The sequence below is a fragment of the Streptococcus parasanguinis genome (assembly GCF_015557775.1).
Classification (GTDB): Bacteria; Bacillota; Bacilli; order Lactobacillales; family Streptococcaceae; genus Streptococcus; species Streptococcus parasanguinis_AA.
Genome location: NZ_JADNOY010000002.1, coordinates 57,672 through 115,342, shown reverse-complemented (window position 1 = coordinate 115,342; position 57,671 = coordinate 57,672). Strand labels below are relative to the sequence as shown.

The 57,671-nt window shown below is 42.5% G+C and carries 52 protein-coding genes (2 of these 52 cut by a window edge); 11 read left to right on the top strand and 41 right to left on the bottom strand.

Features of this window, described 5'->3' with window-relative positions; translation table 11 throughout:
• The 20 genes from I2F76_RS03705 to I2F76_RS03610 all read right to left on the bottom strand — a co-directional run.
• Positions 1-94: the 5' end (the start) of a sugar transferase gene (locus I2F76_RS03705; RefSeq protein WP_195487252.1), read on the bottom strand. 1,283 nt of this gene lie to the left of the window's left edge; only the first 94 of its 1,377 coding nucleotides appear in the window; it begins with the start codon at positions 92-94; its stop codon lies beyond the left edge, outside the window.
• A 19-nt stretch (positions 95-113) separates the two neighbouring features.
• Positions 114-806, bottom strand: a complete 693-nt coding sequence (locus tag I2F76_RS03700; RefSeq protein ID WP_021154082.1) for a tyrosine-protein kinase — start codon at positions 804-806, stop codon at positions 114-116.
• A 12-nt stretch (positions 807-818) separates the two neighbouring features.
• A complete protein-coding gene (locus I2F76_RS03695) occupies positions 819-1,514 on the bottom strand; it encodes a Wzz/FepE/Etk N-terminal domain-containing protein (RefSeq protein ID WP_195487251.1) in 696 nt (231 codons plus the stop codon).
• A 44-nt stretch (positions 1,515-1,558) separates the two neighbouring features.
• Positions 1,559-2,290, bottom strand: coding sequence for a capsular polysaccharide biosynthesis protein Cps4B (gene cps4B, locus I2F76_RS03690; protein ID WP_070464689.1), 732 nt, complete (start codon positions 2,288-2,290; stop codon positions 1,559-1,561).
• Complete coding sequence (locus I2F76_RS03685) at positions 2,287-3,756, bottom strand: LCP family protein (RefSeq protein WP_024055170.1); 1,470 nt, start codon at positions 3,754-3,756, stop codon at positions 2,287-2,289. The genes cps4B and I2F76_RS03685 overlap by 4 nt, the downstream gene beginning before the upstream one ends.
• A 466-nt stretch (positions 3,757-4,222) precedes the next feature.
• The gene (gene nrdG / locus I2F76_RS03680) at positions 4,223-4,828 is read right to left on the bottom strand and encodes an anaerobic ribonucleoside-triphosphate reductase activating protein (protein WP_195487250.1); all 606 of its coding nucleotides are present in this window, start codon (positions 4,826-4,828) and stop codon (positions 4,223-4,225) included.
• A gap of 4 nt (positions 4,829-4,832) precedes the next feature.
• Positions 4,833-5,333 carry a GNAT family N-acetyltransferase gene (locus tag I2F76_RS03675; protein ID WP_195487249.1) on the bottom strand — a complete coding sequence of 167 codons (501 nt, stop codon included), beginning with the start codon at positions 5,331-5,333 and terminating at the stop codon, positions 4,833-4,835.
• 37 nt (positions 5,334-5,370) lie between these two features.
• The gene (locus tag I2F76_RS03670; protein ID WP_003002079.1) at positions 5,371-5,511 is read right to left on the bottom strand and encodes a hypothetical protein; all 141 of its coding nucleotides are present in this window, start codon (positions 5,509-5,511) and stop codon (positions 5,371-5,373) included.
• An 11-nt stretch (positions 5,512-5,522) separates the two neighbouring features.
• Positions 5,523-7,733 (bottom strand): anaerobic ribonucleoside-triphosphate reductase, encoded by a 2,211-nt coding sequence (nrdD, locus tag I2F76_RS03665; RefSeq protein WP_031574358.1) that lies wholly within the window; start codon positions 7,731-7,733, stop codon positions 5,523-5,525.
• Positions 7,734-7,855: 122 nt separating this feature from the next.
• Entirely contained in the window at positions 7,856-9,712 is a 1,857-nt protein-coding gene (locus I2F76_RS03660) for an MFS transporter (protein WP_195487248.1), read from the bottom strand.
• Positions 9,713-9,880: 168 nt separating this feature from the next.
• The gene (cls, locus tag I2F76_RS03655; RefSeq protein WP_125826773.1) at positions 9,881-11,416 is read right to left on the bottom strand and encodes a cardiolipin synthase; all 1,536 of its coding nucleotides are present in this window, start codon (positions 11,414-11,416) and stop codon (positions 9,881-9,883) included.
• 276 nt (positions 11,417-11,692) lie between these two features.
• On the bottom strand, positions 11,693-12,103 hold the full coding sequence (locus I2F76_RS03650; RefSeq protein ID WP_070675840.1) for an SP_0198 family lipoprotein: 411 nt from the start codon (positions 12,101-12,103) through the stop codon (positions 11,693-11,695).
• Between the two features lie 76 nt (positions 12,104-12,179).
• Positions 12,180-13,412 carry a bifunctional folylpolyglutamate synthase/dihydrofolate synthase gene (locus tag I2F76_RS03645; RefSeq protein ID WP_070675841.1) on the bottom strand — a complete coding sequence of 411 codons (1,233 nt, stop codon included), beginning with the start codon at positions 13,410-13,412 and terminating at the stop codon, positions 12,180-12,182.
• 207 nt (positions 13,413-13,619) lie between these two features.
• Positions 13,620-13,925 carry a DUF1292 domain-containing protein gene (locus tag I2F76_RS03640; RefSeq protein ID WP_003001941.1) on the bottom strand — a complete coding sequence of 102 codons (306 nt, stop codon included), beginning with the start codon at positions 13,923-13,925 and terminating at the stop codon, positions 13,620-13,622.
• Between the two features lie 22 nt (positions 13,926-13,947).
• Positions 13,948-14,367 (bottom strand): Holliday junction resolvase RuvX, encoded by a 420-nt coding sequence (gene ruvX / locus I2F76_RS03635; RefSeq protein ID WP_003014525.1) that lies wholly within the window; start codon positions 14,365-14,367, stop codon positions 13,948-13,950.
• On the bottom strand, positions 14,367-14,633 hold the full coding sequence (locus I2F76_RS03630) for an IreB family regulatory phosphoprotein (RefSeq protein ID WP_003002070.1): 267 nt from the start codon (positions 14,631-14,633) through the stop codon (positions 14,367-14,369). The genes ruvX and I2F76_RS03630 overlap by 1 nt, the downstream gene beginning before the upstream one ends.
• Before the next feature lie 124 nt (positions 14,634-14,757).
• Positions 14,758-15,354 (bottom strand): SP0191 family lipoprotein, encoded by a 597-nt coding sequence (locus I2F76_RS03625; protein ID WP_031576799.1) that lies wholly within the window; start codon positions 15,352-15,354, stop codon positions 14,758-14,760.
• 135 nt (positions 15,355-15,489) lie between these two features.
• Positions 15,490-15,888 (bottom strand): transcriptional regulator Spx, encoded by a 399-nt coding sequence (gene spx / locus I2F76_RS03620; protein WP_003009108.1) that lies wholly within the window; start codon positions 15,886-15,888, stop codon positions 15,490-15,492.
• Between the two features lie 87 nt (positions 15,889-15,975).
• Positions 15,976-17,121, bottom strand: coding sequence for a recombinase RecA (gene recA, locus I2F76_RS03615; protein WP_024054712.1), 1,146 nt, complete (start codon positions 17,119-17,121; stop codon positions 15,976-15,978).
• Between the two features lie 120 nt (positions 17,122-17,241).
• Positions 17,242-18,510, bottom strand: coding sequence for a competence/damage-inducible protein A (locus I2F76_RS03610; RefSeq protein ID WP_070464711.1), 1,269 nt, complete (start codon positions 18,508-18,510; stop codon positions 17,242-17,244).
• A 376-nt stretch (positions 18,511-18,886) separates the two neighbouring features.
• Between I2F76_RS03610 and I2F76_RS03605 the strand changes: the two genes are divergently transcribed.
• On the top strand, positions 18,887-19,918 hold the full coding sequence (locus I2F76_RS03605; RefSeq protein WP_195487247.1) for a S66 family peptidase: 1,032 nt from the start codon (positions 18,887-18,889) through the stop codon (positions 19,916-19,918).
• A 210-nt stretch (positions 19,919-20,128) separates the two neighbouring features.
• Here the strand turns inward: I2F76_RS03605 and I2F76_RS03600 are convergent, their stop codons facing one another.
• From I2F76_RS03600 to mutL, 3 genes are read right to left on the bottom strand one after another with little or no spacing between them, the layout of a single operon-like run.
• The gene (locus tag I2F76_RS03600) at positions 20,129-20,695 is read right to left on the bottom strand and encodes a DNA-3-methyladenine glycosylase I (protein ID WP_195487246.1); all 567 of its coding nucleotides are present in this window, start codon (positions 20,693-20,695) and stop codon (positions 20,129-20,131) included.
• 9 nt (positions 20,696-20,704) lie between these two features.
• Positions 20,705-21,298 carry a Holliday junction branch migration protein RuvA gene (gene ruvA, locus I2F76_RS03595; protein WP_155170402.1) on the bottom strand — a complete coding sequence of 198 codons (594 nt, stop codon included), beginning with the start codon at positions 21,296-21,298 and terminating at the stop codon, positions 20,705-20,707.
• A gap of 20 nt (positions 21,299-21,318) precedes the next feature.
• Positions 21,319-23,262 carry a DNA mismatch repair endonuclease MutL gene (gene mutL / locus I2F76_RS03590; protein WP_061604440.1) on the bottom strand — a complete coding sequence of 648 codons (1,944 nt, stop codon included), beginning with the start codon at positions 23,260-23,262 and terminating at the stop codon, positions 21,319-21,321.
• Positions 23,263-23,510: 248 nt separating this feature from the next.
• Between mutL and I2F76_RS03585 the strand changes: the two genes are divergently transcribed.
• Positions 23,511-23,951: a LytTR family DNA-binding domain-containing protein gene (locus I2F76_RS03585; RefSeq protein WP_155170400.1), complete on the top strand. Its 441-nt coding sequence runs from the start codon at positions 23,511-23,513 to the stop codon at positions 23,949-23,951.
• The gene (locus tag I2F76_RS03580) at positions 23,945-24,400 is read left to right on the top strand and encodes a DUF3021 domain-containing protein (protein WP_024054970.1); all 456 of its coding nucleotides are present in this window, start codon (positions 23,945-23,947) and stop codon (positions 24,398-24,400) included. The genes I2F76_RS03585 and I2F76_RS03580 overlap by 7 nt, the downstream gene beginning before the upstream one ends.
• A gap of 355 nt (positions 24,401-24,755) precedes the next feature.
• Here I2F76_RS03580 and mutS read toward each other — a convergent pair whose 3' ends face one another.
• On the bottom strand, positions 24,756-27,305 hold the full coding sequence (gene mutS, locus I2F76_RS03575) for a DNA mismatch repair protein MutS (RefSeq protein ID WP_195487245.1): 2,550 nt from the start codon (positions 27,303-27,305) through the stop codon (positions 24,756-24,758).
• A 108-nt stretch (positions 27,306-27,413) separates the two neighbouring features.
• Positions 27,414-27,854 carry an arginine repressor gene (argR, locus tag I2F76_RS03570; protein WP_003002219.1) on the bottom strand — a complete coding sequence of 147 codons (441 nt, stop codon included), beginning with the start codon at positions 27,852-27,854 and terminating at the stop codon, positions 27,414-27,416.
• Positions 27,855-27,958: 104 nt separating this feature from the next.
• Here argR and argS point away from each other — a divergent pair, with 104 nt between their 5' ends.
• Together argS and I2F76_RS03560 are read left to right on the top strand one after the other, a co-directional pair.
• Complete coding sequence (argS, locus tag I2F76_RS03565; RefSeq protein ID WP_003002065.1) at positions 27,959-29,647, top strand: arginine--tRNA ligase; 1,689 nt, start codon at positions 27,959-27,961, stop codon at positions 29,645-29,647.
• A 152-nt stretch (positions 29,648-29,799) separates the two neighbouring features.
• A complete protein-coding gene (locus I2F76_RS03560) occupies positions 29,800-30,045 on the top strand; it encodes a hypothetical protein (RefSeq protein WP_023919916.1) in 246 nt (81 codons plus the stop codon).
• A 240-nt stretch (positions 30,046-30,285) separates the two neighbouring features.
• On the opposite strand, the gene nrdI is transcribed toward I2F76_RS03560, so the two are convergent.
• The 5 genes from nrdI to malQ all read right to left on the bottom strand — a co-directional run bounded on the left by nrdI (position 30,286) and on the right by malQ (position 38,896).
• Positions 30,286-30,741: a class Ib ribonucleoside-diphosphate reductase assembly flavoprotein NrdI gene (gene nrdI, locus I2F76_RS03555; RefSeq protein ID WP_045760033.1), complete on the bottom strand. Its 456-nt coding sequence runs from the start codon at positions 30,739-30,741 to the stop codon at positions 30,286-30,288.
• Between the two features lie 61 nt (positions 30,742-30,802).
• The gene (locus I2F76_RS03550) at positions 30,803-31,318 is read right to left on the bottom strand and encodes a hypothetical protein (protein WP_021154108.1); all 516 of its coding nucleotides are present in this window, start codon (positions 31,316-31,318) and stop codon (positions 30,803-30,805) included.
• 427 nt (positions 31,319-31,745) lie between these two features.
• Positions 31,746-34,574 carry a GbpC/Spa domain-containing protein gene (locus I2F76_RS03545; RefSeq protein WP_195487244.1) on the bottom strand — a complete coding sequence of 943 codons (2,829 nt, stop codon included), beginning with the start codon at positions 34,572-34,574 and terminating at the stop codon, positions 31,746-31,748.
• A gap of 490 nt (positions 34,575-35,064) precedes the next feature.
• Positions 35,065-37,323 (bottom strand): glycogen/starch/alpha-glucan family phosphorylase, encoded by a 2,259-nt coding sequence (glgP, locus tag I2F76_RS03540; RefSeq protein WP_049471794.1) that lies wholly within the window; start codon positions 37,321-37,323, stop codon positions 35,065-35,067.
• 43 nt (positions 37,324-37,366) lie between these two features.
• Positions 37,367-38,896 (bottom strand): 4-alpha-glucanotransferase, encoded by a 1,530-nt coding sequence (gene malQ / locus I2F76_RS03535; protein WP_195487243.1) that lies wholly within the window; start codon positions 38,894-38,896, stop codon positions 37,367-37,369.
• Positions 38,897-39,345: 449 nt separating this feature from the next.
• On the opposite strand from malQ, the gene I2F76_RS03530 reads away from it, so the two are divergent.
• The 6 genes from I2F76_RS03530 (at position 39,346) to pulA (ending at position 46,905) form a co-directional block, all read left to right on the top strand.
• Positions 39,346-40,602 carry an extracellular solute-binding protein gene (locus I2F76_RS03530; protein ID WP_155125185.1) on the top strand — a complete coding sequence of 419 codons (1,257 nt, stop codon included), beginning with the start codon at positions 39,346-39,348 and terminating at the stop codon, positions 40,600-40,602.
• A 127-nt stretch (positions 40,603-40,729) separates the two neighbouring features.
• Positions 40,730-42,025: a carbohydrate ABC transporter permease gene (locus tag I2F76_RS03525; RefSeq protein WP_195487242.1), complete on the top strand. Its 1,296-nt coding sequence runs from the start codon at positions 40,730-40,732 to the stop codon at positions 42,023-42,025.
• A 1-nt stretch (position 42,026) separates the two neighbouring features.
• A complete protein-coding gene (locus tag I2F76_RS03520; RefSeq protein WP_195423633.1) occupies positions 42,027-42,869 on the top strand; it encodes a sugar ABC transporter permease in 843 nt (280 codons plus the stop codon).
• A 144-nt stretch (positions 42,870-43,013) separates the two neighbouring features.
• Positions 43,014-43,826 (top strand): DUF1189 family protein, encoded by an 813-nt coding sequence (locus tag I2F76_RS03515; protein WP_129824861.1) that lies wholly within the window; start codon positions 43,014-43,016, stop codon positions 43,824-43,826.
• Between the two features lie 11 nt (positions 43,827-43,837).
• Complete coding sequence (locus tag I2F76_RS03510; RefSeq protein WP_013904333.1) at positions 43,838-44,821, top strand: LacI family DNA-binding transcriptional regulator; 984 nt, start codon at positions 43,838-43,840, stop codon at positions 44,819-44,821.
• 8 nt (positions 44,822-44,829) lie between these two features.
• Positions 44,830-46,905, top strand: a complete 2,076-nt coding sequence (pulA, locus tag I2F76_RS03505; protein WP_195487241.1) for a type I pullulanase — start codon at positions 44,830-44,832, stop codon at positions 46,903-46,905.
• A gap of 29 nt (positions 46,906-46,934) precedes the next feature.
• On the opposite strand, the gene I2F76_RS03500 is transcribed toward pulA, so the two are convergent.
• The 11 genes from I2F76_RS03500 to I2F76_RS03450 form a co-directional block, all read right to left on the bottom strand.
• The gene (locus tag I2F76_RS03500) at positions 46,935-47,876 is read right to left on the bottom strand and encodes a YitT family protein (protein WP_155170390.1); all 942 of its coding nucleotides are present in this window, start codon (positions 47,874-47,876) and stop codon (positions 46,935-46,937) included.
• Between the two features lie 75 nt (positions 47,877-47,951).
• Positions 47,952-49,706 carry an aspartate--tRNA ligase gene (gene aspS, locus I2F76_RS03495; RefSeq protein WP_195189274.1) on the bottom strand — a complete coding sequence of 585 codons (1,755 nt, stop codon included), beginning with the start codon at positions 49,704-49,706 and terminating at the stop codon, positions 47,952-47,954.
• Positions 49,707-49,803: 97 nt separating this feature from the next.
• The gene (locus I2F76_RS03490) at positions 49,804-50,028 is read right to left on the bottom strand and encodes a hypothetical protein (protein ID WP_021154124.1); all 225 of its coding nucleotides are present in this window, start codon (positions 50,026-50,028) and stop codon (positions 49,804-49,806) included.
• Positions 50,029-50,279: 251 nt separating this feature from the next.
• Positions 50,280-51,548: a D-alanyl-lipoteichoic acid biosynthesis protein DltD gene (gene dltD, locus I2F76_RS03485; RefSeq protein ID WP_195487240.1), complete on the bottom strand. Its 1,269-nt coding sequence runs from the start codon at positions 51,546-51,548 to the stop codon at positions 50,280-50,282.
• On the bottom strand, positions 51,541-51,780 hold the full coding sequence (dltC, locus tag I2F76_RS03480; protein ID WP_003002265.1) for a D-alanine--poly(phosphoribitol) ligase subunit DltC: 240 nt from the start codon (positions 51,778-51,780) through the stop codon (positions 51,541-51,543). The genes dltD and dltC overlap by 8 nt, the downstream gene beginning before the upstream one ends.
• Positions 51,781-51,795: 15 nt before the next feature.
• Complete coding sequence (gene dltB, locus I2F76_RS03475; RefSeq protein WP_031574727.1) at positions 51,796-53,049, bottom strand: D-alanyl-lipoteichoic acid biosynthesis protein DltB; 1,254 nt, start codon at positions 53,047-53,049, stop codon at positions 51,796-51,798.
• Entirely contained in the window at positions 53,046-54,596 is a 1,551-nt protein-coding gene (dltA, locus tag I2F76_RS03470) for a D-alanine--poly(phosphoribitol) ligase subunit DltA (protein ID WP_195327038.1), read from the bottom strand. The genes dltB and dltA overlap by 4 nt, the downstream gene beginning before the upstream one ends.
• A gap of 18 nt (positions 54,597-54,614) precedes the next feature.
• Positions 54,615-54,743: a teichoic acid D-Ala incorporation-associated protein DltX gene (locus tag I2F76_RS03465; RefSeq protein WP_003002102.1), complete on the bottom strand. Its 129-nt coding sequence runs from the start codon at positions 54,741-54,743 to the stop codon at positions 54,615-54,617.
• 171 nt (positions 54,744-54,914) lie between these two features.
• The gene (locus I2F76_RS03460; RefSeq protein ID WP_031574733.1) at positions 54,915-56,174 is read right to left on the bottom strand and encodes a S41 family peptidase; all 1,260 of its coding nucleotides are present in this window, start codon (positions 56,172-56,174) and stop codon (positions 54,915-54,917) included.
• 92 nt (positions 56,175-56,266) lie between these two features.
• Positions 56,267-56,950: a DUF4956 domain-containing protein gene (locus tag I2F76_RS03455; RefSeq protein WP_031574735.1), complete on the bottom strand. Its 684-nt coding sequence runs from the start codon at positions 56,948-56,950 to the stop codon at positions 56,267-56,269.
• Positions 56,943-57,671 carry the 3' portion of a polyphosphate polymerase domain-containing protein gene (locus I2F76_RS03450; protein WP_024055450.1) on the bottom strand. Its footprint extends 51 nt past the window's final position, so only the last 729 of its 780 coding nucleotides appear in the window; its start codon lies off the right edge, out of view; it ends in the stop codon at positions 56,943-56,945. The genes I2F76_RS03455 and I2F76_RS03450 overlap by 8 nt, the downstream gene beginning before the upstream one ends.

Here is a 57,671-nt window from a genome sequence, read left to right as displayed (position 1 = left end):
TAAAAAGACTCACAATGTAAGCTGAAAATAGGACAGCTAAACTTTGAAAGAGAACAATATTTAGTTTTTCCAGTTCAATTCTTTCTTCTCCCATTTTCCCTCAATCCTATTCTTTACTTTTTCCCGTACTCTCCGTAAGATCCATACCCACCGTATGAACCATACTCAGCAGCTTTAATGTTAAATTTATTGAGCACTACTCCTAAGAAAGGTGTGCCTGTTTGTTCTAATTGGTCCTTGGCCTTTTGGACAGCCTTGCGTCCATTGGCACCAGATTCTGTGATCAAGACAGTTCCATCACAGCGTTGGGCGATAATGGCCGCATCGATCACGACCCCGATTGGAGGCGTATCGACAATGATGTAGTCAAAATGCTCACGCAGGGCATCCATCATCACAGTGAAGTTCTTGCTTTGCAAGAGACCTGTTGGGTTTGGCGCGACCTGCCCAGACTCGATGATATCCAAGTTTGGAAAATCAGTCGCATACAAGATTTGGTCCAATTGGCTACGACCAGATAAGAAGTCGGTCAAGCCTTGGATCTTATCCCGGCTACGGAAAATCCCTGTCATGACAGAGTTCCGGATGTCACAGTCGACCAAGAGGGTCTTGTAACCCGCACGCGCAAAGGCAACGGCCAAGTTGGTTGAAGTGGTTGATTTCCCTTCATTTTCTTGAACAGATGAAATGGCGATGACTTTTAAGTCCACCCCGCTCAATTGGATATTCGTCGCAAGGGCATTGAAGTACTCTTCTGCCTTCCGAATTTCTTGTAATTTGTTTTTTGAAATTTCTAACGTATTCATGCGATCCCCAGTCTACAGTTTCTTAATATCTGGCACAATACCAAGCAAGGTTAAGCCCATCAACTCTTCGATATCTTCTGGTCTCTTGACACGATCGTCCAAGACTTCTACTACGACCATGAGCACCACCATGAGGCCTGCTCCAGCAATAAAGCCAAGAAGGACATTGCGCTTGATATTTGGTGAAGAAGGTGATTGAGGCACTTCTGCTTCATCCAAGGTCGTAACATCTGACACCTTGGTCACAGCAATGATCTTTTCAGCTGCTACATTCCGAAGGCCATTGGCAATACGAGCTGCCTCTTTTGGATTTCCGTCCTTAGCCGTAATCGAAAGGATACGAGTATCTGTTGGAACGGATACACTGATCTTTTTCGACAACTCAGCAGGTGTCATATCGAGTTTCAATTCTTCGATGGCTTGGCTCAAGACATTTTGAGAAAGAATGATTTCACGGTAGTCCTTAACCAAGTAAGAACCCGCCTGCAAATCAGAGTTTGTCAAGGCATTGTTGTCTTGGTTTTGACGACTGACCACGTAGATCCGGCTAGTACTTTGGTATTCTTTCTTGGCTAAAAAGGCACTGTAGCCAAATGCTGCAATGGCAAAGACAAGAGCGACCAAAACGATCGAAAACTTACGTTTCCATAGGGTCTTCAGCATAGCGAAAACATCAATTTCCACTGCTTGATTTTCTTGATTGTTCATTTCCTAATTACTCCTTCGTGTGGATCTCTCCACCTGTTTCATGGTTAGATTAATTCATCTGCTAACAAGAGTTCTTGATTGCTGACAAAGAGAGCTTGTGCTCGTTGTTCTCCGTATTCTTCCTTGATCAAGCGATAGGCTTCTGCCATATAAGGCGGTCGTTTATCCACATTGTGCATATCACTGGCAACAAAGTGCACCAAGTCTTTTTCTAAGAAGTACCGAGCTCGTTTTTTCAGTTGTTTTTGCTCATCCCCAAATAGGCGAGGCTTGAGAACGCTGGAACTATTTATCTGCATGTAGCAGCCCATGTCAATCATCTCTTGCACGCGCTCCTCATTTTTCTCCAAGCACTTGTAGCGCTCAATATGGGCCACCACCGGTGTCACACCTAGATGGAGCAAACGGTCCAAGGCCGTATGAATCTCCTTGTAAGGCGTTCCCATGCTGAATTCAATTAGTGCAAAGCGCGTCTCTGCCAAACGTGGAATGATCTTTTCTTCCAGTTTTTTCAAGACATCATTAGTAAAGTAGATCTCTGCCCCGTAATGAATCGTTAAATCTGGCGCGACCTCTGCCGCAATTTTTTTCACTTCTTGAAAATTTTCAGAAATCTTTTCTTCGGGAGTTTCAAACATTCCCTTGCGACGATGAGAAGTGGAGATAATGGTCCGTACCCCTTGGTGATAGCTTTCTTCCAATAAGGCGCGCGTATCTTCTCTTGTCTTTGGTCCATCATCCACATCAAAGACGATGTGCGAGTGGATATCAATCATTTTTCTTTTCCTTCCATAACTTTTTGGATGGTTTCTTTTGCCTTGGTCAAGCTGGCTTGATCCAACTCCATGACATAGAGGTTGTAACCAGGCATAGCATAAGACGGCAAGTCATTTCGTCCTTGACCGGTAATCGCTTGAGAAGTCACCTCATAAGAACCACCCGTTTCTAACTGGGTATTGATCAAGTTCATCATAGTCGGCAACTGCATATTGGTTTGGACAGAATCTTGGAGGTTTCCGATAATCTCATTGTAGTTGCTTAAGACCTTGGTAGAGGTCAACTTTTTGATAATGGCCGCAATGACTTTTTCTTGGTTTTTACCACGGTCATTGTCGCCACCTTGGAGAGAGTAGCGTTCTCGGACAAAACCGAGAGCTTGCTCTGAATTCAAATGAACCTTTCCAACTGGGAAATGGAACTTGCCATGAAGGCTCGTGAATTCTTGGTCATTTTCCACATCGATTCCCCCTAGAAGGTCAATCAACTTGAGGAAGGAGGTGAAATTGAGACGAACGTAGTAGTTGAGCTTGATATCATAGAGATTCTCAAGGGTATGGATCGAAGCATCCACTCCGTAGATCCCCGCGTGGGTCAACTTATCGTTCTGGTTGTTACCACCATCTGCAATCGGTACATAGGCATCCCGTGGAGTCGTTGTCAATAGGACTTGCTTGGTCTTTCGATTGACCGTCATGATGATATTGACATCTGAACGTGAAACCGAGGTTACTGGGCCATAGGTATCGATCCCGCTGACATAGATGTTAAAGACATCCGCATTGGCAGACACCTTGCTCGTCGCTGCCACTTCTTTTCGGATCTTGTAGGAATAGATTTTCTTCAACTTCTTCGCATAGTCCGCATCTTCTGCGGCAATGGTATCCTCAAAGGTACTGTTGAGGACCATAGCAGAAGCATTCCCTTCTTGCAGGCTCTTATAAGCATCTAGATAAGTCGGGGCATCCACTACAGAAATTTCCTGACCCTTGGTCTTTTTGATGTTGTCCAAGAGGGCAGTGAGATTGGCTTCGTTATTATTGCCCTTTGGTGCCACCACTTCCTTGATTTCTTTGATATCTTTGATGTCACTGTCTTTCTTGACATAGACAGCCATCTCAAACTCTGTATAGTTAGAATGGCCATTGACATTACTAGTCAGATTCAGCAGCTGTTGACTAGCAAATAACACTCCTGAACTAGCCAATAAGCCAACAAGAAGCAGGACCAAAGTTGTCTTTTTGGCCTGATTTTTGATCACAAACCAAGCTGATAAGAGCAAGAGAAGAGCTAGTAGTGCAATCACGAGAACATTGACATAGCGAAAAGCCAAGATGTTATTGGCCAACATGGTATAGGTCGCCCAACTTGCAGTCATAAGCAAAAAAATAAGCAATACGGAATTAATGATTCGCAATTGCCCCCACTTATGCTCTGAACGACGACTCCGTCTCCTTTGTGACATAAATACCTCCAATTAGTCCTAATCATATTTATTGTAACATATTTTTAGCAAAAAATGCATTAATTATCACTATTTTGTCTATTACGTACATCCGAGAAGTAAGCGCTTTCCATAGTTTGGAATTTCCCCTGTATACTTATGCAGAGAATCCAAAAAAACCGGGTGAAAAACCCGGTTTGAGAATGTAGACAAACTGTTTTTACATCAAACAAGTTAATGAATGCCTAACAAATTAAAATGGAATACTTTTTAGGCTCATTCAATCATCTACTGAAACTTTCCGCCGTGAGAAAAGTGCTAGAAACATTATTGTTTCTAGCACTCGGGAGTTTTGGAACCTTGGGTCCAAAACTAAGTCATGGAACTTCTTCGAAGTTCGCTGACGTCCGTACTCACCTAAGGAAAGTTTCTAAGATGACTTTGTCTTCAATCTGAACCGGGTGAAAAACCCGGTTTTTTGAAGATCCTACAAAAGATCATCTCGTTTGACCTGCTCAAAACTTTCCTTGCCGTCATTGAGCTTGTCCCAGATGACGACTTTTTCTTCTTTGAGGGATTTTTGAACATCAATGATCCGCTGGTTAGAAGACCCTCGGAACTGCAACATGAGGTTGCGTTTGCTATTATCATACCGTCCATCCACCAGAATATCAATCAGTGAGAGAAGCTCTAGCTTGTCTGGTGTCTCTAGCATCATTTCTTCCCAGGTGTAGCCAGTCCAAGACCAAATATCTTTGTCGGGCAACTCTTTTCTCACGCGCTTGACCAAGGGCAGAAGGATGCCAGTGTTAAGAAAAGGTTCCCCCCCAAGCAGGGTCAAGCCCTGGACATAAGGTTGAGCCAGATCTGCCATGATCTGCTCTTCTAACTCTTTGGTATAGGGAATGCCTGCATTGAAAGACCAGGTCGCTACATTGTAACAGCCCTCACAGTGAAACATGCAACCCGCCACATAAAGGGAATTGCGGACTCCTTCACCATCGACAAAGTTAAAAGCCTTGTAGTCGATGATGCGCCCTTGACTCAGCTCCTCACTCTTCCATTCGCCTGGTTTTGGTGTATTCCATGTCATCCTTCTACTCCACTTCTATCCAATAACGCTCCGTTCCATTTCGAACATCTTCAAATTGGCCGCCATTAGCTAAGATAACCGCTCGACTGGCCGGATTTTCCGTGCTACAAGTCACCAGAGCACGATGGATGTTCTTCTCCTTAGCTACTCGCAGACCTTGACGGAGAGCCTCCTTGGCATAACCCTTGCCTCTTTCAGAAGGACGGATGGAGTAGCCGATATGACCAGCATAATTCAGCAATCCCTCATTTAGTCTCAGCCGTAGATTCAAAAAACCTAAAGCATGACCTGATTCATCAAACAATACGAACTGAATTGATGGAACGCGATTTTCAGGCAAGTTTATTCCCATTTCTTTATTAAGGTTAGTTTCTAGCCACTCCTCATAATCAAAGTTCTCAGCATCCCAAAATCCGCCATCGTGAGCTGATTGATTCGCTTCAAACTCTGCCATCATGTCTAATACAGTTTCTTTATCTGCTAATGTTGGTCTGCGTAATTCCATCTTTACCTCCCCATACGAGAAAAGCGAGAGCGAACTCTCACTTTTTCTTATTCTTATTTAAAAATTGTTCTCTCAGGCTAGCTACTCGGTCTTTTTTATTGATTCCACCCTTTGAATGCTTCTCATGGAATCGTTGAACCTGAGCCTTACCCTTATCATCTAATTGGTATTTTCCCATAATGTCCTTTTCTAATCTGTCACTTGGTGTCCAGCTGATTTGATCGTGGATCCATTCATGTGTTTGACACGTGCAGCGATTTCCTTATGACGGCCATTGACCATCGGACGAGCTTGCGGGTTTCCTAGATAACCACAGGTCCGTTTGACCACATCAACCGTTTTCGGATCGCTATTGCCACAGTTTGGACAAGCAAATCCGCGCTCAGTTGGCGTGAAGTCTCCCTCAAAATCACACTTGTAACAACGGTCAATCGGCGTATTGGTTCCGAGATAACCGACCCGGTCATAAGCATAATCCCAAACCGCTTCAAGGGCTTTTGGATTTTGTTGGAGCACAGGGTATTCACAATAGTGGATAAAGCCACCAGAAGCTCCAGCTTCAGGATAAACTTTTTCAAAATCCAACTTTTCAAATGGCGTTGGGTTCTTACGAACATCGTAGTGGAAACTATTGGTGTAGTATTCCTTGTCTGTGATATCCGGAACCTTACCAAATTTCTCCGTATCTAGGCGACAGAAGCGGTCTGTCAAGCTTTCTGACGGTGTCGAATAGATGGAGAAGTGGTAATCATACTGGTCAGACCATTCTTCCACGCGCGCTTTCATATCCTTGATGATATCAATCGTGAATTGTTTGGCTTCTGGATTGTGTTCCCAATTTGGACCATAAAAGACGGTTGCGACTTCATAGAGTCCGATATAGCCAAGAGAAACAGTTGCTCTGCGATGACGGAAGAGCTGATCTACCTGGTCATACTTGCCCAAGCGTTTCCCGAAAGCCCCATATTGGTAGAGAATCGGCGCATTGGCTGGTGTCGCTTCTTTGGTGCGTTCCACCCGGTAAACCAAGGCATCTTCAGCGATGTTCATCCGTTCATTAAAGATTTGCCAGAACTTCTCCTTGTCTCCGCCAGATTCCAAGGCAATCCGAGGTAAATTGACTGTCACAACCCCTAGGTTCATCCGGCCAGAATTGACTTCTACGCCATTCTCATCCTTCCAACCTTGAAGGAAAGAACGACATCCCATCGGCACCTTGAAGGAGCCTGTCAACTCGACAATCTTGTCATAAGACAAAACATCCGGATACATGCGTTTCGTCGCACATTCCAAGGCCAATTGCTTGATATCATAGTTAGGCGTTCCAGGTTCTAGATTGAGCCCCCGCTTGAGGGTAAAGATCAACTTAGGGAAAATAGCTGTCCGGTGTTCTGAACCCAGTCCCTTGATCCGGATTTCCAAAATCGCCTTTTGGATTTCCCGCTCGAAGCGATTGGTTCCAAGACCAAAACCAAGCGAAGTAAAGGGAGTTTGTCCGTTCGAGGTAAAGAGGGTATTGATCTCATATTCCAGCGATTGCATGGCATCATAGATATCTTTTTGAGTCTTGCTCCAAGCATAGTCCTCCTGCTTTTCAGGAAGCACCCACTCTTTGGCATCTGCCAAGTGTTTTTGGTAGTTCTTTTCTGCATAAGGGGCCAGGACCTCATCGATCCGGTCAGCTGAGCACCCCCCGTACTGACTAGAAGCTACATTGGCAATAATCTGCGAGATTTGAGCCGTTGCAGTTTGGATAGACTTAGGACTTTCTACTTCTGCATTCCCAATCTTAAAGCCATTTCTGAGCATGCCTTCAAAATCGATCAAACAGCAGTTGGTCATCGGTGTATAAGGGCTATAGTCCAAATCATGGTAGTGGATATCCCCTTTTTGGTGGGCATTGGCTACGTGTTTAGGCAACATTTTAAGACCAATAGACTTACCAACGATCCCCGCCGTCAAATCCCGTTGCGTATTAAAGACATCGCTGTCCTTATTGGCATTTTCATTGACAACCGCTTGGTCCTTGTTGAGGAGTTTTCCAATCGTAAAGTTGATATCCGTCGCTTTTGAGCGCTCAAAATCCCGCTGAGTCCGATAAGTAATGTAGCTCTCAGCAATCGCATATTCGTTGGCTTGAAGCAATTCATGTTCAACAACGTTTTGGATCTCATAGATCTTCACGCCATTTGGAAAACGTTCCAAGATCTCTGCGATCACACGATCGACAATGGCTTCTAGTTTGGCTTCCATCACTGGAGTGAGAGAAGTCACTTCTTCTGTCGCCTTCAACAAGGCTTTATAAATTTTTTCAACATCGAATTGAACACGACGGCCATCTCGTTTTTCAACAAAAATATCCGGGGCCATTCTCAGTTTTTCTTCTCTCAAGGTGATCATACCAAACATGCCTCTCTTCATTTATTTACATACAAGTTGTATTATACCACTCCAAAAATAAAAATCAATATCTTGTGGTGAAAATTCTAAAAAACTTTCTAAAACACAAGATATTGATTTTCTTAAGAGCGTTGATAGAGTTTGAAATGACGGTATTTCTTCTCAACTAGACGATAATTTTCTTTGAGCAAGTCCTTCATATTGGAGGTCAACTCTACCTGATTGTTGACCACAATATACTTCGGTTCAGACCGATCGATTTGTTGGATCACATTGGTCCGATTTTCATTAATTCCCAGATAAGATATCGGAGTCAATAAGGCAGAAGCTGCCAAACGATCGCTTTCTTGATAGAGAGTAGCTGTCGTATCCCAAGCATAGATGGTATCTTTCGACTTGGTGTGATTTTTAATGTAGCTGGCAATAGCGCTCCGTTCACTGGATTGACCAGACTGAAGCACAACATCTTGAACCACTGGATTCGCCAACAGATAGACAAGGGCTACTAGCGGTAAGAAAACTTGGCTCGTAAAGTAAGCGGCCCAAACTTCCTTGTTTTTCTTCTTCCGACCACGGCGTTCGATCCCATCGTTTTCTTCCCCATCTCGTGAGAACCAGATCGCAAACAAAGGAAGAACAAATGGCAACATTGGCAACAATTGGTAAGCGCCTTGTTCCGGAAGACCAATCGACACGATGAGGACTACCAGGCTACCTGCCCATCCCATAAAGCGGAAGATCCGGCGAGCACTGCTATTTTGCTTCGTAAAGGACATCAAAAAGGCAGAGACTAAGCCAAAAGCAAGCGCTAACAGTCCATAATAAATGGCATTACTGAAGGTCTGTCCATTACTAAAATTCAAGGCATTAAAGACATAGGTTACTTGGTTAATGGCATAGCCAAAAGTCTGATTCAAAACGGTGATATAGCCAATTGGGTAAAAGACGAGTGAAAAACCAAGGAGAGCTGCCAGCAGTTGATAAAAGCCACGCGCCCATCTCTTCTGCTTGATATTAAAAGCTGTTAATCCAAGGAAAGCCAACAAATAAAACAGGGCACTGGTCATCGGATCAATCAGGAAAGCCACAGCTGCAATCGCACCATAAAGGATAAAGCCTTCATCCTTACGATGCCCAATCAAATAAGCCAAAATGAAATTCATGCTAGCAAATAGGATTGGAAGGCTAAAGAGAGTCACATAAGTCCCTCCAAAACCAAGGCCTAGCACCAAGAAATAAAAGAGTAACTGGACATTCTTCGCTGTATCTTTATCAGACACCAGCAAGCGCACAACCCGATAGAGGTAAGTCCCCGCAAAGAAGAGAGCAATCGCTTGGAGAATCATCAAGATCCAATGTCCACCAGCCAAGCTTCCCAACCAGTTGATCGCATAATAGAGCAGACCATTGGTTCCGTAAAAATCACCAAACGGTACTTGACCCTTGGTCATTGCCCAGCCAGCATACAAGTTTTGCGATTGTTGATTGGTTGCAAAACGGGTTAAAAATGGCACCCCGACATGCAGCAAACTAATCAAGAGACTCAACACAAAAGGAATCGCTAGGGGGACTGGACGCTTGGATTGACGACGGATCGGCTCAACTGCCACATCCGCTTCTAGCTCTTCCGTATCCTCTTCTACCTTAGATGCTTCCACTTTTGCCGCTTCAACTCCCGCCTTACGGGAACGACGACTCATCCGACTGAGCGGTTGCTCCGCTTCCTGTTCTGGTTCTTGCTTAGGCTCTGTTACTGGTTCTAGCTCTGTTTCCACTGCTGGCTCCACATCACTCATTTCCTCTGATGCCTCCATTGCAACCGGCTCCTCCAAGACTTCTGCCTGTTGGCTATGAGTCGGCTCTTCTTCGCGAAAGACCGACTTGTCTAGCACTTCGCGAATTTCACGTGTATCCTGGAAACTATCCCCCACGTGAAGCCCTAGTTTTTTCGAAGTCATTTCTTGCTCTTTTTCGCTCATTCTTTTTCCTTTTCTTCGCTATTCCTCTGCTCTTTCCTTTTAGAAAAAAGCCCATTATCTTTTCTAGTATACCAAATTCTGCCGACCATGTCAGCCTCTTGCCACATAGTCCTATGGAAAAAGAGTCAGGCATCTCGATTCCTGACTCTGATTTTCGTTTTTATACATTTACAACATCGGTGCGAACAATTGCATAATTTCCTTGATTAAGCTTTGGTGCCAGGTAAAGTGGAAGGTATCTTCAGTGATCTCTTGAGATACTTCAAAGATGTGGTCAAAATCCGCCCGGATCTCTTTCAGAGCAGGCGTCCGATACATCCAGACCGCATTTTCATAGTGATGGACCAGACTACGGTAGTCAAAGTTAATCGACCCTACAACCGCCATTTCGTCATCTGCCAGAACTTGCTTACTGTGGACAAAACCAGGCGTGTACTCATAGATTTTCACACCAGCATCCATCAGATCCAAGTAAGCCCCACGCGTAACAATTTGGATCAATTTTTTATCCGGAATATGCGGGGTCACGATGCGAACATCCACCCCACGAAGGGCCGCATTGCGGATATCTTCTGTCAAATCATAATCGATGATCAAGTAAGGAGTCGTGATATAGACGTAATCCGTCGCTTGGTTGATCATATTTTGATAAACCGTCTTTCCGACCTGCGACTTGTAAATTGGCTTTGGTCCACTCCCATAGGGAATATAGAGCCCTTCTCCTTCGACTGCCTTGTTTTCAATATGATAGCGGTCAAAATCCTCGATTTCCCCACGGTTGATGTACCAGTTCATGAGGAAGAGTCGCGTTAAGGCCTTAACAGCTCGTCCATCTAAACGGATGGCACTGTCCTTCCAGTGACCAAACCGCTCAATGTGGTTGATGTACTCGTCTGCCAAATTGACACCACCCGTATAGCCGATCTGCCCATCAATGACCAGAATCTTGCGGTGGTCTCGGTTGTTATATGCCACTGTTAGACGGGGGATCACCTTGTTAAACTTATGGGCATCAATCCCCATCTTTCGCAATCGTTTGGTATAGTTCCCAGCCAAGGTTGCCATACAGCCGATATCGTCATAAAGGAGTTTGACTTCAACCCCATCTTTCACTTTCTGCTCTAAAATCTCTAGGATACTGTTCCACATCAAGCCCTCATCAATGATGTAAAACTCGATGAAGATAAATTTTTTCGCTGCTTTTAGATCCTCTAGTAGTTGCTCATACATCTCCTCCCCTAGAGGGTAAAAGGTCGATGCTGTCCCATTGTAGAGATCCGCATTGTGGTCCATGGATAAAATCGACTTGACCAAGCCATAAACCGCTTTGCTTTCTTGCTTGAGCTCCTTACGCAACTGATGACTATTGTCCTCTCGAAACTTCATGGACTCCATATTTTTCAGCTGGATCATTTCCTTTTTGGACAAACGCCGCTCGCCAAACATGAGGTATAAAAGCGATCCAAAGACAGGAATGACGGCAATTAAGAGCCAGGTCACCTTATTTTCAGGCGGGGTATTTCGATTAACAATAGCTAAGATTGTCGACACATATAAGAGCCCAATGACTGCAACAGATAGCCAATGAGGGAACCATCTATTGAGCCAAAAGAAGGCCGCAAAGGAGGCCCATAGTTCAAAGCCCATAAACAAAATACTAAATCCATATTTGGACATTAATAGACGTAATTTTCGAAAGGTCACAGCATCCTCCTTGTTTCTTTCTACTAGTATACCAATTCTTTTTACCCGTTGCAACGACCAACCAAACCCCTTCTAGACAAACAAAAAGAGAGTGGGACAGAAGTCCTAGCCTCTCAATTATTTTTGGATTGTCGAGCAAGACGCAGTGGTTGAGTGGGCTCTACTACGCTGATTTCATCAGCTTTTACAGCCCTACTCAACTGTGCGGAGGTGGGACGACGAAATCGAATTCTAACGAATTACCGATTTCTGTCCCACTCTCTCTTGTTTCGTCCCTTATTGCTTGGTCAAAACGATAATCCCTTGATCATCCTCTGCTTGCTCTAGGTCTTCTAGCGACAACTGATCTCCTTCGATCCGATAGCGATAAGGCTCATCCCCGATACGCATGGATTGATTGACCGGATCAATGCTGACCTCTTTGGTCTCTTCTTCTCCATCAGCATCTTGTACCGTAAACGTGCCTTTTCGCCCCGTCACAACTAAGAGAATCGTATTTTCCTCGTCCTGTCCTCGATAACTGCCATCTATGGACACTCCTTCTTTCTGTTCTTCACTCGCCGAAGTCATAGTCTGTGATGAAGTTGACGTCTGTTTGCTCGAAGTCTGTGTTGCTTTTTCTTGCTGGCTACAAGCAGTCAGGAAAAGAGCTACCGCCAAGGTCAGTATAGACATGATTTTTTTCATTAAGATCGACTCCTTTCGCCATAACCGTATACTATCTACCACCAGTATACGCCAAGAAAGTCTTTAGGTCAATTGTTTACCCCTCTAATAAAAATGCCCTTACTTCTGCAATAAAATACAAGGAACCTGTCACAAATAAAACCTCATCTGGATGGCTCTGATCCATAAACTCTTTGATATAGGCCTTGTAGTCAGCCACATAAGGCAGGTCTTGTCGATCACCCTGCGCCACCACTTCACCGTAATGAAAGGTCGTCAAAATCAATTCAGCTTCTGGCAATCCCGCTTGAAGCGTTTGGAGCATCCCACTATAATCTTTTCGTTTGAGAGCACCGAATAAAATCTTCACGCGTTTTCCTGCTAAGCTATTGGCAAACTCAATCAAGCGCAACATAGCATGAGGATTATGAGCGCCATCCAGATACACCTGGTCTCCAAACAACTCTAGACGTCCCGGCCACCGCGTCTCTTGCAAGGCGTGCTTGACCTGATCTATATCCACTTCTTGATCTAGACCTTCCATATAGAGGAGAAAGGCCTCCAGAGCTACTGCAGCATTTTCCCGTTGGTAATCACCCTTCAAGCCCAGAGACGGCAAGACAAGTTCCACACGTTCATTCCAAAAGCGATCCTGCTCTATGCCAAAATCTTTCTGGAAGGCGTGGAGACCCACAGCCAATTGCTCCGCTTTTTCTTGACAAACAGCTATAGCATCATCCGATAAGGGACCCACCACAGCTTTCTTGCCCTTCTTAAAGATTCCTGCCTTTTGCTGGGCGATTTCCGCAATCGTCCCTCCCAGTGTTTCCTGGTGATCCAGGCCAACCGAAGTGATCACTGCGATCTCTCCCGTCACTACATTGGTCGTATCTAGAAGCCCACCGATGCCAACTTCCAACAAGACTACATCCACAGCTTGTTCCTTAAAATACAAGAGGGCCATGAGGCAGATAATCTCAAAATAAGAGAGTTGGTCCTGGGTTTGAAGCAAGGTCTGCTCCATTTGTTGAACTTCTTGACCAATCCGAGTAAAATCTTCATCTGAAATCGGCTGATCCCCAATACAAATCCGATCATGGATACTGATCATATGAGGAGAGGTAAAGGTCCCAACCTTCTTTCCGTGAGCCATCAATAATTGACGCAGAAAGGCGATTGTGGATCCCTTCCCATTGGTTCCTGTCACATGAAGGATCGGGTAAGCCTTATCTGGCCTCCCTAAAAGGCTCACTGCCTGCTCCATACGATCCAGTCCCGATCGAAAATTCAGACCGATCCGACTATTCATCCATTGCTCAATCTTATTCACATCTTCCTCCTAAAAGAAAAAAGCGACAAAACCTCTTCTGACGTTTGCGCTCCTTTCTTTTGTAGTTATTTCTTTCTCATTTTTACAGCAAGTCCATCGGACTTCCTGCTTTTTCTTGTTTCTTGAAGCAGGGCTAAAAACGTCCCCCGGACTTACCAACTCTTTCCAATTTCTTGGAGTTGGGGTAAAAACATCCAGTGGATGTTTTTACTCCTCCATGAAGCTGTTGAAGACTTCTTCGATCATATCCCATTCTGCATCTGAGTCTTCTGGGATTGGTTGAAGGTCGCCTTCTGTTCCGTCTTCGTTTTCTGTAAATGAATAAGCTTGGATTTCAACTTCGCCGTTTTCATCTTCTTCTGCATTTGCAGGGATCAAAAGGACATAGTTTTTCCCAAATTCTTCTTTGCCATCAATGGTCAAAAGAATTTCAAACAAGGTTTCATTTCCTTGTTCGTCCACCAATGTGATTAATTCACGTTCTTCATGGTCGTGGTTATGATCATGTGCCATACTATTCTTCCTCGTTTTCTTTCTAAAAATTGCGATCTAAATAATTTTGTAAAATAAGCTGCGCCGCTAACTTATCAATAACTTTTTTGCGTTTGCTACGGCTAATATCTGCTTGCTCAATCAACATCCGCTCTGCAGCAACTGTCGTCAACCGTTCGTCTTGGTAGTCGACTGGCAACCCAAACTTTTCAGCAATCATCGTGCCGTAAGCCTGACTGGCTTCCACACGTGGTCCGCTGGTATTGTTCATGTTTTTCGGCAAGCCCACAACAAAACGGTCCACCTTGTATTGAGCTACTAATTCGGCTAAGCGCTCCAAACCGAATTCTTTTTTGTCTTCATCGATTTGGATGATTTCAAGACCCTGAGCTGTAAAACCGAGAGGATCACTCACAGCAACCCCGACAGTCTTTGAGCCAACATCCAATCCCATAATTCTCATTAGAGGTCTATTCCTTGCCCTTTCAAATAATAACGTACCAATTCTTCCACGATCTCGTCTCGTTCATATTTACGAATTTGGTTCCGTGCATTATTATAACGAGGTACATAGGCAGGATCACCACTGAGTACGTATCCTACGATTTGATTAATTGGATTGTAGCCTTTTTCATCCAGTGACAAGTAAACATCTTTCAAGGTCTCGCTAATTTCCTTACGATTTGAATCATCAAGATTAAAACGTACTGTTTCATCTGTAAATCCCACAAGAACACCCTCTTTCCTTAGAATATTACTATTATACCATAATCAAGAGTTTTCCACAACGGTCAAGCCCTTGATTTTACAGCTTTTTCAAGCATTTTTGAGCTATTTCAGTTAAACTGTTTTTTTATTTTTGCTCACTTGCTCCAGCATTGATGAGATTGTCCGCAAATTGACTCGGTGTCAGCTTCAACAACTCTGGTAAGTGATTGTTTTTGAAGTAGGTCATACCTTCAGCCTTCTTCACATCCATCGCTTCAAAGTCATAGGTGATGGTTACCTTGTATTCATTCTCATTTTCCAAGGTCAAATCAGCTGTGAAACCTGGCACTGTCAAAGCTTCTTTAAAGGCATCATCCTTATTAAAGGATTCTCTCAATTGCTTTTGCGCTTCCTCTACTCCAACCTGTTGGATCCCTTTTTTCAACTCCTCATCGGTTGCCGTCACATTGATGGTCTCCAATTTTTTAAAGGTATTCCCCACATAGGTGACGATTTGCGTCTGTTGTGTCCCCTTGTCATCTTTTGGAAAGACAAAGGTTCTAGTGATGACTTTATTTTCTTCAGCTTTTTGCAGGATACTCTTATTATCCTTTTGCAGTTGCTCTGCTTTTGCTTGGATTGCCTTTTGTTCACTTGAATTTGGCGTTTTCGCTTGTTTTTTTTGACCGCATCCAGTCAAACACAAGGCAAGTGCACCCAATAAGAAGATTTTCCTTTTCATTTTCCATTCCTTACTAGTTATTGTTTTCTAAAATATTGTATCATAGATTTGGTAAAATGGCGCAGTAAACTGCTTTCCATTTCGATTTTTAACAAGAAAAAATCAGAAACAAATTGTTTCTGATTTTCAATCGTTTTAAAGAGCTGCACGCATCCGCGCTTCTGCATTTTCTACATTTCGAACTGATCGTGGCAAGAAGGCACGAATATCATCTTCTTTGTAGCCCACTTGGAGACGTTTGTCATCTACCAAGATCGGACTTTTAAGAATACGAGGTGTTTCCATGATGATGTCAATGACTTCATTGACACTCAAGTCTTCAATGTCCACTCCTAGATTTTTAGCGTATCGATTTTTTGAAGAGACAATACTTGCCACTCCATTTTCAGTCTTTGTAAGGATATCCAATAATTCTTCTTTGGTGATCCCTTCCTTACCGAGGTTTTGTTCTTTATAGGTTAGCTGATGAGCGTTGAGCCAAGTCTTTGCTTTTTTACAGCTGGTGCAACTTGACACTGTATAAATTTTAATCATGCCTGCACTCCTTTCGCTACACGATAATACTATCGTATTAAATTATAACACAAAAACCATCAGTCTAGCGACCTATTTTGAAAAAAATTAATCTTCAATTTCAATCGCGTCATCTAAATCTAGAGTTACTTCTTCTACGACAGGAGCTGCTTCTTCAGTTTTATCAAGGGTTTTCACTGCTTCGTCTTCTTCGATCAAACCAAAATGAACCCGAACCTTGTGGTCGATTTCGTCAAAAATTTCTGGGTGGTCAGCCAAGAATTTCTTAGCATTTTCAGATCCTTGACCAATTTTTTCGCCATTATAGGAGTACCACGCACCCGCTTTTTGGATGATATCCAAATCTGTTGCAATCTTCACCAATTCACCTGTACGTGAAATTCCTTCCCCGTACATGATTTCAACCATGGCTTCTTTGAATGGTGGAGCTACCTTGTTCTTCACAACCTTGATCTTGGTTTCCTTACCAACGTTGGTATCTTTTTGGTCCCCAGTCCCCTTGATTTGAGTATTTCCACGAACATCTAGACGGACAGAAGCGTAGAATTTCAGGGCACGACCACCAGGTGTGGTTTCAGGGTTCCCAAACATGACCCCAACTTTTTCACGCAATTGGTTGATAAAGATAGCAATGGTCTTGGTCTTGTTAATAGAAGCTCCAAGCTTACGCATCGCTTGGCTCATCATCCGCGCTTGCAAACCAACGTGGCTATCCCCGATATCGCCATCGATTTCTGCGCGTGGGACCAAGGCCGCAACAGAGTCGATAACGACCAAATCAACGGCACCAGAGTCAATCAATTTACCAGCAATTTCAAGTCCTTGTTCTCCTGAGTCTGGTTGAGACAAGAGGAGTTCATCAATATTAACCCCAAGAGCTGCAGCATAAGATGGGTCCAAGGCATGCTCGGCATCGATAAAGGCAGCAATGCCTCCTTCTTTCTGTGCTTGCGCTACTGCATGGAGGGCAACGGTTGTTTTACCAGATGATTCTGGACCATAGATTTCGATGATCCGACCTTTTGGATAACCACCAGCACCCAAGGCAATATCAAGCGCCAAGGAACCAGAGCTCATGACTTGAACTTTTTGCTCTGCGCGTTCACCCAAACGCATGATGGATCCTTTACCAAAGTCTTTTTCGATTAACTTCAGGGCATCGTTGAGCGCTTTTTCACGCTCGTCTCCAAATTTCTTAGAGATATCATCTAATTTTTTCTGTTTTTTCGCCATTCTTTTCTCCTATGTTTTTGCTATACAGGAAATACATGCAACTCACTGACGTTTTCCGTCCTTTGAAAGGCACATTTCCTATCCATCTTTAGAATTATTCTTCATTTGGCACAAGCTTCATTATACCAAATTTTCACCATTTAATACAGCCAAGCGCACCAAATTAAAGGCATGAAGGACTGCAATTTCGCGGACATCAGCTCGGCTACGTCCGGCGATATTGACTTGGACACTATCCACTCCATTTGGAGTCGCAAGTCCGATAAAGACGGTCCCTGCTGGGTGCCCTTCTAGACTATCTGGCCCCGCAACTCCGGTCAGGCTAACACCATAATCGGATCCTGTTAACTTACGGGCCTGTGAAGCCATGGCTTGAGCTGTAAAATGAGACACCACTCCATGTTGCTCTAACTCTTGAGCTGGAATAGACAACATCTTGCTTTTTTCTTCCAAACTATAGGTGACAAAACCACCCGCGAAGATGCTGGACGCCCCTGAAAAATCTGCCAAAGTCGCTTGGAACAGGCCAGCCGTCAGGCTTTCTGCAGCTGTAATGGTCTTACCAGTCCCTTTCAAGAGATCAAAGGCAACCTTGGCCATCGAATTGTCATCTCCATAACCGTAAAACAACTCTTGCAAGGGTTGATGATCCAGAGTATGACGGGATAAGATTTCCTTTTCTAAGACATCGAGCTTCGCATCCGCTGAGGCTTGATCCTTCGCCTTTGTAGATAGACGCAAGGTTACTTCTCCCGTCTTGGCATAAGGGGCAACCGTCGGATCACTCTGCTTTTCAATGATATCTGCTAGGATCGTAACTAGCTGGCTTTCCCCAATCCCAAAGAAGCGCAAAACTCTTGAAAAAAGCTCTTCCCCTGTTGTCAAATGAGGCACCAATTGTTCATTGACCATGGGTTTTAACTCACTTGGTGGACCAGGTAGAACGACATAGGTCACACCATTGACTTCAATCAAACCTCCAACCGCGAGACCTGTACGGTTTTGAAGGGGGATTGAACCGGCAATCAATTGTGCTTGTCGCTCATTATTGGGCGTCCGGACATAATCAGGGCGACTTGCAAAGAAGGTGTCGAGTTTGGCAAGCGCTGTCGGATCAAAAACCAGTTCTTTCCCTAAAAACTTAGCAAGGGTTTGCTTGGTCAAATCATCCTCTGTTGGCCCAAGTCCACCACATAAAATCACCAAATCACTGCGTTTTGAAGCTGTCTCAATGGTCGAGAAGAGACGACCTTCATTGTCTCCTACCGCCACATGATAATAGACATCAATCCCTAAACTAGCTAATTTTTCAGACAAGAATTGCGCATTGGTATTGACAATCTGTCCTGTGAGAATTTCGGTTCCCACTGCAATGATCTCTGCTTTCATAACGCCTCCACTTATACTATTCGTAATTTTCATTTCATTTTAACACAATTTCCTAAATTATTTAAAAAACAGATTGAAGATAAAGTCCATTTTGGACAACTTTCTTCAATCTTTTTCTTTTAGAGTATAAAGTGAAAAATTCTTAGAAACACTATTACATCAACATTCCCAAGAGTTTTAACTATGTGGCAATCAACTTCTAAAGGGCTATTTTCTATTGTTGATAGAGCTTATCTATATTCTGAAGCAACCATATCGAGCGGTTGCTTTTTTACTTCTTTCTTGATCTAAAAGCCTTCTTCTGGCTCTAATTCTTGTTGTTTCCCCTCATTTTTTGTGATACAATAGCATCAATTTATTTCTAGGAGGATGAGATATGGTTTCTACTATTGGTATTATAAGTTTATCTAGTGGGATTATCGGAGAGGACTTTGTCAAGCACGAAGTGGACTTGGGAGTCCAACGACTCAAAGACCTCGGACTCAATCCTATCTTTTTACCTCATTCACTAAAAGGCTTAGACTTTATCAAAGAACATCCCGAAGCTCGTGCAGAGGATTTGATTCAGGCATTTTCTGATGATAGTATCGACATGATCCTATGTGCCATCGGTGGAAACGATACCTATCGCTTGCTACCTTATCTTTTTGAAAATGACCAACTACAAAAGGTCATCAAACAAAAGATTTTTCTTGGCTTCTCGGATACGACTATGAACCATCTCATGTTGCATAAACTAGGAATCAAGACTTTTTATGGGCAATCCTTTTTTGCAGACATTTGTGAGTTAGACAAAGAAATGTTGCCATATAGCCGCCACTACTTTAAAGAATTGATTGAGACTGGAAAAATCTCAGAAATTCGCCCTAGTAACGTTTGGTACGAGGAACGGACTGATTTTAGTCCCAAAGCCTTGGGAACACCTCGTGTCAGCCACGCAAATACAGGTTTTGACTTGTTACAAGGCAATGCTCAGTTTGAGGGAGAAATCCTCGGTGGTTGTCTTGAGTCTCTCTATGATATTTTTGACAACTCTTTACACGCAGACAGCACGGACCTCTGCCAAAAATACAAACTTTTCCCTGACTTGTCAGACTGGGAAGGAAAGATCCTCTTGCTAGAAACTAGCGAAGAAAAGACTAATCCTGACGACTTCAAAAAGATGTTGCAGACTTTAAAGGCCACGGGCATATTCGCGGTCATCAGTGGACTCTTGGTCGGAAAACCTATGGATGAAACTTTCTATGACGACTATAAAGAAGCACTATTGGATATCATTGATAGCAATATCCCGATTGTCTATAATCTGAATGTCGGACATGCAACTCCAAGAGCAATTGTCCCCTTCGGAGTCCACGCCCATGTAGATGCAACGGAGCAAGTCATTCGCTTTGACTATAACAAATAAGAGGCTGGGACAAAAGTCCTAGCCTCTTATTTATCTTTGGATTGTCGAGCAAGACGCAGTGGTTGAGTGGGCTCTACTACGCTGATTTCATCAACTTTACAGCCCTACTCAACTGTGCGGAGGTGGGACGACGAAATCGAATTCTAACGAATTACCGATTTCTGTCCCACTCTCTTTTTCTATATTCTCTGATGTTCTAGTCATCTAAAGTTACTTATTTCCACTTTTCCATTCACAATCATTCTCATGGTCATCAACCAATCCTGCTGCTTGTAGGTAGGATAAAACTGCGACTGGTCCGGTGAACTTAAAACCACGCTTTTTGAGGTCCTTGGCTAGCTTCTCAGAAAGAGCTGTCTTCGCTGGTGCTTGACTGTAATCTGGAACATCATTGACGATGGTTTTCCCATCGACAAAAGACCAAAGATAGGCATCAAAGGTGCCAAATTCTGCCTGGACTTGTAAAAAGGCCTGAGCATTGGCCCGTGTCGCAAAGATCTTGGCACGATTTCGAATGATGGCTGGATTGTCTAACAAAGCTTCTAGCTCCTCATCCGTCATGTCTGCAACACCTTGAAGGTGATAGCCATGAAAAACCTCACGGAAAGCCTGGCGTTTATTGAGCACCGTCTCCCAAGAAAGGCCCGCCTGATAGGTCTCCATACAGAGTAACTCAAAAAGGGCCTGGTCATCATGGAGGGGCCTTCCCCATTCCTCATCATGGTAGGCTACATAGAGAGGGTTGCTCATTTTGACCCAGCCACAGCGTTTTGGCATAGACTTCTCCTATTTCACCAACATCTTCAGGGCAGACTTGATGTAGTTTTCAGCAGTATCAGAAGTTCCTTCAAAGAATTTCTTAATTTTCTTAAGTTCCGTTGCCTTGTAGCCCAATGCCAACATGGCTTCCATAGCTTCTTCAAGGGCTTGGTTTTCTTCTGCAACTTTGGCTTTGGACTGAGCCGGTGCATCTTCTAGATCAAGATTGATCTTACCTTCCAGATCCAAGACCATCTGTTGGGCTGTTTTCTTGCCGATCTTTGGAAACTTGGTCAAGTAGGTAATGTTCTTGCTTTCGATGGCTTGGACAAGGCCTGCATTATCGTCTGCAGCAATGATGGCCAAAGCTGAGACAGGTCCAATCCCAGAGACTGAGATCAAGTTCAAAAAGAGCTTTTTCTCTTCTTCTGTCGCAAAGCCATAGAGCAGGTGAGCGTCTTCACGGACTACTTGATGGAGATAGACTTGCACCTCTTGATTCATTTTACCAGAGTAGGCATAGGGATTGGCCACATGCAAGAGATAGCCCATCCCAGCTGTTTCTACCACAATGTATTTAGCGGTGATTTTCGTTAAAATTCCTTTAATGTATTCGTACATAATCTTCCTTTATTGTTTGATTAATATTTGCCCAATTCCCGTAAACTGGTGTGATTTTCCTGAATGCGTCGGAACATCTTTTCCATATCTGACTTGGTAAAGTTAACCAAGACCGGACGGCCATGAGGGCAGTTATAAGGGTTGTCACATTGGGACAGTTGGTAGATCAGATCCCGTGCAGAGTAATCATCCAGTGTATGATTGGCCTTGATAGAGCGTTTGCAGGACATCATGATGGCCAACTCAGCTCGGTATTTCTTGATGGACACTTCCTTGGTCAAGAGGAGCATGTCACACATCTCATAGATGCCTGACTCGATCTCTTCTTCCTTCATCCAGATCGGATGCTCCCGCAAGATCAACTGGTTAGCTCCGTATTCTTCTAAGTAAACGCCCACTTCTTCTAGAAGGTGCTTGCGCTGTTGCAGGCGGATCAGATCGTCTGTAGGGAACTCAAAGATATAAGGCACCAGCAGTTGTTGCTGACTGCCGTCTACGTCCCCGATGCTCTCCCGGTATTCTTCGTATTTGACCCGCTCTTGGGCCGCGTGCTGGTCAATGATATATAGGCCCCCATTTCCTTGGGCAAAGAGATAGGTTCCATGCATCTGACCAAAATATTCCAATTCTGGGAAGGTCGAATGTTCTTCCCCATCCAACTTATCATAGGCCTTGTCTAGACTAGCCAGATCCAACTCTGGGTGGTCCAGTTCATCATAAACCACAGCCTTTCTTTCCGCAAACTTGATCGCGCTTGTCGGTTTTTCTACTGGGTTTTCTTGGATTCTAGCTTCAGTAGCAGTCTCATCTGCTAGAGGCCGTTGAGGATCTGCCACCTCTGGTCGAAGCTTGAAATCTTGACTCTCTCGGTCATAATAGAGGCGGTTTTCTTTTAAAGGCAGGGTCGTCTGTACTGGCTTTTCTGTTCGACGAATAGTCGACTTGGCTAGATTTTCTAGAGCATCCGGAATCAGGTCCTGCTCTTTCAAAGCGTTCGCAATCGCCTGGGAGATCAAGGCCATTAGTTCTCGTTCTTTGGAGATGCGAACCTCTTGTTTAGTGGGATGAACATTGACATCCGCTAAGTAAGGATCGATCTGGATATTAATGATCGCAAGTGGAAAGCGACCCACCATGAGTTTACTGCCGTAGCCGTCTAAAATAGCTCGATTGAGCAAGAAATTCTTGATGTAACGGCCGTTGATAAAGAGACTGATGTAATTGCGATTTGCACGAGTCAATTCAGGCAAAGACACAAAGCCCGTAACTTCAAAATCTAGGTCGCGATTTTCAATAGCCACCATCTTCTTGGCAGACGCGAGGCCATAGACACCCGCAATCGCTTGCCGGAGATTACCAGTCCCAGCTGTTTTGGTCATTTCTTTTCCATCATTGATCAAGGTAAAGGCAATCTCAGGATGGGCCAAGCTCAAGCGGTTGAGAATATCCACGATATGGGACAACTCTGCCTGCTGGCTCTTTAAATACTTGAGACGAGCAGGGGTATTAAAAAAGAGATCTTCCACTGTGATCTTGGTCCCGACAGGGCTTGTCGCTGGCTCCAATTCCTCAATTTCGCCACCCTTTGCGACCAATTTGGTCCCGTGGGCAGCTCCTTCTTGCGCCGTTAGAAGGGTTAGAATACTGACAGAAGCAATGGAAGGCATGGCCTCACCACGAAAACCAAGCGTTCGAATACGAAAGAGATCCGCTTGACTCTTGATCTTACTGGTCGCATGTCGACGGAGGGCCAAAGCGACCTCATCGTGCGCAATTCCTTCCCCATTGTCTGTGATTCGAATCGACTTCAATCCTGCTTCTTCGATTTCGACAACAATCTGGCTTGCTCCAGCATCGATCGAGTTTTCAACCAATTCCTTGACCACGCTAGCAGGTCGTTCAATCACTTCACCTGCCGCTATCTGATTGGCTAGGACTTCTGGCAATTCAATAATCTGTGACATGTCTGCTCCTTTACCTATTTTTTCACCGATACATGTAGCTCTATTATACCACAGATCCACAAGACTCCCTTTCTTAAAAAATAGAGGCCAGTCCCATCTTCTTCCTAAAAAACCGCATAGGCAAAGAAAATGACCACATAGACAAATCCCCTTGTCTTCCCTTTGGAAAAAGTGTTTAATAGTAGTGTAAAGAAGGGGCCGGGCTAGCAGGCCAACCGACTTTACCCAAAGGAGGGAGAAACGATCTTATGAAAGTTGAAGTACAAATTGATTCCCACTTCCAAGAAGAAGCGGTGATGATCACAGCACCTGCACTGTCTGCGCGTGTAGAGAAAATCCGTGACTTTGTGGAAGAATTGGATCAAAAAGGGCGCTTACGTGCCAAAAAGGATGGGGAAGCTTACCTGATCGAAAGCCAGCTATTCCAACGTTTTTACATTGAAAATCGGCAAGTAATTGGCGAGACTATGACAGATCAATTTATTCTGACTGGGCCACTCTATCAGTTATCTGAAGACTTACCGACCTTCTTTCTCAAAATTTCCCAATCTGAAATTATCAACACAAAAGAAATCGATCACCTGCACTTTACCAGTGGAGGATCAGTGCAAATCTATCTTAAAAACGGGAGTCTGACCTACTCCTCCCGTCGTTACTTGAAAGCCATTAAGGAGAAATTATCATGCTAAAACAATCTTTTTCTGACGCCCTGAAAGGGATTCTCATTGGGCTCATCCTATCCATCTTCTTTTCCTATCTCTTCTCACCTGAGTTGTACCTTCCCTTAAGTCCCAACTCTGCAGTCGGTCGCTGGATGTTCTTGCATCATGTTCACGGCTCACTAGTCATGCTCTATTGTGCCCTCGTTTGGGGTGCAATTGGGGTCCTCTTTAGCTTCGGAAGTCTCCTCTTTCAAAAAGACTGGAGCCTCTTACGGGCTACTCTGAGCCATTACCTACTCATGTTACTTGGTTTTATTCCTCTGGCTACTTTGGCCGGCTGGTTTCCAGCACGACTCGGATTTTACCTCTCACTCGTTGTCGAATTCACCCTCGTTTACGTGATCATCTGGTTGGTCTCCCATCATTTTTATAAAAAACAAGTCCAAGAAATCAACCAAAGCATTGCTAACCACTAAGCAAAAAGATCCTCAGTGCTACGAGGATCTGAAAGTGGAGATAAACTGTTCCTTTATACAAATCTAATAAATTCTATAAAAATTATACTCGTTATAGTTATTCAATCATCTACTGAAACTTTCCGCTGTGAGAAAAGTGCCTGAAACAATTGTGTTTCAGGCACTCGGGAGTTTTTAGAGTAAAACAGTTTAGGAAACTGTTTTAGCCTGAGCCCAGAAATTAAAGAGCGAAGGGGCTCAATAATTAGTCATGGAACTTCCTAGAAGTTCGCTGACGTCCGTACTCACTTAAGGAAAGTTTCTAAGATGACTTTGTCTTCAATAAAAGATCCTCGCTATTACGAGGATCTTCTTTTTACAATTTCTTTTTCAATTCGGCGACTGCCATCATGACTTCCATGGGAGTCATATTGTAGAGATCCAGATTCTTCAATTCTGTGATCACTGTATGTTCTGGCTCTTCCTCAAAGAGGGACATTTGTTCAGCAACCTGCGAAGACACTTCCTTTTTAGGAGTTGCATCCACAAGCGGTACTTGCTGGGCTTGTCCTTCGAGCTTGGTCAAAATCGCATCCGCCCGCTTCAGCAATTCTTCTGGTAAACCAGCGATCTTGGCCACGTGAATCCCATAGGATTTATCTGCTGGGCCGGATTCAATCTTGTGCAAGAAGGTAACCTGACCATCTCGCTCCAAGGTCGCAACATGGACATTTTCCAAACGGGACAAGGTCTCTGAGAGAGCCGTCAACTCATGGTAATGAGTCGCAAACAAGGTTTTGGCACCGGTTCGATCGTGAATGTATTCGATGATGGATTGGGCGAGGGCCATCCCATCATAGGTCGCCGTTCCCCGTCCCAACTCATCAAACAAAATCAAGGACTGGGGTGTTGCCTTGCGAATGGCGTGATTGGCTTCCATCATTTCCACCATAAAGGTAGACTGACCCGATACCAGGTCATCAGCAGCTCCGATCCGAGTATAAATCGCATCAAAGATTGGCAACTCGGCCTTTTGCGCTGGAACATAGGAGCCAATCTGGGCAAGAATCACAATGATCGCCAATTGGCGCATATAGGTAGACTTCCCGCTCATATTTGGCCCCGTAATCAGCTGAATATCCCGTTCCTCATCCATAAAGATGCTATTAGGAATATAGGACTGGGCTCCCATCACTTTCTCAACAACCGGATGGCGGCCTTTGTCGATTGCGATTCGTCGTTCTTCATGAAAAAGGGGACGATTCAACTGTTGCGACTCAGCGACACTGGCTAAACTCTGTAACACATCAACCGTCGCAATCGCCTGAGCTAACTGTTGCAGACGTTGGATATACTTGCCAACTTCTTCCCGAATCCGCATAAAAATCGTATATTCCAAATTAGCAGACTTCTCACGCGCCTCTAGCATATCTCCTTCGATACGTGCCAATTCCTCCGTACCAAAGCGTTCTGAATTTTTCAAGGTCGCCTTGCGGAAAAAGTGAGCAGGAACGTGACTCAATTGAGAATTGGTGACATGGAAATAGTAGCCATCCTTCTTGTTGTAATCGATTTTTAGACCTGTAATGCCACTGGCTTCGCGCTCCTTGGCTTCAATCTCAGCAATCCAACCAGTACCATCCCGAAGAACGACACGGTACTGATCCAATTGCTCGTCAAACCCAGTTCGGATGATATTTCCCTCTGTAATAACAGCAGACGCTTCCGGAGCAATAGCTGAGGTAATCAAGCGGTGCAACTCAGGAAGTTCATCCAAGCGTGCAATCAAGACATCTAAGACTGGATCACCAATCCCCAGTAGAATCGACTTGATCGTCGGCACATGCCCCAGAGTATCTCCTAGCTGCAAGAGATCCTTAGGATTGATCTTGCCAAAGGAAACACGACTCGCTAAGCGTTCAATGTCATAGACCCCTTTGAGGCTGTCGGTCAAATCGCTCCGTTCAAAGAAATGATCCATAAAGACCTGAATGATGTCCTGGCGCTCTCGTATCCGTTTCAAATCGACTAAGGGTTTCTGAATCCAGGACCGCAACAAACGACCGCCCATGGCCGTCTTGGTTTCATCCAAATACCAATACAAGCTACCATGCTTCTTCCCAGTCCGCGCATTCTCTGTCAAATCAAGACTAGCCTTGGTCGCAAAGTCCATCTGCAAGAAATCGCAAATCTCATAATGATGAGCTTTCTTGAGGTGGCTCAATTCCCGCATTTGTGTCTGGTGGACATACTGGAGAAGTTTTCCAGCTGTTTTCTTTTCTAGCTCACTCAACTGATCCCCTAAGAGTTGAACATCGTCAAGCGCCGTCTCTACATGTGACAGCAAGAGATTCATCTGACTCACAAACACACGCTCTTCCTGTTCTGGCAACTCATAACCCAAGACCACCTCACGCGCACGTAAATTGCGGATTTCTCCACAAACCATGCTAAAGTCATTGAGGGTCGTCACCTGAAACTCCCCTGTCACCAGATCCATATAGGCTAGCCCATACTCATTTCCTGAACGATCCAAAGCAACCAGGAAGTTGTTCTCACTATCTGGCTTGGTCGAATCCACCACTGTACCCGGCGTAATCACCTGTACGACTTCCCGCTTAACGACCCCCTTAGCTTCTTTGGGGTCTTCCATTTGTTCTGCAATCGCGACCTTATAGCCCTGTTCAATGAGAACATCAATATACTGCTGAGCCGAGTGGTAGGGAACACCCGCCATGGGAATTGGATTCTCTGCATTTTTATTCCGTGAGGTTAAGGAAATCTCTAAAATTTGAGCCGCATTCACTGCATCTTCATAAAATAATTCGTAAAAATCTCCCATTCGAAACAGCAAAAAGGCATCCGGATAGTCTTTTTTGATATCTAGATACTGCTGCATTCCAGGAGATATTTTCTCTACTGCCATACTTCTTTATTCCTTACTCTTGCATCATTTTCTGACGCAAGCCCATAGATGAAAACAGGAGTAGATAGCTCACTATCTTCCTCCTTTTGACATCTTAACAGGGCTTGATTACTGCATCATCCCTAAAATTTCATTTTGAATTTCAATAGCTGCCTCTTGGTCACGGCAGACAATCAAGAGGGTATTGGCCCCTGCTACTGTTCCCAAAATACGCTCATCTGCCATTTCATCTACACCATTGGCCAAGAGGGCTGCTTCTCCTAGCTCTGTCCGCAAGACCAAGGTGAATTCCGCTCGTGAGACAGACTTGGCATGGCTGGACAACATAATATAAATCTCTGCTACCTCAGGCTCATTGGGCAAAATATAATACAACTGGTCTTTTCGTTTCACCTTGACTAGACCCAGATCGCGCAAATCTCGTGACAGAGTAGTTTGCGTTACAGCAATTCCTTTTGCTTCTAATCGATCCTGAATCTCTTTTTGAGTCGATAATTTTTCATTTCGAATCATTTGTTGAATCAAAAGGTGACGTTCTGTCTTTTTCATTGGACCTCCACTTTTGAATAAATATACTTTAAATTATACCAAAAAAATTGAAAATTCGCTCAGAATTGTGTTAAAATAATAGTTAAAAGGACTAAGGAGCTAATATGAACAATAAAGAACTCATTGCTAGTGAATTGGCCAAAGTGATTGACTCTCTTGACCAAGATGCTATTTTAAATTTGCTTGAACAACCAAAATCATCTGATCTTGGTGACATTGCTTTTCCAGCCTTCTCACTTGCAAAAGTGGAACGCAAGGCTCCTCAAGCAATCGCTGCAGATATTGCTGAAAAGATCGACCAAAGTGCCTTCGAAAAAGTCGTTGCAACTGGACCTTACGTGAACTTCTTCTTAGACAAATCTAAGATCTCTGATCAGGTGATCAAATCCGTCATCGAAGCAGGTGCAGACTATGGCCAACAAGACGAAGGTAAAGGTCAAAACATTACCATCGACCTTTCAAGTCCAAATATCGCAAAACCATTCTCAGTTGGTCACTTGCGCTCAACCGTTATCGGGGATGCTCTTTCGAACATCTTCCGCAAAATGGGCTACAACACGATTAAAATCAACCACTTGGGAGACTGGGGTAAACAGTTCGGTCTCTTGATGGTGGCCTACAAAAAATGGGGTAGCAAGGAAGCTGTCGAAGCCAACCCAATCGATGAATTGCTAAAACTTTACGTTCGAATCAACGCTGAAATCGAAAACGATCCTGAGCTTGATGAAGAAGGACGTAAATGGTTCAAAAAATTAGAAGATGGGGATCCAGAAGCAACTGAATTGTGGCAATGGTTCCGTGACGAAAGCTTGGTGGAATTCAACCGTATCTACAAACTCCTCGGTGTTGAGTTTGATAGCTTAAACGGGGAAGCTTTCTACAACGACAAGATGGATGAAGGGGTTCAAATCCTTGAAGACAAAGGCTTGTTGAAAGAATCTAAAGGGGCTAGCATCGTTGAGCTCGATGATGTGAACCTTCCACCAGCTATGATCAAAAAATCAGACGGTGCCACTCTTTATATCACTCGTGATATCGCAACCGCTATCTACCGTGCACGGACATACAACTTTGTGAAAAACATCTATGCTGTAGGTCAAGAACAATCCAACCACTTCCGTCAGTTGAAAGCTGTTCTGAAGAAAATGGGATTTGACTGGAGCGATGATATGGTTCACGTTGACTTTGGTTTGGTGACAAAAAACCGCCAAAAATTGTCAACTCGTAAAGGAAATATCATCCTTCTCGAACCAACTCTTCAAGAAGCCATCTCTCGTGCCAAAGCTCAGATTGAAGAAAAGAATCCTGACCTTGAAAACAAAGAAGAAGTGGCACATGCAGTCGGTGTTGGTGCGGTTAAATTCTACGACTTGAAGACAGACCGTCGCAATGGGTATGACTTCGACCTCGAAGCCATGGTATCCTTTGAAGGAGAAACTGGACCTTACGTTCAATATGCTTACGCTCGTATCCAATCAATCCTTCGCAAAGCCAACTTCACACCATCTACAGATGCAACTTACAGCTTGAGCGATCCTGAAAGCTGGGAAATCATCAAGCTTCTCCAAGACTTCTCTCGTGTTGTCAAACGTGCCGCTGAAAACTATGATCCATCTTTGATCGCAAAATATGCCATCAACTTGGCTCAGGCCTTCAACAAATACTATGCACACACTCGTATCTTGGATGAAAGCCCAGAACGCGAAAGCCGTCTTGCTCTTAGCTACTCAACAGCAGTAGTCTTAAAAGAAGCCCTTCGCTTACTTGGTGTCGATGCCCCTGAGAAAATGTAATTTCTTATCTATGATGGATAAGTAGAACATCTCTTATGGGAGTGAGAGGAGAAACTAAATGCGATTTAATTTAGTTCTTTCTCACTCCTTTTCTCATGCCCAATGCCCTTCATTCTCTATATTTTCAGATCCTTTATATACAGGAGAAATCTATGAATCAAACCGTTTACATCTTAATCCTCATCAGTTTAGTGGTCCTCTTTTTATTTAACAAGTACGAAAGAGAAAAACTACAACGGCTCTTACAAGAGCAACTCTTGAAAGATCAAGCTTTCAAAGATAGCATCAAGGAAAAAATCCAAGAGACCGACAATATTAACGATGTCATCCATGCCATCAATAAAGACTATCGATTGGGGCTCCTACTTGCTAAAGAAATCACAGAAAAATTAAAATAAGCCATAGAAGAGGAGTCATATAAAATGTGACTCCTCTTCTATTCAGTCGCAACAAATAAGAGGCTGGGACAAAAGTCCTAGCCTCTCAATTATTTTTGGATTGTCGAGCAAGACGCAGTGGTTGAGTGGCCTCTACTACGCTGATTTCATCAGCTTTTACAGCCCTACTCAACTGTGCGGAGGTGGGACGACGAAATCGAATTCTAACGAATTACCGATTTCTGTCCCACTCTCTTTATTTTAAAGATGATACAAATCTTCTACAATGGCAGCTACTTTTTTAATATCTCCCAACATCCCCCGCATTTCAAAATCGGCTAACATAGGGAAACCAAAGCGTTGGCTATATTGCTTAGCGGTTAAACAATATTGATTGTTAAAATTCCGATTGCCTGACCCAACCACTCCTAAACACTTGCTGGCATTGTCTCCGTAAGCAATAAAATCCGCAACATCTGTCGTCAAAATTTCCACATCGCCATTGTCGACACCATTTCCACCCTCCAAATAGGTAGGCAAAAAAGTGATAAAAGGATTGGTCATTTCAAAGAAGGGCTGGCCCTCTTTGACTAGGTCTTTCACATGCACTTTCTCGATTTCAAGTCCGGGATGGGCCTCCAGCAAATAGTCACTTAAACGGCGGACAAAACTCTCTGTATTCCCACTCAGACTAATATAAACAAAGGATACTTTCATCTTTTTTCTCCAATCAAGAAGCTCTCTTATCCTCTAAGAGAGCTCCATTCAAACTTATCTATTATGCCCTAGCTTGAGCTTTTCTCAAACGCAAGGTTTTATACAAAACAATTCCAAGGAAGAGAAGGGATAAAGCAGTCAAGAGTAACAAAGCAATGGATGAAGATGCCAAATATCGTTGGCGAAGGGACGGGTTTGAAAAACTAGCTAATAGTGGACGCCCTGCAAAATAATTATAGCAAGAGAAGGCTTGACTTAATAAAATCTGCCCCATATAAGTATAATGTGCTGTTAACAGATCCTGCTTCATAAAGAGGAAATAGAAAGTTGCCAGCAAAGCAATCAGAATCAGGGACACAAATAAAAAGGTTAGTGGAGACTGATTGAGTTGGGCTGATTTCTCATAATATGTCACATAGTCAGCCTTGTCTTGAGCCGTTGTTAAACCAAGTTGTTTAGCAAAATCATCTGTCAACTCAAAACTCTTTGAAGCTCCAAAGGTTGAAACAGCTGAAGTCAGGGTTCCAACCGTAGAGAAAAATAACAGGATATAAAGATAGATAGGTTTCTTTTTCATACAAACTCCTTTTCATTTCTTACACCCTATTATATCGCGATACAGATAGAAAGGCAAGCGCCTCAAAACCGTGGAAGCACTTGCCTGATCACTGATACGTTCAAATGAAATTCATTTGGAAAAGTAATGTGTGCAAAAGATGAAAAAGACATCGCAACTGTATCATTGGAATGATTAGAGATATAACGGAGTCCTATAAACTTTCATTCGAACACCACCAGTATACCTCATTCTCTTCTTCTTGTGTCATCCATTTCTATTCTGCTTCATTTCGACACGATTTGGTCTATAAAAGCCATTTCCTCTCCTTATCCAAAAACTATTCTGTTCTATTTCTCAACTATTTGGTCATCACTCCATCAAAAAAGCCAGAAGGACTTGCCTTCTGACTTTCTTTATTTAGATGAATGAACGAAAGAAACAAGAATTAATCTTCTTTTTTCTTGCGTGCAAGACCCAATCCAAGCAATCCAGCCATCGCACCTGCAAGAACAGCTGCAGTTGAGCTTTCTGTACCTGTATTTGGAAGCGCAGGTGTTTGTGGTTGCGCAGGTTGTACAGGCTGTTCCGGAACTTCAGGAGTTGGTTCGATTGGAACCTCTGGAGTTGGTGGAACGATTGGTGTAGGTGGAACAATTGGTGTTGGTGGGTTGTATGGAGTTGGTGGAGTTGGAGGAACTGGTGTTGGTGGGGTTGGAATATCTGTTTCCGTTACCACTTTATTCTTATGCCATTTCACTTCAGCTTCCGGTTTCACCGGATTCGTATTTGGAACGACTTCAGGAGTCGGTGGGGTTGGAGCTTTTGGTGGAGTTGGAGCTTTTGGTTCCTCCACATCGACCGTAATCACAGTGTAGTTAGGTGCTGTTGGCGGAGTTGGTGATTTAGGTTCTTCTGGTTTCGTTGGCTCTGCAGGTAGATTTTCCACTGTAATCGTTGGTGGAGTTGGAGCCTTTGGTTCTGTTGGTTTTGTTGGCTCTTTCGGTTCTTCTCCTGGCTCTTTAGGAAGACCTACATTTGAGTTGATGGCAAACCAGTAAACCGTTGGTTGACCAGCCGCATTGGCACCATTAGCCGTAAAGACTAAGTGTCCATCTGACATCTTCAAGCCTGCTCCACCATAATAGAGGTATGGAGAAGATGGATTATCCCAACCTTCAAGAGTTGTTGAAGATTCACCGTTAAAGACAGAGCCATGTTCAATATATTGGTTATCTTTAAAGGAAGTTACTTCTTTAGTAGCAGCATCATAAGAAACACTTGAGTTTGGAATTGGAATAAATTTATTATTTCCAACATTTACAGACTCTTGGTGTTCCACGTTTTCAAATTTCTTCTTAGGCGTGAACGTAATTTGACCTGTAGTTGCATCTACTTTGTATGATCCGATAACATCATCCTTACCTTCAAAGGTAAATTCTTCTGTACCAATAGAATGAACACTTCCTGAACCCGAAGCATTTACAGTTAACGCATCCGTTACTTCTTCCTTCTCAGGTGTCGTACCAGGAACCCATTTACCTGTGTCATCTTTAACATAACCATATTTCTGAGTCACAATTTTGAGAGGGTTGTCTGCTGAAATGGAAACAGTTGCAGTACCAAAGTCTGCTTTTCCTGTTTTAACCTTCACTTCATTGTTTTCAATGCTCATGGATGAACCATCTGCATATGGATCCCAAGTTCCACGAACAGTGTTGCCATTTTTATCTTTGGCTTCTACTGTAAGGGCACGAGGTTTGTCTCCACTATCGACATAGGAAGCACCTGTCCAGTGGTTGAGCGAGTTCAAAGCGACAATGGCATTGCGTTGAGTCAAATCAAATTTATTGCCATCACCATCATAGAATTCAACATCGACAGCAACCTTAACAGGTTTGTCTTGGTCTGTTGAAGCACCCACTGTCATGGTTACCGTTGGATCTGCGTTGACTGCTGCAATCCCTTTGCCATCATTTGATGGAAGACTTAAAATCTCATAACGGTAAATCACACGTTTGATTGGATGCATATCCGTATTTTCACGCATGCTGGACTGATTCAAGTTATCATAAGTAACGACAAATTTATCGCCTTCTTTCACTTGAATGTACTCAGTTTCATTATTGGCCCAAGGACTAGTCGCTACAATATCTGAAGCTTCCAATTTATTGGAATCATATTGATGCACATTGCTTGTATTTAAACGAGCTTGAGCATCACGAGTAAGATACGTGCTGATGCCGTCAATGGTGTGAGTTGCACCACCTTCACGTTGGAAGGTCAAATCTTGAACAGTTGAAACATTTTTAAGGTCAGCATACGCATTGTCTGTCATATATTTGTCGTATGCTTGTTTCGCGTCCGTATATTGTTTTTTGGCAACTTCGTATTCAGCTAATTTCTTTTGATAAGCAATATAATCATTTTCGTACTGTGCTTTTTCAACATTGTACTTTTTAAGATCAGCTTCGTATTGAGCCTTGGCAGCATCTTCTTCTGCCTTCTTCGCTACCAATTGATCATAAGCTGCTTTATCTTTATCGTACTGAGCTTTCTTAGCTTGGTACTCTTGTAAATCTTTATCGTATTGTGCTTTAGCTGCATTATAAACAGCCATTTCTGCATCATACTTAGCTTTTGCTTCTGCATTAGCCTTATCCGCTGCTGCTTTTTCTACTACTTTGGCATCATAAGCTGCCTTTTTAGCATTGTACTCTTCTAAAGCTTTATCATAAGCTGCCTTTTGCTGATTGTACTCTGCTACTTTCTTTTGATAATCTGCTTCTGCTTCCGCATTTCTCTTTTCAATCAATGTGATTTCTTGAGATTTTGCTTCATACTCAGCTTTGGCCTTTTTGTAGTTTTCAACGACTGTGTTGATTTCAGCTGTTTGAGCTTTATTATCTGCTTCTGCTGCTGTGATAGATGGTTGGACTTTTTCAGCTTCTTCTGTAACGGTTACACCTTCTGTAGCTGCATCAGCTTTTGCTTTTTCAAGTTCCGGTGATTCTACATAAGTAGTCGTAACTATTTTATTTCCTTCTGTCACAGTTGTAGATGTCAACTTAGAACTTGTTGCAACAGCTGCATCGCTTGTTGCTGTATCCGTAGTAGTCGCTTCAGTTGCAGGCGCTGTTGCCTCATCTGCTTTCACTTCTGCTCCGTAGGTATTAACAGTAGCTAATCCAGCGATAGCCAATGAAACAACACCGACTGATAACTTACGAATTGAAAATTTTTCCTGCTTCGAAACATGTTCACGATAGCTTTTCATTTTCAAAACTCTCCTTTTTGTTTATGTTTAAAAAAATCTCACTGTAGAGGCAAAAATATGCTACTGCCAGTTAACTCTATTGTATCACAATCAACCATTTTTAAATATTTGTCTATTTAATTTTTTATTTTACTTTAAAGATATAACAACTTGAAACGCCAAACCTTCCGGACCTTCCCCATCTTTAGTTGAAAATATATGCAAACGCCTGTGAAAAAATCCTTTATTTTCAAGGGTTTTTAAGACACTTTCTCTTTTTATAAATTTCACCGAAAGGCTTTTTAAAGGGAAGTATTTTTTTATACCAATAAATTAGATTTGAAGACTGAAATAAAAATTATGTAATTTTTTCCCTGCCGGATCGGAAAAATTCAAAAAAACAACACTGTTTACAGAAGTGTCCATTCTTTAAATTCCTTCCTTTTTCTTCCCAAATAACAAGAAATGAAAAAGACCAGGGTCCTAAGAACCTTGGTCTAATATCGGGTGATTAGTTTAAGTGCCAGATGTCTTCGTTGTACTGAGCGATCGTACGGTCAGATGAGAAGAATCCTGCTTTCGCAATGTTAACGATGACTTGATCCAACCATGCATCACGGTCTTCGTAATCAGCCAACATGCGTTCTTTGGTTACAATGTAGTCTTCCAAGTCAAGAAGAGTCATGAACCAGTCTTTGTTGATCAATTCCTTGTGAAGACGAGTCAAGCGTTCCTTGTTACCAACTGCAAGAACGGCATCGCTGATAATGAAGTCTACCAATGGTTTGATAGCTTCACGTTCATAGAAGTCCGCTGATTTGTATGCTGATTTCTCATATAGATCGATTACAGTTTCTGAATCTTCACCGAAGATGTAGATGTTGTCACGTCCAACCAATTCAGCGATTTCCACGTTTGCTCCATCCATAGTACCAAGTGTTAACGCACCATTCAACATGAATTTCATGTTACCAGTACCTGAAGCTTCCTTAGAAGCAAGGGAGATTTGCTCAGAAATATCGCTAGCTGGAATCAAGTAGCTTGCAGCAGTCACGTTGTAGTTTTCTACCATAACGACTTGCAAGTGTGGAGCTACTGCTGGATCGTTTGCAATCACTTCAGACAAGCAAAGGATCAAGTGGATAATATCTTGTGCAATGGTGTAGGCAGGAGCTGCTTTACCACCAAAGAGAACAGTGATTGGGCGAGCAGGGATATTTCCAGCTTTGATGTCCAAGTATTTGTGGATCACATACAAAGCGTTCATTTGTTGACGTTTGTATTCGTGGAGACGTTTGATTTGGGTATCAAAGATAGAGTTAGGATTGATTTCCACACCTTGATGGTCTTTCAAGAAACGAGCCAATTTCCGTTTGTTGTGAGACTTGATGTTTTCCAATTTTGCTTTGACTGCATCTTTATCTTCATAAGAAAGAAGGTCTTCCAATTTAGATGCGTCATGGTGCCAGTCACGTCCGAGGATATCATCCAAGTAGTGTGACAAGGTTGGGTTGGCATGCATGAGCCAACGACGGAATGTGATACCGTTTGTTTTGTTGTTGAATTTTTCAGGGTAAATGTCGTAGAAGGCTTTCAACTCAGAATTCTTCAAGATTTCTGTGTGAAGTGCTGCTACCCCGTTTACGCTAAATCCATAGTGGATATCCATGTGGGCCATGTGTACGCGATCATTCTCATCGATGATTTGAACAGCTGGATCTTTGTATTCAGCGCGAACACGGCGGTCCAATTCTTCAATGATTGGAACCAAGTGAGGAACCACTTCTTGCAAGAATTCAAGTGGCCATTTTTCAAGGGCTTCTGCAAGGATTGTGTGGTTAGTGTAAGCCGTCATGCTACGAACGATAGAGATGGCTTCATCCATTCCAATACCACGTTCTGTCAAAAGACGGATCAATTCAGGGATGACCATTGATGGGTGAGTATCGTTGATTTGGACAACAGCATAGTCAGCAAGGTCATGCAAGTTGCTTCCTTTTTCGATGGCTTCGTCGATGATCAATTGTGCACCGTTTGATACCATGAAGTATTGTTGGAAGATACGGAGCAATTCCCCTTGACGGTTACTATCATCTGGGTACAAGAAGAGGGTCAAGTTGCGAGCGATATCTGTCTTGTCAAAGTTAATACCATCTTCAATAATAGATGAATCAACTGAATCCAAGTCGAACAAACGCAAACGGTTCTTGGTTTCAATCTTGTAACCAGGGACATCGATATCATAAAGGGTAGAAGTCAATGTGAAGTGTGCAAATGGCACTTGGTAGCTACGGCTTGAACGAACGAGCCAGCTTTGGTCAGTCAACCATGCATTTGGAATCGTTTCTTGTTGGTTGTTTTTAAGGACTTGTTGGAACAAACCAAAGTGGTAGTTCAAACCAACCCCATCCCCTGTCAAACCAAGGCTTGAGATAGAGTCGATAAAGCAGGCTGCCAAACGTCCCAAACCACCGTTACCAAGTGATGGTTCCAATTCCACTTCTTCGACTTCGATCAAGTCTTTACCAGCATCTGACAATTCTTTTTTAACATCGTCGTAAAGACCCAAGTTGATCAAGTTGTTAGACAAGAGTTTACCGATCAAGAACTCAGCTGAGATGTAGTAAACTTTTTTCTTACCAGTATTTAATTTCTTTTGGGCACTTGCTTGCTTGGTGTAATTAAGCAAAGCAATGTACAATTCTTCATTTGAACATTCTGCAATTGTTTTTTGGTGATGATCAATCACATATTTTTGTAATGATTCCATGTTTTAAAGTCTCCTTTGTTTCAACAATTTTAATAGGGAAAGATTATTTTTCTGCTTTCTTAACTTCTTTTTTCAAGTCTTTATTTTCACGACGATAGATCGTAGTGAAATCAAGCAATTCTTGCTCAACAGCTGGAGTCAATTGATCCGCTGTCATTCGCCATGACCAGTTACCACCGAGAGTAGATGGGAAGTTCATCCGAGCTGAGCCATCTAACTCAAGCAAGTCTTGCATCGTAGCAATCGCCATAAAGCTGACGGAAGCAAAGACGGTGCGAAGCATAGCATGCGGTACAGATTCGTACTCTTTCCGGTTGGTATAACGAGCAAGATACTCACGAGTTGGATCGTCGATTTCATTTCGGTACCATCCAAGAACTGTGTTGTTATCATGTGTTCCAGTGTACATCACAGAGTTGTTTGGTGCCAAGTGAGGGCTATCGATACTTTCATCGTCAGGATTGAAGGCGAATTGAAGAATCTTCATTCCTGGGAAGCCAGTACGTTCACGAAGTTCGATGACTCCGTCTGTCATGAAGCCAAGGTCCTCAGCGATGATGTTCAAATCACCGAGCTCTTTCTTCACGGCTGCAAAGAGTTTGTAGCCAGGACCTTTAACCCATTTACCTGGTGCTGCAGTTTCAGAACCAGCAGGGATTTCCCAGTATGATTCGAAACCACGGAAGTGGTCGATCCGAACGATGTCATAGATCTTGAAGCTTTCACGCAAGCGTTCAATCCACCATTGGTAGCCATCTTTGTCCATTGCTTCCCAGTCATAGATTGGGTTCCCCCAAAGTTGACCAGTTGCTGAGAACTCATCTGGCGGGCATCCTGCAATGCAAGTTGCTTTTCCGTTTTCATCTGTTTTGAAGAGATGAGGATTAGCCCACATGTCACTTGAATCTTCTGCTACATAGATTGGCATATCTCCCACAATTTCAATGTGGTGGTCGTTAGCATAAGCTTTCAAGGCCAACCATTGTTGGAAGAAGAAGAATTGAGTCACACGATGGTAAGTCAATTGATCCGCCAATTCTTCACGGTATTTAGCCAAAGCTTTTGGCTCACGCGCACGAATAGCTGCATCTGGCCACTCTGTCCAAGCTTTCAAATCAAAGTGTTCTTTAATAGCCATGTATTCTGCGAAGAGCTCCAACCAAGAAGCATTGGCTTCACAAAATTCTTGGAATTCTTTTTGATCACTTGATTTTAAGAAATTCGCAACTGCTTTTTCAAGCAAGGGACGACGTTGTTCGAAAACCTTTGCATAATCCACTTGAGTAGGATCTTGACCAAAGTCCACTCCTTTAAGGTCTGCTTCTGTTAACAAACCTTGCTCGATCAAAAGATCGAAATCAATAAAATGAGTGTTCCCAGCAAAAGCTGAGAAAGATTGGTATGGAGAATCTCCATAACTAGTTGTACCAAGCGGCAAGATTTGCCAGTAACGTTGCTTGGTCCGAACGAGGAAATCAACAAAATCATATGCTGATTGACCGAATGATCCGATCCCGTATTGTCCAGGAAGGGAAGAAATGTGCATCAAAACACCACTTTGACGTTTTTTCATGGGTTACCACCTTTTTTTATTTCTTTGAAGCCTGCGATTCGGTGCACGGTATGGGTATCGTTGCAGAGTCGTATCCAGCTCTCAAGCGGCTCTACTCTTTGTTAAAAATCGAACAGGCGCAACTCAGTTTACGCAATTTTTGCGAAAACGTTTGCGTACCATGTTATTATAAACTTTTTCCCTATTTTCTGCAAGGGATTTCTTAAAAACTTTTTTAACTTTTTTCAGAATGTCCTCACCCCCTTAGTGTATTCTTTCCTTTGGCTAATGTCAACAAATTTGATGCATTTTATAGAAGAAAGTTCGGAATTAAAATATTTTTAAAAAAATTGTTTAAAACTACTTGCAAACGTTTTCGCCTTGTGATATACTTAAGACGTTTTAGGAAAACGTTTGTCTAAAACGGTTTCTAATTATTATCTTTTTTTATTCTTTAGGAGGAATAAATCATGAAACGTACAATTTTACGTAGTGCTGCTGTACTTGGTACAGTTGGTTTTGCCGGCTTCTTACTTGCTGCTTGTAGCAATAGCTCATCAGGTTCTTCTGAGGCAAGTAAAGAAATCAACGTCTATGTAGACAAAGGCTACAAATCTTATGTTGAAGAAGCTGCAAAAGCTTTTGAAAAAGAAAATGGCGTAAAAATTAACATCAAGACTGGTGATGCTCTTGGTGGATTGGATAACCTTTCTCTTGATAACCAATCTAAAAAAGCTCCAGACGTAATGATGGCTCCATACGACCGTGTAGGTGGTCTTGGTAGCGATGGTCAATTGGCTGAAGTGACATTAAACAAAGATAGCCATACAGATAAAACAACTGAAGCTCTTGTAACAAACGGTGGTAAAGTTTACGGTGCACCTGCTGTCATCGAAACATTGGTTCTCTACTATAACAAAGATCTTTTAAGCGAAGCTCCAAAAACATTTGGTGATCTTGAAAATCTTGCAAAAGATAGCAAGTACGACTTCGCTAGCGAACCTGGTAAAACAACTGCCTTCTTAGCTGACTGGACAAACTTCTACTACACTTACGGTTTACTTTCAGGTAACGGCGGTTATGTGTTTGGTAAAGACGGTACAGATCCTAAAGATATTGGATTGAACAACCAAGGTTCTATCGATGGTATCGAATATGCGAAAACTTGGTATGCTAAATGGCCAAAAGGTTTGCAAGATACTAAAGGTGCTGCTAACTTCATCCAAACACAATTCCAAGAAGGTAAAACAGCTGCTATCATCGATGGTCCTTGGAAAGCTGCTTCATTGAAAGAAGCTAAAGTAAACTATGGTGTCGCAACTATTCCAACTCTTCCAAACGGAAAACAATATTCTGCCTTTGGTGGTGGTAAAGCTTGGGTTATCCCTGCAGGTGCGAAAAACCTTGATGGCGCTCAAAAATTCATTGACTTCTTGACAAGTACTGACCAACAAAAAGCTTTGTTTGACAAGACCAATGAAGTTCCTGCCAACACAGAAGCTCGTAAATATGCGGTTAGCAAAAACGATGAATTGACAACTGCCGTTGTTGATCAATTCAAGAATGCTCAACCAATGCCAAATATCTCAGAAATGAGTGCTGTTTGGGATCCAGCTGCTACTATGCTTTTCGATGCTGTAAGTGGTAAAAAATCTGCAAAAGCATCTGCTGACGATGCAGTGAAATTGATTAAAGAAACCATCGAACAAAAATTCGGTAGCAAATAAGACAGTTTTTAGGTGTGAGTAAGAGGTTGGAGACAAGGTCCCAACCTCTTATGTTCAATTTTCAAGCACAACTTACTGTCTGACTTGTCTTCTTGCTCTCTAGCAAGGACATTATAAGGAGATTTGAATGACTACAGAACAAAACCCTAAAAAGGCTATGTGGCTCTCTTTGATCCCGGGTCTTGGGCAAATTTATAACAAACAAAAAACCAAAGGCTATATTTTTCTTGCCGTAACTGTTCTCTTTCTCGCCTATTTCCTAGGAATCGGAGTTGGAGAATTATCGAAATTGGTTACACTTGGAACCGTCCGTGGACAAGATAATTCTCTCTTTATCTTGATTCGTGGCGCCTTCCACTTGATCATTACCATTGTTTACTTCCTATTTTATGCCTTAAATATTAAGGATGCTGGAACCGTTGCAAAACGTATCAACAATGGCATCGCTGTTCCAAAAACTGGAAAAGAAATGGTTCAAGCCATCTATGAAAATGGCTTCCCATATTTATTGATCATTCCTTCATACATTGCTATGACATTTGCGATTATCTTCCCAGTTTTAGTAACTTTGATGATCGCCTTTACCAACTACGACTTCAAACATACCGCTCCAACAACCTTGCTCGATTGGATCGGGTTCCAAAACTTCACTAATATGTGGACCTTGAGTACCTTCCGCTCAGCCTTTACATCTGTTCTTGGCTGGACCTTGATTTGGGCACTCGCAGCTTCTACTCTTCAAATCGTACTCGGTATCTTGACCGCTATTGTTGCAAACCAACCATTCGTAAAAGGAAAACGAATCTTTGGGGTTATCTTCTTGCTCCCATGGGCTGTTCCAGCCTTCATCACTATCTTAACTTTCTCAAATATGTTTAACGATAGTGTCGGTGCTATCAATGCACAAGTTATCCCATTGTTTGCGAAGATCTTCCCATTCTTAGATGGCATTTTGATTCCTTGGAAAACAGATCCTACTTGGACAAAAATTGCTTTGATTATGATGCAAGGTTGGCTCGGCTTCCCTTACATCTACGTCTTGACTTTAGGGATTCTTCAATCTATTCCAAACGATCTTTACGAAGCTGCTTATATTGATGGTGCCAACGGTTGGCAAAAATTCCGCAGCATCACTTTCCCAATGATTATGGCTGTTGCAGCTCCAACTTTGATCAGTCAATATACTTTCAACTTTAATAACTTCTCCATCATTTACTTGTTTAACGATGGGGGACCTGGTTCTGTCGGAGGAAACGCCGGATCTACAGATATCTTGATCTCATGGATCTACAAGTTGACAACCAATTCTTCTCCTCAATATTCAATGGCCGCAGCGGTAACCCTGATTATCTCTGTGATTGTGATCTCAATCTCTATGATTGCCTTCAAGAAACTACATGCATTTGATATGGAGGATGTATAAAATGAAAAATTCAATTCAATTTAAACGCCGCCTCAATCATTTCTTGACTTACCTGTACATGGTGGTTCTTTCAATCGTTATCATTTATCCATTGTTGATTACGGTTCTATCAGCCTTCAAATCAGGGAATGTCAGTGCCTTTACACTTGATTTTAGTGGCAATCTTAGTTTTGATAACTTCTCAAAACTTTTCTCTGAAACTCATTATGGCACTTGGTATATGAACACCTTGGTTATCGCCATTATCACCATGATTGTACAAACAAGTATCGTTACCTTTGCAGGTTACGCATACAGCCGTTACAATTTCTTGGCGCGTAAACAAAGTTTGGTCTTCTTCTTGATTATTCAAATGGTCCCAACCATGGCAGCCCTCACAGCCTTCTTCGTTATGGCTTTGATGCTGAATGCCTTGAACCAACCTTGGTTCTTGATCTTCCTTTATGTTGGTGGTGGTATTCCAATGAATGCCTGGTTGATGAAGGGATACTTTGATACTGTTCCAATTTCCCTCGATGAATCTGCGAAATTGGATGGAGCTGGACACTTCCGTCGCTTCTGGCAAATCGTCCTTCCTCTTGTTCGTCCAATGATTGCCGTTCAAGCACTTTGGGCTTTCATGGGGCCTTTCGGAGACTATATCTTGTCTAAATTCTTGCTTCGTGACGAAGTGAACTATACGGTAGCCGTTGGTCTTCAAACCTTTATCAGTGACCAAAAAAATCAAAAAATCGCCTTCTTTGCAGCCGGTGCTATTTTGATCGCGGTTCCAATCTGTATCTTATTCTTCTTCCTACAAAAGAACTTTGTTTCAGGCTTGACAGCTGGTGGAGATAAAGGATAAAATAGAATCTTATTTCAAGCACATTTTATTTTTAAGTTGAGGGTAGTATGGTGGATGCTTTACTACCCTTCGTTAAGAATAAAATCAATGCAAAGAGATTTCTCTTTGCATTTCTGATACTCTTATATTTAGAAAGGTCATCTTATGCCCTATCCTTTTAATTATTTCGCAAGTATCTTCAATTTCCGCTCTTCTTTTGCAAACCGCAAAAAACTGAGCTGGTTCCAAATGATTTTTACTTCTTTCTTTCTAATCTCTATCACACTATTACCTGTGGCTCTGCAAAATGCTCAACTCAAAACCTATCCTTTGACAACCTTTGTCAGCGATGTGTTTGATCCTTTATCAACAGACGTTATGAAAGATATCCAAGAACACGTCGTGATCAAAGACCAAGAGCTCACCTATACAGGGACTAACCCTGTACACAAGACTTCAAAAGGACAGGTTATCTTAGGCCAAGAGGCAAAGGCTAGTGAAGGCAAGGAGTTAACACTCCATTTTGATCGCAAACAATTGATTATCTCAAAAGAGAATAAAGAACTCGCTACAGTCTCATACCAGGCTATTAATCAAGAGAGCCTTCGGGATAAAAAAAGCTTCACTCAAGCTATCTCTAGCGATTGGTTTCGCGACAATCGACTCCCTGTCAGTCTCTTTCTCGTGATTTTCTCTGGCTTCTTATCGACAGTCAATTATTTGATTCTCATCCTAGGGGCATCTTTCTTCCTCTACTTGACACGAAAATCTCGACTCTTTTCACTACAAACTTTCAAGGAATGTTTCAATTGTATTCTGAATTGCTTGGGACTCCCTATTTTACTAAGTGTCCTCATCAGTTTACTATTCCATCAAGTATTTACTACGACGATCATGATCCAAAATGTCTTATTTGTACTCTATCTTGCTATGGTATTTTATAAGACCCACTTCCGTGATCCAGACTATCACCGCTAGGAGGTTTTCTCATGCGTGTTACCATCAAAGATGTGGCGAAACTCGCTGGCGTCGCGCCTTCAACTGTCACGCGCGTCATCCAAAACAAATCCACGATTAGTGATGAAACAAAAAAACGTGTCCGTGAGGCCATGGTCGAATTGGACTACCATCCCAATCTTAATGCTCGCAGCCTTGTCAGCCAATCTAGTCAAGTCATTGCTTTGGTCCTACCAATCGACAGTGACGTCTTCTACCAGAATCCTTTCTTCCCAACTGTTTTAAGAGGGATTACCCAGATCGCGTCAGACAATGATTATGCCATCCAAATCTGTACGGGGCAAAATGAAGAACGGCGGCTCGACAACCTCAAACAACTCATCTACGGAAATCGTGTAGATGGTTTGATTTTCCTTTATTCCAACCCGAATGATCCCCTCGTTGAATTTGCGATCAAAGACAAGTTCCCCTTCCTCATTCTCGGAAAGGCAGCTTCACCTTTTGTATCGCTAGTGGATAATGATAATATCAAGGCTGCATTTGATGCGACGGATTATTTCATTCAACAAAACTACCGAAAAATTGCTTTTATCGGGGGAAACAAAGAACTGTTCGTATCTCAAGACCGCTACGAAGGTTATAAAGAAGCCCTCCAAAAAGCAGGGATTCCTCTCGATGAAAAACTGGTTCATTTCTCATTTGGTTTTATGTTGGAAGACAATTCTTATCAAATGATGGAGAGCCTTCCCCTAGCAGAGTTAGATGCCATCATGACAACCGATATTCTCGTTGCTGAAGGGGTGCGCCAATACCTATTAGAACACCAGCTGACAATCCCGATTATTTCCTTTGATTCGATTAAGCCACGACTCGATATTGAAGCCTATATTGACATCAATGCAGTGGAACTCGGACGTGAGTCTGTTCGGACAATTCTACAAATTATCAAGGATCACAAAGAAGGAAAAACCGTTTGCTACCGTCAATTGATTGACCATACCATTACGAAACTCTAGGAGTCTTTATGTCTACATTTACTGCTTATTTAGATGACCAAGACCTCATTCGTATCCAAAAGGGTGAGGAGCATATCCTTCCTTTTTATTTGAAAACGAACCAAGGTCATCTTGCCTTAATCCCTGTCAAAACGTCAAGTGCAGCGACTGACACAGGAGACTATTTCTTAAGCCCTATTCCACTTGAACTCGGAGAAGAGTACACCATCTACGATGCTACTGGAAATTCTTCTATACTCCACTATCGAAACATCGTTCGCAAACCCATTTTCGATCAAACCTTCACCTATAGTGGAGAAGATTTAGGAAGTTTTTACACACCAAATCAGACGCAATTTAAATTCTGGGCACCGATTTCGCAAGATGTGAGTCTCCATATCGAAGATCAGATCTATCCGATGACACGTACAGAAAACGGTGTCTGGAAACTCTTGCTCAAAGGGGATTGGGAAGGAGCTGCCTACCACTATGAATTTCGTGTCAATGGCCTAGAACGTCGGATTCACGATCCCTATGCTCTATCCTCTTTAGCGAACTCTGGAGATAGCTTGGTCATCGACCGGAAGAAGATCACACGTCCTATCACGCGTGCCACTCGTCAATTAGACCCAACAGAGGCAATCATTTACGAGATGAGCGTTCGTGATTTCTCTGTCCAAAAAGAGGCTGGCTTTAAGCATCCTGGTAAGTTTAAAGGTTTAACAGAATCGCCCCAACTAAATGGCCAGATCCTTGGATTTGATTACCTTCAAAAACTGGGCATTACCCATGTACAGTTACTTCCTGTCTATGATTTCGGTAGTGTCGATGAAGAGGATCAATGGAAAGCCTACAACTGGGGCTATGATCCTGTTCAATACAATGTTCCAGAAGGCAGCTATGCGAGTGATCCTAACGATCCTTATGCACGAATCCTAGAGCTCCAAGACACCATTGACACCTATCACCGCGCCAATCTGAGTGTTATCATGGATGTAGTCTACAATCACGTCTACCAAGCAGACGAATACGCTTTTGAACAGATCGTTCCTGGTTATTTCTACCGTTATAATGCAGAGGGCGAGCGGACCAATGGAACCTTCTGTGGAAATGACGTAGCAAGTGAACGCTCCATGGTGAGACACTATATCAAGCAATCCCTCAAACAATGGGTTTCCCTCTACGGCTTTGATGGTTTCCGCTTTGACTTGATGGGAATCCTAGACATTCAAACCATGACAGAGATTGCAGAAGAACTCCGTGAAATCTATCCTAACATCTATCTCTATGGGGAAGGGTGGAAGATGGATACAGGCCTCTCTGAAGATCAGCTCGCTCACCAATATAACGCGAAACGATTACCAGCCTTTGGCTTTTTCAGTGATAACTTCCGGGATACGATCAAGAGAACACTTGTAGCTGGTCACCGTCGTGAGAGTCAACATTCCGCGAATGATTTTGCTAACATTCTAACGGCGAATGTCGGGAAGCTAGGGCCTGCTCATTTCACCCAACCTCAACAAGCCATTCAGTACGTCGAATGCCACGACAATGCAACTGTTTTTGATTATTTCCAATTTGAAAAGGAAGAGATTCGTCTAGAAGATCGAAAAGCTCTCTCACGATTAGCTCTTCATTTAGTGTTACTAGCTCAAGGAGTGCCGTTTATCCATGCTGGTCAAGAATTTTATCGCACAAAAGGGCTCGAAGACAACACCTATAACTTGCCAGATAGTCTCAACCAATTGGACTGGACATCCCTTCCAAAATGCCAAGAAGAAATTGCTTTTCTTGAAGAATTGATTGCTTATCGGAAATCACAGCCACTCCTTCGTTTGAAAAAAGGGCAAGAGATTCGCGACTACTGTGATGTCAAATGGTTGTCTGATCATCATTTGATCTACACGATTGAGAAAGATCGTGAAAAAATAACGATTCTTGTCAATATCGGTGATCAAGAACAGACCTATCAACATCCGAGCGATAGTCACCTGTTATTTGTCTATCCTCATACCAACCTAAAAACCCCTATTCCTAAAGGAAAGGAACTTTCTATTCCTGCCCATAGTTGGCTCCTTCTCCATGAAACTGAATCAGCAAAATAAAGGTCACCACAATGTGGTGACCTTTATTTTTATTCTTCTGTTTCCACAAAGCGTCCGATGATATGAACGTTTTCTGAAATGGTGATAAAAGCCTGAGGATCAGCTTTTTTCATAATATATTTGAATTCATTAAACTCTGCACGCGTAATAACTGTCAGCAGAACTGCTTTTTCCTGATGGTTATAGGTTCCTTCTGCATTGTGGATAATGGTTGCTCCACGATGCAATTTTTTATGGATCTTTTCAATAATGGCATCTGGCTGGCTCGTTACGATCATTGCCTGCATCCGTTTTTGCTTGGTAAAGACAGCATCCGTTACTCGACTCGATACGAAGATGGTAATCATAGAGTAAAGAGCATACTTCCAACCAAAGGTCAGACCAGCGATCAACATAATGGTCCCATTGACCAAAAAGGAGATGCTGCCGACATTCTTTCCTGTCCGTTTTCGAATCGTCAAACTGACAATATCCGTTCCTCCACTGGAAATGTTGTTCCGAAGAGCAAAACCAATCCCTGTTCCCATGACAACCCCACCAAATAGGGCATTCATGATCGGATCGTTGGTCAACGTAATCACTGGCACGAACTGAATAAAGAGGGAACTCATCGAAACCGTAATAAAGGTAAAGATGGTAAATTTATGGCCAATTTGATACCAAGCCACAATCATCAAAGGGATATTGATGGCATAAAAAGTCAAGGAAACGGGAATCGTAAAGCCAATAAAGCGTTGGCTCAGAACAGATAAAATCTGAGCTAGACCTGTTGCACCGCTGGAGTATACATGTCCTGGTTGAAAGAAGAAGTTGACGGCAATCGCTGATAGAAAACCATACAGCAAGGAAGCTGACACTTTTTCATCGTATTTCTCACGGGAGATGCTCTTCAGCACGCGCAATAATTTAATGTTATAAGCTAGTCGCCGCACATGATAGCGAAATAGCTTATAAAAGCGAATTTTTTTCATTTTCAATCCATCGATTAGAAGAAAAGGAAAATCTTAGAGCAACTGATTCCTAGACTCTCCCTTTTCTCTCTTGTCCTATTCTTGCTCTGCTACTTCTACTTGAAGATTTAACTCATCCAATTGCTTTTCAGAAACGACAGAAGGAGCTTGTGTCATTGGATCTGTCGCCTTGTTATTCTTAGGAAAGGCAATGACTTCCCGAATATTATCTTCACCTGCAAGAAGCATCACGAAGCGGTCCAAACCAATCGCCAATCCTCCATGTGGTGGGAAACCATAATCCATTGCTTCCAACAAGAAACCAAATTGTTCATTGGCAGCTTCTTTTGTAAATCCAAGTGCCTTAAACATCCGTTCTTGTAAATCTTTATGATTAATCCGTAGGCTTCCTCCACCTAATTCATAGCCATTTAAGACGATATCATAGGCAATTGCTCGAACTTTTGAAAGATCGCCTTCCAATTCATGCTCTGTTTCAGCTTGTGGGAGTGTAAATGGATGGTGAGCAGACATATAACGGCCTTCTTCTTCAGACCATTCAAACATTGGCCAATCCACTACCCAAAGGAAGTTGTATTGATTGTTGTCAATCAAGTCAAGCTCTTTCGCAAGACGAACACGCAAAGCACCAAGCGTTGCATTGGCTACTTCAAGAGTATCTGCTACAAAGAGAACTAGATCTTTGTCTTCTAACTGTAAAGCAACTGTCAAGTCACTTGTCAAGTCTGTCAAGAACTTCGCAACAGGACCGTTCAAAGTACCCTCAGCATATTTCACCCAAGCAAGACCTTTTGCACCGTATTGCTTCGCAACTTCTGTCAATTTATCGATGTCTTTACGAGAGTAATGATCCGCTGCACCTTTGACAACAATCGCCTTAACTGCTGGAGCTTCTGAGAAGACTTTGAAGTCTACACCCTTGACAAGCTCTGTCAAGTCTTGGAGCAACATTTCAAAACGTGTATCTGGTTTATCTGAACCATACAAGGCCATAGCCTCATCATAATTCATCCGTGGGAATGGGAGTGTTACTTCAATTCCCTTGGTTTCTTTCATGACACGTGAAATCAAGCCTTCTGTGATATCCTGGATTTCTTGATCACTCAAGAAAGAAGTTTCCAAGTCGACTTGTGTAAACTCAGGTTGACGGTCTCCCCGTAAATCCTCATCACGGAAACACTTCACGATTTGATAATAGCGATCAAAACCGGCATTCATCAACAATTGTTTTGTAATCTGAGGACTTTGTGGAAGGGCATAGAAATGACCCTTATTGACACGGGAAGGAACCAAGTAGTCACGTGCTCCTTCTGGAGTTGACTTAGAAAGAAAGGGTGTTTCCACATCAATAAATTCTAATTCATCTAAGTAATTGCGGATTGAATGGGTCACTTTTGCACGGAGTTTGAGGTTTTCCAACATCTCAGGACGACGAAGGTCTAAGTAGCGGTAACGAAGACGAGTATCATCATTGGCTTCAATACCGTCCTTGATTTCAAATGGTGTTGTTTTAGCGGTATTGAGAACCGTAATAGCTTCCACTTTGAGTTCTACTGCTCCTGTAGGCAAGTTTGGATTAGCTTGTTCACGAGCTTCTACAAGACCTGTCACTTCTACAACATATTCACTACGGATGCTTTCAGCTGTAGCCATTACTTCTGCACTAACTGTTTCTGGATTGATCACCAATTGCATGATTCCTTCGCGGTCGCGTAGATCGATAAAGATCAAACCACCCAAGTCACGACGACGGCTAACCCATCCTTTCAAGGTAATACGAGTTCCAATGTGTTCTTCACGAACACGTCCAGCATACATTGAACGTTTCATTTCTAATTAATCTCCAAACTAATATTCTTCCTTCTATTTTACCATAAAGACCAGCAGAAAGTGGCCTTTAGCTCAACTTTTTCAGTCACCAACTTCTTTAGTTATCGTGGCTCTCTTCTTTCTTTTTGGGATCATCGTAGAGAGTGGGTGCTAGCACCTTCATTAAAGTCGCCGTCCCAAATCGTAAGACAGCTGCTGCTAGTCCAAAAATAGGGGATAGGTAGCGGAAAAAGAAATCTCCCCTAAGTACATAGGTCATGCCACCCACAATAAAAAAGATCACAATTCCCTGAACGATTGCGTAAAACCAAATTTTTTTCACACTATTCTCCTTTTCACAAACCAGCTGACTTATCCACTGTTTTTTATCACTTATCCACAAAAATGTGGATAACTTTCACCTTTTGCTCCCTCAAAAGAGGAGGTGTCATCAGCACCAGGACTTGTTTTCATCCATTTACAAGGAAGTTTCCCACAGCCTGTGGATAACTCTCTTGCTCGTTTGTGACTTTCTCGTCACTTTCCTCACAAATCAAGGAGCCAGGATTCGATCCTGCCCCCTTTGATCAAGCATTATTTAAATTCGTCTGGTGTCCCTTTATATTGGGCCCAGTCTTTACTGAAGAAGCGATCATTTAGATGGTAAGTTGGTGCTTTTTCAGCCTTTGTGACAAAGGGATTGACCGCTTTATCAAAGGCTAGCCAACCATTCCATCCCATATGAATCGTATCTTCCATAAAGTAAGGCTGATCACCATCTTTAGAAAAGTCTGCAATATTGGTGAATCCTTGACTTTTCAATTGGTAACGAATCTTTTGAACAGCCTGTTCATACTTTTCTTGGCTCAAGCCTGTGTATTTCATCCATTTGGCATTAACTGGAGGAATGACAAAGATAACATTGGTCCGAGATTTAGCAAACTGGTCTAGAACCAATTGCAAGTCATTGTACTCAGGAGATTGAACATAGGATTCGTTTTTTTGGAAACCTTTTAGTTTCTTCAGCTTCATTTTTAAACGAGTATTGTAAAAATGATTGCTGATTCCAAGGTCGTTGTTATTGGTTTTGACTTTTGCTTCAGCCGTTGCAATTTCTTCCAATTTCTCATATGAGAATTGATCTGGTAAATCTTGTAGACGTTTTTTGACCTTCTGATCGTAATTCCCATTTGTACGCGTTGCAAGATTACTAAACAAAGCATCTTCGCGTTGAACAAGGTGGGAAACAAACTGGTTCAAAGACTGATCAAATCCGGAAATTTTCTTTCCTTGAGAAATTTTCGTTACAACACTTTGAAAGGCGACGTTTGGATACTGTTGTAATAGACGCTTTGCAGCATACTGGGATGCAGCATCCTGTTGGTGATTGGCAATAAAGCTATTCAACTGATCGCTATTAAAGAATTGTTGAAAGGCAGAGGAATCATAGCCCTTCTTGGTGAACCATTGCGGAGAAACTACATAAACAGCTGTATTGTCCTTGAGTTCTGGCAAAATCTGTTGCATCCCAAAATATTGGTTCAAAGAAGCCGCACCACGTTCTCCTAAAAAGTAGGGTCTGTAATTGCGGTCATATTTTTCAGCCAAAACTGCTGGATGCACCACATCAAAGCGCAACCACTCACTGGAGCCGAAATAAGGAACAAAGCGATGCTGTGGATCAGAAAGTGCTTCTTGTTTCTTTGTACGACTCTTGAATCCTTCTGCATTCAGACTAACCGCAGCTTTTTTCTCTTCGGTATAGTTGTGCTTATGATTGATTGGATAAAAGAATAATAAAGCTGTTACCATGAGGAGCGCGCAAAATACGGGCCCTAAAATCAGCCACAAACGCTTAAGCATTCTGAAGCTCCGTTACACCTTCTACGATCTTGTTAGCAGTATTCCAATCATCACGTCCAAATTCAGATACAGGAACACGGATGCCAAAGCGATTTTCCAGTTCTACAATCAATTCGACTGTTCCCATACTATCAAGGACACCCGCATCAAAGAGATCCTCATCCATCATGTCTGAGACATCTTCCATAAACAATTCGTCAATAATTTCAATTACTTGTGATTTTACATCCATTTTTCTATTCTCCTTTTATTTCAATTTTGGAAACCATTGTTGATCCAAGAATCCTGAGAAAATCAGGAAGGACAGCATCACTGTGTTAAAGGTGATAAAGATCCCTAAAGCTTTGGTCCAACGATTGTCCGGTATAGGATCCAATCCTTTTGCTTTTCTTTCTTTATTGATGGTCTTTTTCTTACGAATCCAAGCATCATTGATAACCAGTCCAAGCCCATGGAAGAGCCCATAAGCGATGTAGTACCAGGTCACCCCGTGCCAGAAGCCCATGACCAACATATTGATAATATAGGCAACATTTGAGGTGGTAATTCGGCTCTTGAATACTTTATTGCGCATCAATACCATCACGAGACGCATAAAGACAAAATCACGGAACCAGAAAGACAAACTCATATGCCAACGATTCCAGAATTCCTTTAAGTCACGTGATTTAAAGGGACGATCAAAGTTGATTGGACTTTTAATTCCCATCAAATTTGAAGCTGCTAAAGCAAACATCGAATAGCCCGCAAAGTCAAAGAAGAGGTCAAAGCCATAAACATACATGACTCCCAGCGTTCCGATATTGAAGAATCCACCTTGAGACAAGGCATAGGTCTGCACATGACCTAATAATAAGTGACCAAAAATATGAGCTAGGATAAATTTATAAAGGAAGCCATACATGATATACTTAACAGCTTGCTCCAACATATCCAATAATTCTTCACGCTCAGGAATAGCGTTATAATCCTCATTAAAACGCTTGAAACGATCAATCGGCCCACTTGAGAAGGTCGGCATAAAGAGCATAAAGCGTAAGAATTCCCAAAGTGTGAATTCTTTCAAGACACCATCTCGCATTTCGATGATCATTCCGACAGCCCGGAAGGTTAAATACGAAATCCCTAAAAATCCAAACAAGGATTGGTGCCCATTCTTGATTGCTGGCTCTACCTTAACAAAGATCAGGGGCAAGACAGACAAGAAGGAATGAAGATAGAAAATCCACTTATTGTCCGCTTTCTGACGATAGATCTTGTAGGAATACACAATCAAGATTTGCCAGACTACGTAAAAGAGCAGGGCATAAATTTGCTTGAGATTCGAACCTGTCAGCATCAAAATGATAAAGATCAGACTCACCAGTCCTTCATAGATCGGAAATCTCTTTTTGAAAAAGAGACCCACAAAGATCGGCAAAAAGGCTAGAATGAGGTAGATAAAATAGATCGGTGTTCCATAGTGTTCTAAATGAGGGAGCTGTTTCAAAAACTCGATCATCGGTTGTTAACCTCGCTAATCAACCCTTTGATGTCGATTTTCCCGTTTGGTGTTAATGGCAGGCTGTCACGATAGAGGAATTTTGAAGGCATCATATAAGACATCATGATGTTTTCTAAATCTTCCTTAATGGCTTTCGTGATATCAATTTCGCGCTCAAATTGTTCTTTGACGCCCTCTTTTAAGATGACATAGGCCAAGAGATTTTGCACCTTGTGATCTTTATTATAACGCGGTACTGCGACTGCTGAGTCAATATACTTCGATTTATTCAAGTTTTGAGAGACATCCTCTAGCTCGATACGATAACCGTTAAACTTGATTTGGAAGTCCATTCGACCACCATAGAGAAGGAGTCCTTCATCCGTCATGGTTCCGACATCTCCCGTATGGTAGGCTGGCAGACCTTCAAATTCGAAGAAGGCTTCTGCTGTTTTCTCTGGATTATTCATATAACCTTTTGAAACGGCTGGTCCAGACACGATGATTTCCCCTTGCTCACCATTTGGCAATTTGTTGCCTGCCTCATCAATGATGAAGGTTGGAGAATCTTCTTTGGTATAACCAATTGGCAGACGTTTCAAAGTAGCTAACATCTCATCTGTTACGGCTACAGCCGAAAGAGCTACAGTTGCTTCTGTTGGGCCGTAGGCATTGATGATGCGTGCATTTGGGAAACGCTCGCGCAATTTCTGAGCAGTCTTGACTGTCAACTCTTCCCCATCAAAGTAGAAATGGGTGATCCCTGGCATTTTTTCAGCATTGAAATCTTCAGACAACATGGCCATATCTGCAAAAGATGGTGTTGAAGTCCAGATCGCAATCGGAAGGGAAAAGATGGTCGCGAAGAGTTGTTTGAAGTCTTGAGTAATGGCTGATGGAAGAGCAAAAAGGGTTCCTCCAAGAGCCAAGGTCGGTGCCCAGTACATGACAGACAAGTCAAAGGAATAGGGCGGTTGCGCCAACATTTGCGGACGCTCTGGCGTTGCAAATTCCTTGTCCGTAATCATCCAGTTGGTAAAGCTGAGCAAGTTATCGTGCGAAATTTGCACCCCTTTTGGTTTCCCAGTTGTCCCTGAGGTAAAGATGATGTAGTAGTTATCATCCCCTTTGACTGGATGTTGCAAGTCATAGGCATGCTGAGCCGCATAAGCTTCACGCACTTGCTCCAAGGACATGATTGGAGCAGCTGGGTTTTCCAATGGAAATTCATTGATGGCAATAATCAAGCTTGGCTCTGCTACTTCAACAATGGCAGACACGCGCTCCAAGGCAGAGTGGCTATCAATTGGGATATAGGCATGGCCAGATTTTGTCAAGGCCACAAAGGTTGCTAACATTTCATATTCTTGACCACCAAAGACCACTACAGGTGACTTTTCAGGAAGTCCCATTTGGTCGATGTGGGCAGCCAAGCTATCTGAATCAGCCTTCAATTGGCCATAGGTATGCTCCTCACCAAGGACATTGTAAACCGGATAGTCTGGTTGTAGTTGCGCATAACGTTCAATTGTCTCGATCATATCAGTAATTGGTTGGTTTGACACGGCTAGGAGTCTCCTTTTCTAAAATTCGTTGTAGATAAAGCCACCCTGACCTTGACCAAGGTAACTAAAGAAATAAAGTAGGGCTAGGAAAATGGCGAAATACAAGACCGTCTGCCCGATAAATTTATAAAGTGTTTTATGTTTCATAAGTTTCACTCTTCATTTTGATTGTTACTCACTATTTTACCATTTTTTATACCAAGTAAGCAATTTTAAACATAGTGAGAATGTCGTAGAAAACGTTATCATTTCAGACATTTATCCCTTCTAACCAAAGGATTTTTTTCTTTAATCAGTTTTTCTGATTGAAATCCTGTTTTATTTAACATTCCCCTGACGAATCAACTCCAGACACTTGTCCAGATCCACATTTCTCTCGAAATGGCTAGGTGTCCAAGGAATCTCTATATCGGGTAGAACACCCTGATCCGTCATCCCTTTCCCTTTATCCACGCTTAAACAGCGAGAGGTGGGAAACATTAAACAAAAATTGCCATAATCAACTGTACAACAATTAGAGTAGTCTAGAATCCCAAGAGTTGGTCGACCCACCACCGTTACCTTCTTAAACTGCTTCATCATCTGAACAAAGTTATCCCCAGATGAAGCACAATAAATATCTGATAAGATAAAGATCTGTTCAGGATAGTGACTTCCTCTGACCTCTGGGAAAAATTCCTCGCCTTCTCCCTTATATGCTACATAACCTTTTCCCCGATGGCGAAGCAAGTCCTCTTTCATATCTTCAAGCAGTTTAGCTGTTTCAGGACTAATTTCTTCCTGTTGCATCCAGTCCTCAAAGTCTTTCAAGCGCAGATCAACATTACGCTCCGTGTAGAGAATTTCCATGCCATCATCATCCCAATCAATGCCCTCATAGCCCTGATCCTTCTCTAAACCTAGATGTAATAGAGGGAAATATAAAGAATCTGTCCCTCCGCCGTTCTGTCGGACATCAATGATAAGAAACTTGACTTCCGTCATCATAGGTAAACACTCTTGATATACCCGACTAATAGCTCTCTCATCCATAAAGTTATCCAGACGAAGATAAAGAATCTCATCGTCTAATCGTTTCCAAAAAATCTGATCTTGGATCGGTTCTCGACTGGGTACTACTTTAATGGTCTTTTCTATCCCTTCTCGAAGCAGGGTGACACTCGTTGACTGAGAGACCAAATCTGCCCATTCTCGGTAGTGTCTTTCAGGGGTCTTACTGATAAAATAGTCTTTATGAAGAGACGTTACTTGCTCCAAGTCACTTCCATCCAGAGCTAGGATCTGATCTCCTACTTGAAGACCCGTATCTTCATTAGCTTCCTCAACATACAGTTTCTGTCCATTTATTCTCAAAAGAAACCCTTTTTGACTGGCCTTTTTATCTCGAAAGGAAACATGCCCGATCACCCCAAAACTAGCTAGGTAAGTCTTGACCTGATAAAGAAAGGCATCATCTGTCATATCATCTGTAATGTTTTCTCGAAAAGGCTCTGGATCGCATCCTTTTCGATCCTTGATAGTAGATGAATCATGGGTCATAATAGAGACGACATCTTCAAAAATAGCAGTCTTTTTCATAAAGGATTCCTTCAATTTTTTAGAAACAGTATACCACTTTTTCTTAAAAAGTTCTTAAAACCCTAAAAAACTATCCTAAAGTAGGATAGCCGTTATAGATTCTTTCTTTTCTTCGCTTTCTTTGTCAAAGCGACATCACAATTTTCAATCTCGCTAATCAATAGATTGGCAAGGGCAAAATCATCTATGTTTGATTTCATATTTACCTCATAGTTCAAGGTCAGTTGTTCTCCAGCTTGGGCCGTTGTGACAGATATAAAGTCAATTTCTGAACAACTTTGGTCCAACAACTGGCTGATTTGTTCTGCAACAGAATCTTGTTTTGTGACGGTAATGGTCAAATGACGGCGCCGTTGATGGTCTGCCTTACTCTGTTTGTTCTCTAATACAAGCCACACTCCTAGTAAAGAAAGGGTTGTTAAAATGGCCAATAAAAGATAACCCGAACCTGCAGCCAATCCTATAATCATGGCTAAGAAAATGGCAATCAATTCTCTCGAACCACTCGTAGCCGAACGAAAACGGATCAAACTAAAGGTCCCTGCCACTGCAATCGAGGTTCCCAAACTTCCATTGACCAAAAAAATCACTAAGGTCATCATAGAAGGAAGCAAGGTCAAACTAATGACAAACTCTCGAGTGTAAAGTGTTCGGTATTTATAGGTCCAAGATAGAGCCATCCCTAGAAAGAGGCTGACCAAAAGGGCCAGTAGTAAGCGCAAGGGATCCACCGTTGCTGTGGCATTATTAAAAATAGAATCAAATAGATTAGACATAGGCAGCACCTACCGTTTCTTGAACTGGTCTTGGGGCATAATCCAAGCCTTGTGATTTATGATAAGCACAGCTATATTTTGAAAATTTCTGCTTCACCAAACCATACTTCTCTAAAATATCCCTTAGCCATTTAGGTTCTTGGCCAGGAGCCTTAATTTCCATGATCACGAAGTCATCCTCTAGTAGAGGTTCTCCTTTCTTCCCATCAAAAAGGCTAACAGCCTGGTCTCGAAAGACTAGGTTTTGATCAATTGTCACGCGAATCTTCTGATAAGGATAACCCTGAATGGATTTCTTTTCTTTGAGAGACAAGCGATCGTAGTAAATGAACATCCGTGGTTCCAATCGATGACCATAACGTTTTCGCAATCTCTGAATCTCTTGCACTAAGTCTGGATCTTGTATCTGATGATCTACTTTCCCATCTGTCATCAAGTTGATAATGGCTTGCGAAGTGGCGACTAGACGGAATTTATGGCCAATTCCTTCTTCATCTTTTGACTTCACCTCTAGAAATACTGGACTGTCTGCTTGAGGTTTTTCTATATAAGTCCGCATCCGAATTTTTTCACGGCGGTGTTGTTTGGCAAGAGCATCTTGAATGACATCAAAATTTTCCGTATCAAAATAAATGTTTGAAATGGTTGAGGTTGGGTAATTATCTTCTACGACGTATTCTTTTAAGTCTTTGATCAAGTCCTTCACGTCATCTTTTGCGAC

Coding starts and splice junctions, on each gene's coding strand:
- malQ (WP_195487243.1), bottom strand. CDS start 38,896: ATGAAAAAACGTCAAAGTGGTGTTTTGATGCACATTTCTTCCCTTCCT.
- I2F76_RS03530 (WP_155125185.1), top strand. CDS start 39,346: ATGAAACGTACAATTTTACGTAGTGCTGCTGTACTTGGTACAGTTGGT.
- dltD (WP_195487240.1), bottom strand. CDS start 51,548: ATGCTTAAGCGTTTGTGGCTGATTTTAGGGCCCGTATTTTGCGCGCTC.
- ruvX (WP_003014525.1), bottom strand. CDS start 14,367: ATGAGAATTATGGGATTGGATGTTGGCTCAAAGACTGTCGGGGTTGCT.
- aspS (WP_195189274.1), bottom strand. CDS start 49,706: ATGAAACGTTCAATGTATGCTGGACGTGTTCGTGAAGAACACATTGGA.
- argS (WP_003002065.1), top strand. CDS start 27,959: ATGAACAATAAAGAACTCATTGCTAGTGAATTGGCCAAAGTGATTGAC.
- I2F76_RS03660 (WP_195487248.1), bottom strand. CDS start 9,712: ATGAGCGAAAAAGAGCAAGAAATGACTTCGAAAAAACTAGGGCTTCAC.
- I2F76_RS03685 (WP_024055170.1), bottom strand. CDS start 3,756: ATGTCACAAAGGAGACGGAGTCGTCGTTCAGAGCATAAGTGGGGGCAA.
- I2F76_RS03700 (WP_021154082.1), bottom strand. CDS start 806: ATGAATACGTTAGAAATTTCAAAAAACAAATTACAAGAAATTCGGAAG.
- ruvA (WP_155170402.1), bottom strand. CDS start 21,298: ATGTACGAATACATTAAAGGAATTTTAACGAAAATCACCGCTAAATAC.
- I2F76_RS03465 (WP_003002102.1), bottom strand. CDS start 54,743: ATGAAACATAAAACACTTTATAAATTTATCGGGCAGACGGTCTTGTAT.
- I2F76_RS03675 (WP_195487249.1), bottom strand. CDS start 5,333: ATGGAATTACGCAGACCAACATTAGCAGATAAAGAAACTGTATTAGAC.
- dltC (WP_003002265.1), bottom strand. CDS start 51,780: ATGGATGTAAAATCACAAGTAATTGAAATTATTGACGAATTGTTTATG.
- argR (WP_003002219.1), bottom strand. CDS start 27,854: ATGAAAAAGACAGAACGTCACCTTTTGATTCAACAAATGATTCGAAAT.
- dltB (WP_031574727.1), bottom strand. CDS start 53,049: ATGATCGAGTTTTTGAAACAGCTCCCTCATTTAGAACACTATGGAACA.
- I2F76_RS03585 (WP_155170400.1), top strand. CDS start 23,511: ATGAAAGTTGAAGTACAAATTGATTCCCACTTCCAAGAAGAAGCGGTG.
- I2F76_RS03550 (WP_021154108.1), bottom strand. CDS start 31,318: ATGAAAAAGAAACCTATCTATCTTTATATCCTGTTATTTTTCTCTACG.
- nrdI (WP_045760033.1), bottom strand. CDS start 30,741: ATGAAAGTATCCTTTGTTTATATTAGTCTGAGTGGGAATACAGAGAGT.
- I2F76_RS03625 (WP_031576799.1), bottom strand. CDS start 15,354: ATGAAAAGGAAAATCTTCTTATTGGGTGCACTTGCCTTGTGTTTGACT.
- I2F76_RS03455 (WP_031574735.1), bottom strand. CDS start 56,950: ATGTCTAATCTATTTGATTCTATTTTTAATAATGCCACAGCAACGGTG.
- I2F76_RS03605 (WP_195487247.1), top strand. CDS start 18,887: ATGGTTTCTACTATTGGTATTATAAGTTTATCTAGTGGGATTATCGGA.
- pulA (WP_195487241.1), top strand. CDS start 44,830: ATGTCTACATTTACTGCTTATTTAGATGACCAAGACCTCATTCGTATC.
- I2F76_RS03610 (WP_070464711.1), bottom strand. CDS start 18,510: ATGAAAGCAGAGATCATTGCAGTGGGAACCGAAATTCTCACAGGACAG.
- I2F76_RS03640 (WP_003001941.1), bottom strand. CDS start 13,925: ATGGCACATGATCATAACCACGACCATGAAGAACGTGAATTAATCACA.
- I2F76_RS03510 (WP_013904333.1), top strand. CDS start 43,838: ATGCGTGTTACCATCAAAGATGTGGCGAAACTCGCTGGCGTCGCGCCT.
- I2F76_RS03695 (WP_195487251.1), bottom strand. CDS start 1,514: ATGAACAATCAAGAAAATCAAGCAGTGGAAATTGATGTTTTCGCTATG.
- mutL (WP_061604440.1), bottom strand. CDS start 23,262: ATGTCACAGATTATTGAATTGCCAGAAGTCCTAGCCAATCAGATAGCG.
- recA (WP_024054712.1), bottom strand. CDS start 17,121: ATGGCGAAAAAACAGAAAAAATTAGATGATATCTCTAAGAAATTTGGA.
- nrdD (WP_031574358.1), bottom strand. CDS start 7,733: ATGATCACCTTGAGAGAAGAAAAACTGAGAATGGCCCCGGATATTTTT.
- I2F76_RS03545 (WP_195487244.1), bottom strand. CDS start 34,574: ATGAAAAGCTATCGTGAACATGTTTCGAAGCAGGAAAAATTTTCAATT.
- cps4B (WP_070464689.1), bottom strand. CDS start 2,290: ATGATTGATATCCACTCGCACATCGTCTTTGATGTGGATGATGGACCA.
- I2F76_RS03560 (WP_023919916.1), top strand. CDS start 29,800: ATGAATCAAACCGTTTACATCTTAATCCTCATCAGTTTAGTGGTCCTC.
- spx (WP_003009108.1), bottom strand. CDS start 15,888: ATGATTAAAATTTATACAGTGTCAAGTTGCACCAGCTGTAAAAAAGCA.
- I2F76_RS03515 (WP_129824861.1), top strand. CDS start 43,014: ATGCCCTATCCTTTTAATTATTTCGCAAGTATCTTCAATTTCCGCTCT.
- glgP (WP_049471794.1), bottom strand. CDS start 37,323: ATGGAATCATTACAAAAATATGTGATTGATCATCACCAAAAAACAATT.
- mutS (WP_195487245.1), bottom strand. CDS start 27,305: ATGGCAGTAGAGAAAATATCTCCTGGAATGCAGCAGTATCTAGATATC.
- I2F76_RS03670 (WP_003002079.1), bottom strand. CDS start 5,511: ATGGGAAAATACCAATTAGATGATAAGGGTAAGGCTCAGGTTCAACGA.
- I2F76_RS03650 (WP_070675840.1), bottom strand. CDS start 12,103: ATGAAAAAAATCATGTCTATACTGACCTTGGCGGTAGCTCTTTTCCTG.
- I2F76_RS03525 (WP_195487242.1), top strand. CDS start 40,730: ATGACTACAGAACAAAACCCTAAAAAGGCTATGTGGCTCTCTTTGATC.
- nrdG (WP_195487250.1), bottom strand. CDS start 4,828: ATGACATGGAATACACCAAAACCAGGCGAATGGAAGAGTGAGGAGCTG.
- I2F76_RS03460 (WP_031574733.1), bottom strand. CDS start 56,174: ATGAAAAAGACTGCTATTTTTGAAGATGTCGTCTCTATTATGACCCAT.
- I2F76_RS03580 (WP_024054970.1), top strand. CDS start 23,945: ATGCTAAAACAATCTTTTTCTGACGCCCTGAAAGGGATTCTCATTGGG.
- I2F76_RS03500 (WP_155170390.1), bottom strand. CDS start 47,876: ATGAAAAAAATTCGCTTTTATAAGCTATTTCGCTATCATGTGCGGCGA.
- I2F76_RS03520 (WP_195423633.1), top strand. CDS start 42,027: ATGAAAAATTCAATTCAATTTAAACGCCGCCTCAATCATTTCTTGACT.
- I2F76_RS03600 (WP_195487246.1), bottom strand. CDS start 20,695: ATGCCAAAACGCTGTGGCTGGGTCAAAATGAGCAACCCTCTCTATGTA.